52 protein-coding genes and 1 pseudogene (1 of these 53 only partly in view) are annotated in these 57,192 nt (G+C 64.6%); 24 read left to right on the top strand and 29 right to left on the bottom strand.

Going from position 1 to position 57,192, the window contains the following annotated elements:
- The 6 genes from C5L14_RS17310 to C5L14_RS17285 all read right to left on the bottom strand — a co-directional run.
- A protein-coding gene (locus C5L14_RS17310) for a sensor histidine kinase (protein ID WP_105863315.1) crosses the window boundary here: on the bottom strand, positions 1-475 show its beginning. The gene continues 779 nt to the left of window position 1, outside the view; the window shows 475 of its 1,254 coding nt (coding positions 1-475); it begins with the start codon at positions 473-475; its stop codon lies beyond the left edge, outside the window.
- Between the two features lie 120 nt (positions 476-595).
- Positions 596-1,297 carry a response regulator gene (locus C5L14_RS17305; protein WP_281062576.1) on the bottom strand — a complete coding sequence of 234 codons (702 nt, stop codon included), beginning with the start codon at positions 1,295-1,297 and terminating at the stop codon, positions 596-598.
- Between the two features lie 203 nt (positions 1,298-1,500).
- Positions 1,501-2,085, bottom strand: coding sequence for a Spy/CpxP family protein refolding chaperone (locus tag C5L14_RS17300; RefSeq protein WP_181161217.1), 585 nt, complete (start codon positions 2,083-2,085; stop codon positions 1,501-1,503).
- Between the two features lie 419 nt (positions 2,086-2,504).
- Positions 2,505-3,617, bottom strand: a complete 1,113-nt coding sequence (locus C5L14_RS17295) for an S-(hydroxymethyl)glutathione dehydrogenase/class III alcohol dehydrogenase (protein ID WP_105863313.1) — start codon at positions 3,615-3,617, stop codon at positions 2,505-2,507.
- Between the two features lie 395 nt (positions 3,618-4,012).
- A complete protein-coding gene (locus tag C5L14_RS17290) occupies positions 4,013-4,555 on the bottom strand; it encodes an ActR/PrrA/RegA family redox response regulator transcription factor (protein ID WP_068290777.1) in 543 nt (180 codons plus the stop codon).
- Positions 4,556-5,291: 736 nt separating this feature from the next.
- A complete protein-coding gene (locus tag C5L14_RS17285; RefSeq protein ID WP_428832635.1) occupies positions 5,292-6,593 on the bottom strand; it encodes an ActS/PrrB/RegB family redox-sensitive histidine kinase in 1,302 nt (433 codons plus the stop codon).
- Positions 6,594-6,954: 361 nt separating this feature from the next.
- Between C5L14_RS17285 and C5L14_RS17280 the strand changes: the two genes are divergently transcribed.
- Positions 6,955-7,944, top strand: a complete 990-nt coding sequence (locus C5L14_RS17280; RefSeq protein WP_105863311.1) for a complex I NDUFA9 subunit family protein — start codon at positions 6,955-6,957, stop codon at positions 7,942-7,944.
- A 242-nt stretch (positions 7,945-8,186) separates the two neighbouring features.
- Here the strand turns inward: C5L14_RS17280 and C5L14_RS17275 are convergent, their stop codons facing one another.
- Entirely contained in the window at positions 8,187-8,987 is an 801-nt protein-coding gene (locus C5L14_RS17275; protein WP_105863310.1) for an undecaprenyl-diphosphate phosphatase, read from the bottom strand.
- Between the two features lie 850 nt (positions 8,988-9,837).
- Here C5L14_RS17275 and C5L14_RS17270 point away from each other — a divergent pair.
- Entirely contained in the window at positions 9,838-10,689 is an 852-nt protein-coding gene (locus C5L14_RS17270; RefSeq protein WP_146126938.1) for a hypothetical protein, read from the top strand.
- 150 nt (positions 10,690-10,839) lie between these two features.
- On the opposite strand, the gene pheT is transcribed toward C5L14_RS17270, so the two are convergent.
- Positions 10,840-13,257, bottom strand: coding sequence for a phenylalanine--tRNA ligase subunit beta (gene pheT, locus C5L14_RS17265; protein ID WP_105863308.1), 2,418 nt, complete (start codon positions 13,255-13,257; stop codon positions 10,840-10,842).
- 405 nt (positions 13,258-13,662) lie between these two features.
- The gene (locus C5L14_RS17260) at positions 13,663-14,037 is read right to left on the bottom strand and encodes a hypothetical protein (protein WP_146126937.1); all 375 of its coding nucleotides are present in this window, start codon (positions 14,035-14,037) and stop codon (positions 13,663-13,665) included.
- 100 nt (positions 14,038-14,137) lie between these two features.
- Between C5L14_RS17260 and C5L14_RS17255 the strand changes: the two genes are divergently transcribed.
- From C5L14_RS17255 to C5L14_RS17235, 3 genes are all read left to right on the top strand, one after another.
- Positions 14,138-16,567 carry an argonaute/piwi family protein gene (locus C5L14_RS17255; RefSeq protein ID WP_105863306.1) on the top strand — a complete coding sequence of 810 codons (2,430 nt, stop codon included), beginning with the start codon at positions 14,138-14,140 and terminating at the stop codon, positions 16,565-16,567.
- On the top strand, positions 16,555-17,826 hold the full coding sequence (locus C5L14_RS17250; protein ID WP_105863305.1) for a hypothetical protein: 1,272 nt from the start codon (positions 16,555-16,557) through the stop codon (positions 17,824-17,826). Before C5L14_RS17255 ends, C5L14_RS17250 begins: the two co-directional genes overlap by 13 nt.
- A 580-nt stretch (positions 17,827-18,406) precedes the next feature.
- On the top strand, positions 18,407-18,808 hold the full coding sequence (locus C5L14_RS17235) for a type II toxin-antitoxin system HicB family antitoxin (protein ID WP_105863303.1): 402 nt from the start codon (positions 18,407-18,409) through the stop codon (positions 18,806-18,808).
- A 132-nt stretch (positions 18,809-18,940) separates the two neighbouring features.
- Here the strand turns inward: C5L14_RS17235 and C5L14_RS17230 are convergent, their stop codons facing one another.
- From C5L14_RS17230 to C5L14_RS17220, 3 genes are read right to left on the bottom strand one after another with little or no spacing between them, the layout of a single operon-like run.
- Positions 18,941-19,831 (bottom strand): LysR family transcriptional regulator, encoded by an 891-nt coding sequence (locus C5L14_RS17230; protein WP_105863302.1) that lies wholly within the window; start codon positions 19,829-19,831, stop codon positions 18,941-18,943.
- Between the two features lie 3 nt (positions 19,832-19,834).
- A complete protein-coding gene (locus tag C5L14_RS17225) occupies positions 19,835-20,263 on the bottom strand; it encodes a type II toxin-antitoxin system VapC family toxin (RefSeq protein WP_105863301.1) in 429 nt (142 codons plus the stop codon).
- Complete coding sequence (locus C5L14_RS17220; protein WP_105863300.1) at positions 20,260-20,541, bottom strand: type II toxin-antitoxin system Phd/YefM family antitoxin; 282 nt, start codon at positions 20,539-20,541, stop codon at positions 20,260-20,262. Before C5L14_RS17220 ends, C5L14_RS17225 begins: the two co-directional genes overlap by 4 nt.
- Before the next feature lie 268 nt (positions 20,542-20,809).
- Here C5L14_RS17220 and C5L14_RS17215 point away from each other — a divergent pair, with 268 nt between their 5' ends.
- On the top strand, positions 20,810-21,106 hold the full coding sequence (locus C5L14_RS17215) for a hypothetical protein (RefSeq protein WP_105863299.1): 297 nt from the start codon (positions 20,810-20,812) through the stop codon (positions 21,104-21,106).
- Positions 21,107-21,193: 87 nt separating this feature from the next.
- Here C5L14_RS17215 and C5L14_RS17210 read toward each other — a convergent pair whose 3' ends face one another.
- Positions 21,194-21,598 (bottom strand): hypothetical protein, encoded by a 405-nt coding sequence (locus tag C5L14_RS17210; protein ID WP_146126936.1) that lies wholly within the window; start codon positions 21,596-21,598, stop codon positions 21,194-21,196.
- A 192-nt stretch (positions 21,599-21,790) separates the two neighbouring features.
- Here C5L14_RS17210 and pyc point away from each other — a divergent pair, with 192 nt between their 5' ends.
- The 3 genes from pyc (at position 21,791) to nudC (ending at position 27,052) form a co-directional block, all read left to right on the top strand.
- Complete coding sequence (gene pyc / locus C5L14_RS17205; protein ID WP_105863297.1) at positions 21,791-25,252, top strand: pyruvate carboxylase; 3,462 nt, start codon at positions 21,791-21,793, stop codon at positions 25,250-25,252.
- A 389-nt stretch (positions 25,253-25,641) separates the two neighbouring features.
- Positions 25,642-26,073: an HIT family protein gene (locus C5L14_RS17200; protein WP_105863296.1), complete on the top strand. Its 432-nt coding sequence runs from the start codon at positions 25,642-25,644 to the stop codon at positions 26,071-26,073.
- Positions 26,074-26,095: 22 nt separating this feature from the next.
- Complete coding sequence (nudC, locus tag C5L14_RS17195; RefSeq protein ID WP_105863295.1) at positions 26,096-27,052, top strand: NAD(+) diphosphatase; 957 nt, start codon at positions 26,096-26,098, stop codon at positions 27,050-27,052.
- A gap of 77 nt (positions 27,053-27,129) precedes the next feature.
- On the opposite strand, the gene C5L14_RS17190 is transcribed toward nudC, so the two are convergent.
- On the bottom strand, positions 27,130-27,978 hold the full coding sequence (locus C5L14_RS17190; RefSeq protein WP_245443417.1) for a prephenate dehydratase: 849 nt from the start codon (positions 27,976-27,978) through the stop codon (positions 27,130-27,132).
- A gap of 17 nt (positions 27,979-27,995) precedes the next feature.
- Positions 27,996-28,730 (bottom strand): 3-deoxy-manno-octulosonate cytidylyltransferase, encoded by a 735-nt coding sequence (locus C5L14_RS17185; protein ID WP_105863293.1) that lies wholly within the window; start codon positions 28,728-28,730, stop codon positions 27,996-27,998.
- Positions 28,731-28,935: 205 nt separating this feature from the next.
- On the opposite strand from C5L14_RS17185, the gene C5L14_RS17180 reads away from it, so the two are divergent.
- Complete coding sequence (locus C5L14_RS17180; RefSeq protein WP_105863292.1) at positions 28,936-29,490, top strand: c-type cytochrome; 555 nt, start codon at positions 28,936-28,938, stop codon at positions 29,488-29,490.
- A 153-nt stretch (positions 29,491-29,643) separates the two neighbouring features.
- On the opposite strand, the gene C5L14_RS17175 is transcribed toward C5L14_RS17180, so the two are convergent.
- The 3 genes from C5L14_RS17175 to C5L14_RS17165 all read right to left on the bottom strand — a co-directional run bounded on the left by C5L14_RS17175 (position 29,644) and on the right by C5L14_RS17165 (position 32,144).
- Positions 29,644-30,180, bottom strand: a complete 537-nt coding sequence (locus C5L14_RS17175; protein WP_105863291.1) for a thioesterase family protein — start codon at positions 30,178-30,180, stop codon at positions 29,644-29,646.
- Positions 30,177-31,058, bottom strand: a complete 882-nt coding sequence (locus C5L14_RS17170) for a 3-keto-5-aminohexanoate cleavage protein (protein ID WP_105863290.1) — start codon at positions 31,056-31,058, stop codon at positions 30,177-30,179. The genes C5L14_RS17175 and C5L14_RS17170 overlap by 4 nt, the downstream gene beginning before the upstream one ends.
- A gap of 186 nt (positions 31,059-31,244) precedes the next feature.
- The gene (locus tag C5L14_RS17165) at positions 31,245-32,144 is read right to left on the bottom strand and encodes a sugar phosphate isomerase/epimerase family protein (RefSeq protein WP_105863289.1); all 900 of its coding nucleotides are present in this window, start codon (positions 32,142-32,144) and stop codon (positions 31,245-31,247) included.
- 188 nt (positions 32,145-32,332) lie between these two features.
- On the opposite strand from C5L14_RS17165, the gene C5L14_RS17160 reads away from it, so the two are divergent.
- The 3 genes from C5L14_RS17160 to C5L14_RS17150 all read left to right on the top strand — a co-directional run bounded on the left by C5L14_RS17160 (position 32,333) and on the right by C5L14_RS17150 (position 37,185).
- Positions 32,333-33,697: a polyhydroxyalkanoate depolymerase gene (locus C5L14_RS17160; RefSeq protein ID WP_105863288.1), complete on the top strand. Its 1,365-nt coding sequence runs from the start codon at positions 32,333-32,335 to the stop codon at positions 33,695-33,697.
- A 172-nt stretch (positions 33,698-33,869) separates the two neighbouring features.
- Positions 33,870-34,247 carry a hypothetical protein gene (locus C5L14_RS17155; RefSeq protein ID WP_245443416.1) on the top strand — a complete coding sequence of 126 codons (378 nt, stop codon included), beginning with the start codon at positions 33,870-33,872 and terminating at the stop codon, positions 34,245-34,247.
- Positions 34,248-34,338: 91 nt separating this feature from the next.
- Complete coding sequence (locus tag C5L14_RS17150) at positions 34,339-37,185, top strand: M16 family metallopeptidase (RefSeq protein WP_428832634.1); 2,847 nt, start codon at positions 34,339-34,341, stop codon at positions 37,183-37,185.
- A gap of 22 nt (positions 37,186-37,207) precedes the next feature.
- Here C5L14_RS17150 and C5L14_RS17145 read toward each other — a convergent pair whose 3' ends face one another.
- On the bottom strand, positions 37,208-37,567 hold the full coding sequence (locus C5L14_RS17145) for a winged helix-turn-helix domain-containing protein (protein WP_105863287.1): 360 nt from the start codon (positions 37,565-37,567) through the stop codon (positions 37,208-37,210).
- Positions 37,568-37,944: 377 nt separating this feature from the next.
- Between C5L14_RS17145 and modB the strand changes: the two genes are divergently transcribed.
- Positions 37,945-38,643: a molybdate ABC transporter permease subunit gene (gene modB / locus C5L14_RS17140; RefSeq protein WP_105863638.1), complete on the top strand. Its 699-nt coding sequence runs from the start codon at positions 37,945-37,947 to the stop codon at positions 38,641-38,643.
- Positions 38,644-38,783: 140 nt separating this feature from the next.
- Positions 38,784-40,418: an ABC transporter ATP-binding protein gene (locus C5L14_RS17135; protein WP_105863286.1), complete on the top strand. Its 1,635-nt coding sequence runs from the start codon at positions 38,784-38,786 to the stop codon at positions 40,416-40,418.
- 123 nt (positions 40,419-40,541) lie between these two features.
- Here C5L14_RS17135 and C5L14_RS17130 read toward each other — a convergent pair whose 3' ends face one another.
- From C5L14_RS17130 to C5L14_RS17105, 6 genes are all read right to left on the bottom strand, one after another.
- Positions 40,542-40,898, bottom strand: a complete 357-nt coding sequence (locus C5L14_RS17130; protein ID WP_105863285.1) for a type II toxin-antitoxin system RelE/ParE family toxin — start codon at positions 40,896-40,898, stop codon at positions 40,542-40,544.
- A 14-nt stretch (positions 40,899-40,912) separates the two neighbouring features.
- On the bottom strand, positions 40,913-41,179 hold the full coding sequence (locus C5L14_RS17125) for a ribbon-helix-helix domain-containing protein (RefSeq protein ID WP_105863284.1): 267 nt from the start codon (positions 41,177-41,179) through the stop codon (positions 40,913-40,915).
- A 334-nt stretch (positions 41,180-41,513) separates the two neighbouring features.
- Positions 41,514-41,951 (bottom strand): SRPBCC family protein, encoded by a 438-nt coding sequence (locus C5L14_RS17120; protein WP_105863283.1) that lies wholly within the window; start codon positions 41,949-41,951, stop codon positions 41,514-41,516.
- Between the two features lie 9 nt (positions 41,952-41,960).
- Entirely contained in the window at positions 41,961-42,797 is an 837-nt protein-coding gene (locus C5L14_RS17115) for a phosphoenolpyruvate hydrolase family protein (protein WP_105863282.1), read from the bottom strand.
- A 1-nt stretch (position 42,798) separates the two neighbouring features.
- Positions 42,799-44,010 (bottom strand): Tm-1-like ATP-binding domain-containing protein, encoded by a 1,212-nt coding sequence (locus tag C5L14_RS17110; RefSeq protein WP_105863281.1) that lies wholly within the window; start codon positions 44,008-44,010, stop codon positions 42,799-42,801.
- Positions 44,011-44,299: 289 nt separating this feature from the next.
- Positions 44,300-44,638 carry a hypothetical protein gene (locus C5L14_RS17105; protein WP_105863280.1) on the bottom strand — a complete coding sequence of 113 codons (339 nt, stop codon included), beginning with the start codon at positions 44,636-44,638 and terminating at the stop codon, positions 44,300-44,302.
- Positions 44,639-45,138: 500 nt separating this feature from the next.
- Between C5L14_RS17105 and C5L14_RS17100 the strand changes: the two genes are divergently transcribed.
- Positions 45,139-45,918, top strand: a complete 780-nt coding sequence (locus C5L14_RS17100) for a mechanosensitive ion channel family protein (protein WP_245197187.1) — start codon at positions 45,139-45,141, stop codon at positions 45,916-45,918.
- A gap of 18 nt (positions 45,919-45,936) precedes the next feature.
- On the opposite strand, the gene C5L14_RS17095 is transcribed toward C5L14_RS17100, so the two are convergent.
- The 3 genes from C5L14_RS17095 to ilvD form a co-directional block, all read right to left on the bottom strand.
- Complete coding sequence (locus tag C5L14_RS17095; RefSeq protein ID WP_105863278.1) at positions 45,937-46,815, bottom strand: NAD(P)-dependent oxidoreductase; 879 nt, start codon at positions 46,813-46,815, stop codon at positions 45,937-45,939.
- A 52-nt stretch (positions 46,816-46,867) separates the two neighbouring features.
- Entirely contained in the window at positions 46,868-47,482 is a 615-nt protein-coding gene (locus C5L14_RS17090; RefSeq protein ID WP_105863277.1) for a TetR/AcrR family transcriptional regulator, read from the bottom strand.
- Between the two features lie 171 nt (positions 47,483-47,653).
- Positions 47,654-49,327 (bottom strand): dihydroxy-acid dehydratase, encoded by a 1,674-nt coding sequence (gene ilvD / locus C5L14_RS17085; RefSeq protein ID WP_105863637.1) that lies wholly within the window; start codon positions 49,325-49,327, stop codon positions 47,654-47,656.
- Positions 49,328-49,471: 144 nt separating this feature from the next.
- On the opposite strand from ilvD, the gene C5L14_RS17080 reads away from it, so the two are divergent.
- The 7 genes from C5L14_RS17080 to ptsN all read left to right on the top strand — a co-directional run bounded on the left by C5L14_RS17080 (position 49,472) and on the right by ptsN (position 55,222).
- On the top strand, positions 49,472-50,392 hold the full coding sequence (locus tag C5L14_RS17080) for a LysR family transcriptional regulator (protein ID WP_105863276.1): 921 nt from the start codon (positions 49,472-49,474) through the stop codon (positions 50,390-50,392).
- Complete coding sequence (locus tag C5L14_RS17075; RefSeq protein WP_105863275.1) at positions 50,393-50,890, top strand: GNAT family N-acetyltransferase; 498 nt, start codon at positions 50,393-50,395, stop codon at positions 50,888-50,890. It begins immediately after the preceding gene.
- Between the two features lie 143 nt (positions 50,891-51,033).
- Positions 51,034-51,843, top strand: coding sequence for an MBL fold metallo-hydrolase (locus C5L14_RS17070; RefSeq protein WP_105863274.1), 810 nt, complete (start codon positions 51,034-51,036; stop codon positions 51,841-51,843).
- 117 nt (positions 51,844-51,960) lie between these two features.
- Positions 51,961-52,584 carry a methylated-DNA--[protein]-cysteine S-methyltransferase gene (locus C5L14_RS17065; protein ID WP_105863636.1) on the top strand — a complete coding sequence of 208 codons (624 nt, stop codon included), beginning with the start codon at positions 51,961-51,963 and terminating at the stop codon, positions 52,582-52,584.
- A 248-nt stretch (positions 52,585-52,832) separates the two neighbouring features.
- Positions 52,833-53,774, top strand: a complete 942-nt coding sequence (locus tag C5L14_RS17060) for a 2-hydroxyacid dehydrogenase (RefSeq protein WP_105863273.1) — start codon at positions 52,833-52,835, stop codon at positions 53,772-53,774.
- A 261-nt stretch (positions 53,775-54,035) separates the two neighbouring features.
- Positions 54,036-54,641, top strand: a complete 606-nt coding sequence (gene hpf / locus C5L14_RS17055) for a ribosome hibernation-promoting factor, HPF/YfiA family (protein WP_342588417.1) — start codon at positions 54,036-54,038, stop codon at positions 54,639-54,641.
- 116 nt (positions 54,642-54,757) lie between these two features.
- Complete coding sequence (ptsN, locus tag C5L14_RS17050; RefSeq protein WP_105863271.1) at positions 54,758-55,222, top strand: PTS IIA-like nitrogen regulatory protein PtsN; 465 nt, start codon at positions 54,758-54,760, stop codon at positions 55,220-55,222.
- A 118-nt stretch (positions 55,223-55,340) separates the two neighbouring features.
- Here ptsN and dapB read toward each other — a convergent pair whose 3' ends face one another.
- On the bottom strand, positions 55,341-56,156 hold the full coding sequence (gene dapB, locus C5L14_RS17045) for a 4-hydroxy-tetrahydrodipicolinate reductase (protein ID WP_181161216.1): 816 nt from the start codon (positions 56,154-56,156) through the stop codon (positions 55,341-55,343).
- Positions 56,157-56,560: 404 nt separating this feature from the next.
- On the opposite strand from dapB, the pseudogene C5L14_RS17040 reads away from it, so the two are divergent.
- A pseudogene (locus C5L14_RS17040) lies at positions 56,561-57,192 on the top strand (IS630 family transposase); the annotation flags it as partial.

The following is a 57,192-nucleotide window of genomic DNA, read 5'->3' as shown; positions in this document are numbered from 1 at the left end:
CGGTCGCCGGCCAGGCCGCGATGCCGACGCCGCCGGCGACCAGGAGGGCCAGCAGCAGGACGCGCAGGCCCGGCTTCGGCGGCCGCGGCAACTGCGCGAGCACGGTGCGTCCGCCCGGCAGGTCGACACGCACGACATGGTCCAGCCAGCGCTGGGGCACGTCGTCGTCACCGGCCGGCAGGGCGATGGGAAAACCGCGCGAGGCGATCAGCACGCGTTCCTTGCTGTAGACGGAGATCGAAGCGCCCATTTCCTCGCTGAGCTTGCGGATCTCGGTGGGCAGGTCCTCCGGCGTGCGTTCCTGGAAGCGCACCAGCTCGTCGGTCAGCCGGACACGCAGGGCCCCCCAGCGTTCGCCGGCCGTATCGCCCGCCATGCGCCAGAGCGAGCCGACCAGCAGCGCCAGCACGACGAGACAGGCGAGCAAAGTGAGGTAGACCTGCCAGAACAGACGCTTGCGAAAGAATATCAGCATGGGCGCTTGCCCTCGGCCTCCTGGAGCAAAGTGCGATTTCCCCGAAGCGCACTTTCCGCATAACTCTTTGTCTGGCGCGTTTTCTTGATCGAGACGTCTGTCGCCGTTCTGGAAAACGCCTTAGTCCGCATCTTGCCGCTTGGCGAAGACATAGCCCGTACCCCGCACGGTGAGAATACGGCGCGGATGCTTGGCATCGTCCTCGATGGCGGCGCGGATGCGGGAGATATGGACGTCGATCGACCGGTCGAACACGTCGAGCTCCTCGCCCTTCACCAGATCCATCAGCCTTTCGCGGTTCAGCACCCGGCCGGCATTGTCGGCCAGCGCCAGAAGCAGATCGAACTGATGGCTGGTGAGGGGGCGTTCCTCGCCGTCGATTCGGGCGCTGCGCGAGCCGCGGTCGATGGTGAGACGTCCGAAGCGCAGGGTCTGGTTGTCGAGTTCGGCCGGCGCCGCGCGACGGCGCAGCACGGCGCGCAGACGGGCGAGCAGCTCGCGCGGGTTGAAGGGCTTGGGCAGATAGTCGTCGGCCCCGATCTCGAGCCCGACGATGCGGTCGGTATCGTCGCCCCTCGCGGTCAGCATCACAACGGGAATGTTGGAGCGCATGCGCAGGCGCCGGCAGACCTCGAAGCCGTCGAAGTCCGGCAGCATGATGTCGAGCACCACGGCATCGTAGCCATCGCGCTCGATGGCGCCGAGGCCTTCCGTGCCGGACGGCCTGTGATCGACGTCGAAACCGGCCGCCGCCAGATAATCGCCGAGCATGGCGGCGAGCCTGGTGTCGTCGTCGATGATCAGGATGCGTTCCACGGCCACTGCCTGCTCCGGTGTAGGAATAAATCGTTCGGCCGCTCCCCGGAGGGAGCGGCCGTCATCGAGCGGTCGATTTTAAAGCGTTTTGCGATTTGATGGAATTGTCCTCGATCGCAAAACGCTCCAGCCCATCCGTTGGATCGGCTTGGAAGCGAGGGGGAGCAAAGCAGCGTTTGCCGCCAAACGTGCCCCGCCGCCAGGAGGCCTCAATTGTCGTCGTTGTCGCCGTCCTGGCCGCCATCATCCGGCCGTCCGGGGCGGCCATGTCCGTCATGGTGTCCACGGTGGCCACCCATCATCGGACCGCGCTGGGCCCAGAGATCGGCACGGTCGGCCAGCTTGGCACGCTGCTCGGGCGTCAGCACGTCAGCAACCGAGAGCACGGCCTCGACGAAGCGTTTGGACTTGGCGTCAGTCCGGGCCACGAAATCGCTGCGCAATTTCTCGACCGCCGCCTTGTCGATGGTGGGCGCGCGCAGGAGATCGACAGCCTGCTTGCGGAAGGCGGCCCTGTCTTCGGGTTTCGGGGCGAGGTCGGTATAGGCGGCGGCGATGATGTCGTGCACCTTGGCCTCCTGCTCGGAGGTGGCCGCGACCGAATCCAGCGACATGCGCACGAAATTCTGGATGCGTTCGAGCCGGGGGCCGTGGTGCCAGCCACCGCCGCCCATCACCGCGGCGGCGGCCAAACCGCCGGCGCCGAGGGCGATGCCGGCCGCCATGGCGCCGCCGAGGACCAGCACGCGCGGCCAGCGGCGTGCGGGAACGGGAGCGTTCGGGCTTTCACTCATGTCAGTCTCCATCAAGGGCAGTGCCGTACGGCAAGGGCCGTGCCGGGCATTGCGGGATGACGAAGCCTAGCCGGAGGAGGTTTCGCGCCGTCCGGGCGTTTGTAAAGTTAGATGAAGCGGAGAAGGAAAATCCGCGCCCCGCAGGAAGGGGGAAGTCGTATCAGGTGATTGCTCTCAACGACGGGGGGCGTGCAGCCCCTCACCCTTACCCTCTCCCCGCAAGAACGGGGCGAGGGGGACCTCGACCTTATGTTTCAATTCCAAAGCATCCCATCTCGCTCAACCGTTGCGCGAGATAGAATGCTTGATGTGCCATCGCGACGCCTGCGCTCCCTCGCCCCGTTCTTACGCGGAGAGGTCCGCACTTGCTTTGCAAATGCGAGGGGTGAGGGGCAGCGCAAGCGCCCACTAAGACTATGCTAGAACGTCACCACCGAGCGGATCGACTTGCCTTCATGCATCAGGTCGAAGGCGGTGTTGATCTCGTCGAGCGGCATGGTGTGGGTGATCAGGCTATCGATCTCGATCTTGCCTTCCATGTACCAGTCGACGATCTTCGGCACGTCGGTGCGCCCGCGCGCGCCGCCGAAGGCGGTGCCCTTCCACACGCGTCCGGTGACGAGCTGGAACGGACGGGTGGAGATTTCCTGGCCGGAGGCCGCCACGCCGATGATGATCGATTCGCCCCAGCCGCGATGGCAGCATTCCAGGGCCTGGCGCATGGTGACCGGCAGGCCGATGCATTCGAAGGAGAAATCGGCGCCGCCGCCGGTGAGGTCGACGATGGCCTGCACCACCTTGTCATGGCCGACTTCCGCCGGATTGACGAAATGCGTCATGCCGAACTTCTTGGCCATCTCGACCTTGGCCGGATTGAGATCGACGCCGACGATCTTGTCGGCGCCGACCATGCGGGCGCCCTGGATCACATTGAGGCCGATGCCGCCGAGGCCGAACACCACGACATTGGCGCCGGGCCAGACCTTGGCCGTATTGATCACCGCGCCGATGCCGGTGGTGACGCCGCAGCCGATATAGCAGATCTTGTCGAAGGGCGCGTCCTCGCGCACCTTGGCGAGGGCGATCTCCGGCAGCACCGTGAAGTTCGAGAAGGTCGAGCAGCCCATATAGTGGAAGACCTCGCCGCCATCACAGGCGAAGCGGCTGGTGCCGTCGGGCATCACGCCCTTGCCCTGGGTGGCGCGGATGGCCGTGCACAGGTTCGAGCGCTGCGACAGGCAGGTTTTGCACTGGCGGCATTCGGGCGTGTAGAGGGGAATGACGTGGTCGCCCGGCTTCAGCGAAGTGACGCCGGCGCCGACCTCGCGCACGATGCCTGCGCCCTCATGGCCGAGAATGGCCGGGAACAGGCCTTCCGGATCGGCGCCCGACAGGGTGTAAGCATCGGTATGGCACACGCCGGTGGCCATGATCTCGACCAGCACCTCACCCGGTTTAGGGCCGCCGATCTCGATGGTCTCGACCGTCAGGGGCGCTCCCGCCTTCCATGCCACAGCCGCTCTCGTCTTCATGATTCACTCCCCAAAGCGTTTTGCGATGTGCCGGGATCGGCAAGATCCGCAAAGACGCGCCGAACCTCAGAGCCGGAGCGGAGGAGCGTTCTGCTTGAACGCGTCCTGCTCCAGGATTCGCCAAAGGGCTAGCCGGATGCAGTGCGATGCGCAAGCTCTGCGCCCATGCGGAATATCGGTCCGGGCTTAGAAGATTCTTATGCACTCTCCGCAAACAATTGAAACACCACCTTTGTCGTGCCCGGGCTTGACCCGTGCATCCAGTGCCTCGTCTTCGATGTCATGCGTAGGGACCAGATTGCCGTGTCAGGCCCGGCAATGACAAAGGTCGAGCCAGATCGATCCGTATATCCACGGACGAATCCGTAAGGAGCAGAGAGGTCGGCGGCGCCGAACTACCGTGGCGCGCGCTTGGCCAGGATGCGCTGCAACGTGCGCCGGTGCATGGCGAGGCGCCGGGCGGTCTCGGAGACGTTGCGGCCGCAAAGCTCATAGACGCGCTGGATATGCTCCCAACGCACCCTGTCGGCGGACATCGGGTTCTCGGGCAGTTCGGGTTTGTGGCTGGGATCGGCCATCAAGGCGGCATGGATGTCGTCGGCATCCGCCGGCTTAGCGATATAATCGAAGGCACCGAGCTTCACCGCGGTGACGGCGGTGGCGATGTTGCCGTAGCCCGTGAGGATGATGCCGCGCGCATCGGGCCGCTTGACCTTCAGGCGCGAAATCACGTCGAGCCCGGAACCGTCGGTGAGCTTCATGTCGATCACGGCAAAGGCGGGCGGCGAGCCTTCCACCTGCGCCAGTCCCTCGGCGACCGTGTCGGCCGTGGTGACGGTGTAGCCCCTGGCTTCCATGGCTCGGCCCAAACGCTGCAGGAACGCCTTGTCGTCGTCGACGAGAAGGAGTGAACGATCGGGAAATTCAGGGGCAACCATAATACGGACTCACCTATCCTTGGTTCGAGCAAAGGGACTTCGGTCCGGGCGAAGGGAAAGCATCTCGCCAAGTCGGCGCGAGACCCCCACTCCCTCCAGACCGTAACGTCAGCAACGGATTGGAGGCCAATCCGTTGCTGACGTTACGGTCAAGTGATCGAAGACCTATCGCCTCCTTTGGTGCGACAGTTCGCCACAGTGGCGACTATAGCGGCAAAGTGAAGAAATTTCACTGGCGGCAGCCAGCTATCGTTTATTCGGTTATTCGGCGATTGCAATCCCCGCAGGTTATTATGGGCCGTCGCGAGGGTAACGGCGCGCGCGCCCGGGCCAGCCGGAAAGAATTCGACCGCCGAAGTCCGCCGGTTTCCGTCGGGCGGGACCTGCATGTCGGCTCCATATCCTTGCCACGACCAGGCGCCATGAAGACCGGAAGTCCTCCGGCCCGCCTTGCGCCCCGACGCAAAAGTCCTGGGAGTACTTGCTGTTCCCACTTGATTGATCGTGTCCTCCGTCAGTTTTTATTAAGGCTCGATGAGCACTTCTTGGCGGCATTGTAGCGCAAAAATTCCTTAAGTCTTTGTTTTGATGCATTTTCTTGCATGAAAGGTCTTACAAATAATCTGGAGAATGCCGTCGCATCGGCCTGCCGGGGGCAATTTGTCCACGCCTGAACGCGGCCCCGCGGGATGGTTTCGATCGGCGCCGAGCTCGCATCTCGGCGTCCCACAGGCGCTCAACGCTCGAAGACGTCGCGCGGCCATTCCAGCCTGACGACAGCGCCGCTGTCCGGCCAGGAACGGTTCGCCAGGGCGATTGCAGCACCGGACCGTTCCAGCAGCGTCTTGGCAATGAAGAAGCCGAGGCCGAGGCCGCCGCCGGGCTGGCCCGGCAGGCGCGGGCGGCGCTGGGTGACATAGGGATCGCCGAGGCGCCCCATGATTTCGGAAGGAAAGCCGGGGCCGTCGTCGCCGACGATCAGGGTCACCGTCTTGGCGTCCCAGCTGGCGGTGATGCTCACCTTGGATTTGGCGAAGTCGACCGCGTTCTCGACGATGTTGCCCAGACCGTAGAGCATGCCGGGGTTGCGCGGGGCGGAGGGGGCATCATCCTCCGGGCCCAGGAACTCCGCCGAGATGGCGATGCCGAAATCGCGATGCGGCGCGGAGACTTCCTCGATCAGCAGCGGCAGGGGCAGGCGGGCGAAGGGGGCACCGCCATCGTCGCCGAGGGAGGCGAGCTTGCCCAGAATCTCGCGGCAGCGCTCGACCTGGCTGCGCAACAGGCGGATGTCGTCGACGAAATCGCCTTCCGGCGGCGCGGCGACCTCGAGTTCCTTGGCCACCAGCGCGATGGTGGCGAGCGGCGTGCCCAATTCATGCGCGGCGGCGGCGGCCATGCCGTCGAGCTGGGACAAATGCTGCTCGCGCGCCAGCACCAGTTCGGTGGCAGCCAGCGCGTTGGAAAGCAGGCGGGCTTCCTCGGCCACCCGCCAGGCATAGACGCCGATGAAGGCCAGGCCCAGCAGCACCGAGAACCACATGCCGATGACATAGAGCATCGGCATCTCGAACGCCTGGCCCTCGAACCAGGGCAGGGGCAGGTGCCAGGCCGTGAGCAGGGAGGCGCAGCCGATGGCCAGGAGGCCGAGCGCAAGCGTCATCAGCGGCGGCAGCGAGGTCGCCGAGATCATCACGGGCGCGAGGAAAAGGAAGGAGAAGGGGTTCTGCAGGCCGCCGGTGAGGAAGAGCAGCGCCGCCAGCTGCACGATATCGAAACCGAGCAGGGTGGCGGCGCGGGCCGGATCGACCCGCTCGGTTGCGGGATAGCGCAGCCGCAAGGCGACATTGACCAGGATGGAGACGCCGATCAGCGGCAGGCAGGCCTGCAGCGGCACGGGAAAGCCGAGGCCGTAGCGCACGCCGAGAACCGCGACCAACTGGCCGGCGATCGCCATCCAGCGCAGGCGGATCAGGGTTTCCAGGCGCAGCGTATCGAGGCCGAGGCCGTCATGCGGCAATACGGAGGTGGTCATCATTCTCCTGTCCCGCCACGCTCGTGATCACAGCAGCGGTGCCAGACCATAGCGTTCAAAGCGGGAGAGCCCAAAGCGGATTGTATCGGCTGCAGAGGGGGGCTTGAGCAACGCGTGGCACTCCCGACTTGACGTGGCTGGCATCCCGCTGAACGGACCCGGCGGATAGCCGGCATGCCGGGACATGACGATCTCGAACTCACGCTCCCGCGCGGGTGAGTCCCTGCGATCGCAGGCACCCTGATGGTGGCGATCCGAGGCTGGATCGCCGGCCCACGGCCTCGAAAGCATCGGCGCCTCTATACAGTCCCAGCCTGCCGCGCTAAGGAAGGCCCAATCGTCCATTCTCGAAGGTTTCTAGCAAATGGCGCCAGTCAGCGATCGCTTGGTCACGGTTTTCGGTGGATCGGGATTTGTGGGCCGCAATCTCGTGCGCTCGCTCGCCAAGCGCGGCTTCCGGGTGCGGGTGGCCGTGCGCCGCCCGGATCTCGCCCAATATCTGATGACCGCCGGCGCCGTCGGCCAGATCCGCGGCGTGCAGGCGAATCTGCGCTATCCCGCTTCGATCGCCGCCGCCGTCGAAGGCGCCGAGGCGGTGGTCAACCTGGTCGGCGTCATGCATGAGCGCGGCGCCAACGGCTTCGACGCCGTGCAGGCTTTCGGTCCCGGTGCGATCGGCCGTGCCGCCAAGGTGGCCGGCGTGAAGCGCTTCGTGCATGTCTCGGCCCTCGGCCTGCATGCGGGCTCCGAGTCGGCCTATGCCAAGAGCAAGCTCAAGGGCGAGGAGGCGGCCCGCGCCGCCTTCGGGGACCCCATCATCCTGCGCCCTTCGGTGATGTTCGGGCCGGATGACGATTTCTTCAACAAATTCGCGGGCTTGGCGCGGATGTCGCCGGTGCTGCCCTTGATCGGCGGCGGGGAAACCAAGTTCCAGCCGGTTTTCGTCGGCGACGTCGCCGAAGTGCTGGCCCGCGGCGCCGAGGGCTCCCTGACACCCGGCGCGACCTATGAACTCGGCGGCCAGGAAGTGCTGACCCTGCGCCAGATCTTCGAATTCGTGCTGAAGACCACCAATCGCAAGCGCCTGCTGGTGCCGATGCCCTTCGGTATCGCCAATGTGCAGGCGACCCTGTTCGAGCTGGCGCGGACCGTGTCGCTCGGCCTGTTCACCCCGCCTTTGACACGGGACCAGGTCACGCTGCTGCGCCACGACAACGTCGTGACGGAGGAGGCCGCCAGGGCCGGCCTGACGCTGGAAGGCCTGGGCATCCAGCCGGCGACGGTGGAAGCGATCGTGCCGAGCTATCTGTGGCGCTTCCGCAAGGCCGGCCAGTTCGAGAACAAGGTGGCCTGATAGCCGCGGCAATCGGAACGGAAAAGGGCCGGTCCTTGGACCCAATGCAGTTCACTTAAGCTTTTCGGGGTGCTCGACCTTTGTCATTGCCGGGCTTGACCCGGCAATCCAGCTCCCCGACGGTTCGTCCGTGCGGCTTCTGGGTAGCCGGGTCAAGCCCGGCTATGACAAATTCGGAGCGGTTCCTGCTTAAGTGAACCGTATTAGGTCCTGGGACCGGCCCTTCCTGTTGGAGGCCGCGATCAGCCCATGGTGTAATAGGCGGCGAGGCCGAGGACGCCGACCACGATGCGCCACCAGCCGAACAGAGCGAGGCCGCGCTTGGACACGAAATCCAGCAAGGTCTTCACCACGAACCAGCCGGAGATGAAGGCGGTGACGAAGCCGATGGCGGTCAGCCCGAGATTGTCGGTCGTCATGGTCTTGTAGGATTTGGCGAATTCATAGACGAAGGCGCCGACCATGGTCGGCATCGCCAGGAAGAAGGAGAATTCCGCCGCCGAGCGCTTGTCGAGGCCGAGCAGCATGCCGCCGACGATGGTGGAGCCCGAGCGCGAAACGCCGGGGATCATCGACAGGCATTGGAACAGGCCGATCTTCAGATAGACCGGCAGCGGCAGCACGTAGCAATTGGAGAAGCGCTTCTCGATCTTGAACTGTTCGATGGCGAGCAGGACCAGGCCGCCGGCGATCAGGGCGTAGCAGACCACCGGCACGTTGAAGAGATATTGCTTCATCTTGTGCTCGATCAGCACGCCGAGGACGACGGCGGGCAGGAAGGCGACCAGCACGCCGAGGACGAAGTGCTGGGCTTCCCGATCCTTGGGCAGCGCGGTGGCGATACGCCATAACCTCTCGGCATAGACGGCGAGCAAAGCCAGGATGGCGCCGAGCTGGATGAGGATGACGAAGGAATCGTCGCCCTCGAATTTGAGATAGCGGGCCGCAAGCAGGAGATGGCCGGTCGAGGAGACCGGGAGGAATTCGGTCAGGCCTTCGACCACGCCGAGGATGATCGCTTCCAGAATATTGGCCAGGGTCATGAGATGCCTTCGCGAGAATCGGGCGCCGATGCGGCCGCGGGTCGCCCGTGCGGGGTGATGGGAGCGGCCCGCGCCTCGCTGGTGCGGGGCGGAAGCCGGAATCGCGGTGATTCTAGGCGCGAGTTATAACTAAATAGTAACCATGACGCGGCGGTGCAGCGTCGGTCACGCTCGAGAAGCGGGCCAAATGCGGCGCATTTGCGGCCTTTGGAGCGTCTGGATCGCGGGAATCGTCGTTCCATCGCACACCAGCTCCGTGGAGCCTTTTGCTGCAAGAATTTCAAGGTACTGAAAGTAGCATGCCTCTAGGGAACAGAATGAGGAGCGTTGGGGCATGGCTGCAAGTCTTGAGTGAGATCGCAGATAATACCTTTCTTGGATATGATTTTGTTCGAGTAAATTTTATTTAGACACAAGCTTATCTTGTTGCTGCAAGTGACATGTCGGAAGAAAGATTTCCTGAATTCAGAGTCCGTTTCCGGTGTGTGGCCGATTTAGTACTTAAGTATTAGAGCTGACACCTAGTTAGGTGTATGTATCAATGGCAATCCATAAGGTATTATAGTCACCCTCTCAAGATAAAATTCTCTTTTAAATTTTTACCAACATGGTACGAAATATAGAGCTGCAATGGGGTTGTTGCAGTGTGAATGAGCACCCGGCCAATCCGGGATGTCTTCTTGCTCGTCCTCAGTTGTGACACCACAAGCTCATGCAAAAGGGGTGGTGATTGACCGAGTTGTCTTGGGGAAGCGCAGGGTCTCTATCGGAGTGGACCAAAATTCGTACTACCAGCCATTTTGGTTTGCAGAGCCCTCTCAGCGTCCCATTGCCGAATTACCAGTCAGCCGTGATTGCAGACGCCCAGGGCCTGAAGGCGCATAGCGGTTTCAAGGCGGCGCGGACCCTGTTTGCACGCCGCTATGGCGCCGTTCTCAAGGCCAATCTGCCGGTGATCCACCTGGCGACGGATGAAATCCGCCTGATCGTGGGCGCCTATGTGCTGAGCCGCCACTTTGCGGCCTCGCCCAACGATCCGGCTGCCGGCGTCACCGTGGCGGATGTCCAGACTTTCTGTACCGTCCATGCCCTGGCCGGGCACAATCGCATCGGAGCCATACTGAACCTGTTGCGCCAGGCCGGCTATCTGCGCCAGATCAAGGATCTGCGCGACAAGCGCATCAAGCGCTTGGAGGTGACGCGTGCCGGCCTCACCATCGCCAGGCAGATCATCACGCCCTATCTGCAAGCGCTCGCGCAGTTGCAGCAGGTGGAGCATGCCGTTCGCCGGGTGGAGATCGACGATGCCTTTTTCGGCGCGCTGGCGCGCTATTGCAGCAATTATTTCCTGACACATGGCACCTTGGTCGACCTGGTGCCCGAAATGCGTCTGTTCATGGCGCGGGACGCCGGCTTCGAAATCCTGCTCAAGCTGATTGCGACGGAAATGCCGGGTGAGATCCTGAAGGATCGCACCGTTCATTTCCATTATGGCGCCGTCGCCGACTGCTTCGGCGTCTCGCGCGTCCATGTCCGCCGCCTGCTCGAGGACGCGGCCGAAGAGGGCTATGTCACCCTGCACGCCCCGGGTGGGCGGGCGATCGAGATCCATGCCAGCCTGTTCGAGCTGGTCGACAACTTCATCGCGCTGCAGATGGCGCTGCTGCTGCAGGCGGTCGTCCATGCCGGCGGCAAGGGCTGAACGCGCGGGGCAAGGTGTAGGCTCGATGGCGCCGAACGCGCCTTTCTCTGGAGCTCGACACCACGCAGGCTGAAAGAAAAGGGCGGAACCCGATCCCGGGCCCGCCCTTTTCTTTTGCGATATTTCGGGGCGCTCCGGCGGCGTCCCGCATTATCCGCGCAGTGTCGCCCCGGTCTTCTTGCCGACTTCGGTGACGATCTTGGCGGCAACGGCATCGATTTCGACGTCGGTCAGCGTGCGGTCCTGCGGCTGCAGCACCACTTGGACGGCGACCGATTTCTGGTCCTCGCCGATGCCCTTGCCCTCATAGATGTCGAAGATAGACACCCCCGAGATCAGCTTCTTGTCGACGCCCTGCGCGGCCTTGATGATGTCGGCGGCCCGGACCTTGCGCGCGACCAGGAAGGCGAAGTCGCGGGTGACCGGCTGGAAGGGCGAGAGGGCCAGGACGCCGCGCGTCTTGGTCGCCTTGGGCTTGGGCACCGGGATGGCGTCGAGGATGATCTCGAAGCCGACCACCGGTCCATCGGCATCCAGCGCCTCCAGGGCGGAGGGATGCAGTTCGCCGAACCAGCCGATGACGTTCTGCGGGCCGAGCTGGATCGTGCCGGAACGGCCGGGGTGATACCAGGACGGGGCTCCCGAAACGATCTGGAAGCTCGCGACCGGCGCGCCGAGGGCCGCCAGCAGCGTGAGGGCATCCTCCTTGGCGTCGAACACGCTCACCGTGCTTGCCGGCGCCGACCAATGGCGGCCGAAGCCGCCGGGGCGCGCCTGGCCGCGGCGGATCCCGCTGGCGGCGATCTTCTGGTCCTCGGGCCGGTCGCCGCGGAAGATCTGGCCGACCTCGAACAGCGCGACGTCCCCGGTGCCGCGATCGGCATTGCGCTGGCCGGCCGCGATCAGGCCCGGCAGCAGGCTGGGGCGCATGTCGGAAAGGTCGGCGGCGATCGGATTGGCGAGCGACAGCGTCGGCTGGCCGCCGCCGAAGCGCTCGGCCTGGGTCTTGGCGATGAAGGACCAGGTCACCGCTTCCATCAGGCCGCGGGCAGCGAGGCTGCGCTTGGCCAGGCGCGTGCGCTTCTGCAGCACGGTGAGCACGGGCTGCGGCACATGGGCCTCGCGCGGCAGCGCCGTCACCGGAATGGCGTCGACGCCGACGATGCGCATCACTTCCTCGACGAGGTCGGCCTTGCCCTCGATGTCAGGGCGCCAGGTCGGCGCCGTCACCGCCAGCGCGTCGGGCTTGCGGATGACGCCGAAGCCGAGGCGCTCGAGGATGTCGGCGCTCTCGGCGAGGCTGGTCGCAAGGCCGGTCAGGCGTGCCACCTCATGGGCCGGCAGGTCCAGGACCTCCGGCGCGGCGGTGACGCCGCCCACCACGAAGGTCTCGCTCGGCTTGCCGCCGCACAATTCCGTCACCAGCTGGGTGGCGAGGTCGATGCCCGGCACCATGAAGGCGGGATCGACGCCGCGCTCGAAGCGGTAGCGGGCATCGGTGTTGATGCCAAGCGCACGGCCGGTGCGGGCGATGTTCAGCGGTTCCCACAGCGCCGATTCGATCAGCACGTCCGTGGTATCGTCATCGCAGCCCGAATGCTCGCCGCCCATGATGCCGGCGATCGATTCCAGCCCCCTGCCGTCGGCGATCACGCAGATGCTGTCATTGAGCGCATAGGTCTTGCCGTCGAGCGCCACGATGCTCTCGCCCTCGCGGGCGCGCCGGACGGTGAGGTTGCCCTCGATCTTGGCGGCGTCGAAGACATGCAGCGGCCGGCCGCGGTCGAAGGTGACATAGTTGGTGATGTCGACCAGCGCATTGATCGGGCGCAACCCGATGGCGTTGAGGCGGCGCTGCATCCAGGCGGGCGAGGAGCCATTCTTGACGCCGCTGACAAGGCGAAGCGCAAAGCCGGGGCAGAGCGAGGGCGTGTCGCCGAAATCGAGCGTCACCGTGACCGGGCAGGGACCCTCGCCGGCAATGGAGGGCACCGCAGGCGTCTTCAGCCTGCCGAGCCCGGCGGCGGCGAGATCGCGCGCAATGCCGGCGACGCCGGTGCAGTCGGGCCGGTTGGGCGTGAGGTTCACGTCGATCACGGGATCGTTGAGGCCGGCATAGTCGGCATAGGGCATGCCGACGGGCGCATCGCTGGGCAGGTCGATGATGCCGTCATGCTCGTCGGAGATCTCGAGCTCGAATTCCGAACACAGCATGCCGCGGCTCTCCACCCCGCGCACCGGCGCGATGGCGAGCGTGATGTTCTTGGCCGGAATATAGGTGCCGGGCGGCGAGAACACCGATTTCATGCCGGTGCGCGCATTGGGGGCGCCGCAGACCACCTGCACGGGCTCGCCCTTGCCGGTATCGACCATGCAGACCTTCAGCTTGTCGGCGTTGGGATGCTGCTCGGCCGAGACGACATAGGCGATCGAGAAGCCGGAGAGCTTGCTGGCAGGATCCTCCACCCCTTCGACCTCCAGGCCGATGCGGGTGAGGGTGTCGACGATCTCGTCGAGCGTGGCTGAGGTGTCGAGGTGATCCTTGAGCCAGGAAAGCGTGAACTTCATTGCGGGCAGCCTAGTCCAATCGATTTGGCCATGCCGATAGCGCGTCGGGCGGCAAGATGCAAAGAAATCCCGGCTGGGGACGACAACGGGCGACGTCGCGGGATGCCCGAGCGCGACGAGAGTGGCAGTCCTGGCGGGATTTCATCCCGTTGGTTTGGCGTTGCGCTTCAAAATTGACACCGCCCAACGATCGATAAAGTGCACTGTCACCGTAATCCCCTGTCACCATATTCCCCGGATGTGCCTGTTCGGGCGAATTAGTTGCGGGGCCTGCTTTCATCTTTACTTGCGATCGTCGCAACCGCCCCATGCTTTACTCAAATCTCTTACGGCCGGCGGCAAAAGTGGCCTATTTCGTACACTGCGTAGGAGCCTCGCGATAACGACTCACGGAGAGGAACGAGTTTAAACCCCGATATGGACGAGGCCTTTATCCCTACCGATGAGCTGGCGAATGATGGTGGCGATGTCAGAGCGGCCCTCAAACTCCAGGGTTGTGGCCACCTGCTCTAGAACGTAAGTACTGCCATGTATCATATGCGCCTGGACGAGAGCACGAATAACGGTTTCGATGTCGGTTGTCACAGGCGGAAGCTCACGCATGGTGTGCGCGATCTGCTTGATTTCTTCCGGTTCCGCGATCGAGCGCGGCAGGGACTCGTAAACGCGCCCCTGTTTAGGCCTGCTCTTTACCCGCTTTCTGGCTTCTGAAGCCTGTGCAGGCGTAACTTCGATTTCAATCGTGTCCTTGGCGGCGGTGGTTTCGCGGGTGTGTTTCATTCGGAATATGCCGTTCGTATCGACGGCCACTTTACGGCGTATCGACCGGAAAATCGAATAGCACTCTGGACAAAGAAAGAACATTTGCTAGCGTCTGCTGGTGAACACGCGCGCACTGGTCGGCGATTCTCCTGCCAGCGGAGATCTCCACGAACAACAGAGCCGGCCCCTCATCAAGCCATTCACTTACAGTGGAGGGCTTGGTCTGAATCTCGCGCCAATCGGCTTTTCCGCAAAACGCTTCGAGGCTGGTAGGACGCCCTATCGGGATGAGGACCAGTACCGGCAGATGCGCGAGGCCTACCAGGGCACACACGCTCTACGGTTCGATAGCCGTGACGAGGCGATCTACGATATTCCGATGACGGGCGACGCCACCTTCATCGGCGAACGCGTCGTCCTCGACACGGATGAGCATCTCGGTCTGCTTGGCAAGGCCGTCAGTCACGCGCTCTTTGCATGGTTGGCTCCTCGACGAACGGTATTGCGCCGCAGCCGGCCGCTGCAATGCTTGGGAAACCGCAAGGCAGCGCTTCTTTCCGCAGCCATTCTCGACAACCAGATGGAACCGACCCCGGGCCTCGACGTCCTTGTTCGCAACAGCTTTGATGTGCGCACGCTCGATGCTCCCGGCCATTTGAACATGTCATTCCTGGCGCTCGTTCTCGATGTCAGCACCTCCAATGAAATGGACATCACGGTGAAGGACCTTTTGTCTGGAGGTTTCGACCCCGTCGGCTTTTACGTATGCCACCGGGACGAGCCAGCGGATGATAATGTGTTGTCCCGCCTGGAAACGCTTGGACGCGTCGTCGGTATCGACGGCTCGAGGCTTCTGCTGGCGGATTTTTCCGGCGATGAATTCGTCGAGGCGCATAACGTAACCCTCGAACCGCGCCAGGAAAACATCGAGGCGCTTGTCCGTCACTATTATCGCAAAGGGGCCGATCGCATTCTTTCTGGGCTCCGGAAAAGAAGGCTGCCCTACGCAAGCGCCAACGGAAAACTTGCCGAAATACGCAAGGTTCTAGGAGGCGTGGCGGGCCGACTGGAAGCGATCGAGATCGCGGGGATGAGACTGACGGTCGACCGGTTGCTGGAGCACGGCGACAAGCTCTTCCCGCAGGCTGTCGAAACCCAACGGCCGGGATTTCTGTTCGGCGCGCAAGGCCGAGACTCCGGTGCTTATCCCGATCCCGGGATCAAGCGGCACGGTCCCTACAAGTATATGCAGCAAGAACGCAACGAACCCGTTATCGCGGTCATCTGCGAATCCCGATACCGCGGACGCATCGACCAGCTGGCGCAGGCTTTGCGCAACGGCATAGGTGAAGATGCATGGCGAGACGCAATGCGTGGCCGCAACAAACCACTCGACAATCCTTTCCAGGGCGGGCTTGTCGGAAAGCTTCGCCTGTCTCGGGTCCAGTTCGAGTTCGAAGAAGTCACCGACGACACCCCGGAAGCCTATCGCAGCGCGATCGACAGGATCCTGTCGCGCCTTCCCGAAACACCTGATCTGGCGCTGGTCCAAGTGCGGGCAGATTTCAAGACGCTCCGGAACGACCGTAATCCGTACTTCGCCGCCAAGGCGGCGTTCATGACGGTTGGTGTTCCAGTCCAGAGCATCCAGGCCGAAACCGCAGATATGCAGGTTTCCAATCTGGCTTACATGGCAAACAATCTGGCGCTTGCGTCCTATGCCAAGCTGGGGGGAACGCCCTTTGTCATTTCAACAAGGATGCCAGCCACCCACGAGCTCGTTGTCGGCCTGGGCTACACTGAAATCAGTGAAGGCCGTTTTGGTCCAAAATCCCGCTTCGTGGGTATAACCACGGTTTTCCAAGGCGACGGGCGCTATCTGGTATGGGGACAGACGCGCGAAGTCGAGTTCGAGAACTACGCGAGTGCTCTTCTTGCCAGCTTGAAGACGACGATCGATGCCGTTCGTAAGGAGAACAACTGGCAGCCGAGAGACAGGGTCAGGCTCGTCTTCCACGTCTACAAGCCGCTCAAACATGTAGAGATGGATGCGATCCGCACCCTCGTGCAAGATTTGCTCAAGAGCGATCATGAAGTCGAGTTCGCATTCCTGGACATTTCGCGGCATCACGAATTCGCCGTGTTCGACCCGGCGCAAAAAGGAACGACCTACTACTCAGATCGCAAACAGTTTCTGAAGGGCATCGGAGTTCCGCCTCGCGGACTTTGCCTGCAACTCGACAATCGTAATGTCATCCTTCAGATGATCGGCACGAAAGAGGTCAAGACAGACGAGCAGGGTTTGCCGCGCCCGCTGAAACTCACGCTCCATCACGAGTCCGACTTCCGCGACATGACCTATCTCGCAAGGCAGGTTTACAGCTTCTCCTATATGTCCTGGCGAAGCTATTTCCCAGCAATTGAGCCCGTGTCGATAAGCTATTCTCGGCTAATCGCTAGCGCACTTGGCAATCTTCGGTCACTGCCAAGCTGGAACAGCCGCGTTCTGACCGCAGGGTCTCTGAGGAACAGGATGTGGTTCCTATAACGGCGGCGACGATCCTCGAGGATAGAATATCCGCGCTGACCGCAACGGTAACGGACTCGTGGGCCCTTGCCTCCGATACATCGATCGGTTTCGCTCTTGCCGTCCTTGCCGGTATTGCAGGGCTCGTTCCGGTCCCCGAAATGCTCCGTGGCGACCTCGCCTACGGTGGCATCCCGGCTGTCGCGCGGGCAGGCTTTCAAGCGTCGAGTTCGGGAAGTTTTGATCCGCTCCTTTTTCTGCAAGCCGTCGACCGCATCCGTGGTCGCCCGAAAAATGGCCGCGATCAGTTGGTCGATGATGACATAGCGCTTTTGGGTATCGCCAACGGCCTGTCAAAGTGCGAGGGCGTCGATGGCGCCCATGACGAGCGGAAGCATTGGTTGCTCACGATCATCGCCGAGACCGGTCATGCTGCTACCTGGACACAGCGAGCTCGCCAGCTCGCAGGCGACCTTCTAGACGGTGCCGGGCGACTTCGGGCCGATCCCGCAAGGAACGTCAATGCGCGCACCCTTGACCTCGTGTTGCGAAACGAATGGCCTCAAGCTTATGGCCGGACCTCTCTCATTGGTCCGGACGAGCGGCGCGAAATCTTGGCCGCCCTGCTTTCGTCGGAACTACCGCCGGATGGAGAACTTGAAAGAAGTGCTGTCTGGCTTGTTGCTTTCCGTCTCCTGGTCCAGAAGATGGCGACGGACCTTGTTCCGGATTACGACACGCTCGTCGAGGCCCTCAAAGCAACCCAATCGGCGCTCCGCCGATGGGTATGGGACGAGAAACCCAACCGCCAGGATATCGGTCCCGCCCGATGGGTGATCGACGACGAGTCGCATGTGCAGTCGTTCCTTTGGGCTATCCTTGAGCCGCGGTTCGGCGATCAGTTGTACGACGAACAGTATCTTCCGGGCTTTGGCCAGAAGCAGCCACGGTTTGATTTTGGTCTCGCAAACCTCAAGACGATCGTGGAGGTGAAAATCGCACGGACGCACAGGGACTTTCCTAAAATCGAGGAGGAGGTTGCCGGTGACCTCGGACTATATTTTTCGGAACCCGAGCGCTATGACCGCATGGTCGTATACGTCTACGACGACAGCGATCGCCCACATCCGGAGCAATATGACACCTTGCGATCCGCGCTTACGCAGCGCGATCGGCGCATCGTCGATGTCATTATTGTCCAGCGACCTGGAAAAATGCCGAACCGTAATGCGCGGCAGCCGTGGATCAAATCCTTAGCCGCCAAGGGCAAGGGCAAGTAGAAGCCATCATGCTACGGCGTTTGCCGTCTGGTCAACGGTTTTAGGTCCGGCTAAGCTTTGCAGACGTAGTATCATCGGCGGGTTGAACCGATGCCACAAGTCGACTTCGATATTAGCTTGAACTTGTCTGACGATGAGGCGATCGCTCTGGCTAACGCCTCCGGCTGTGCGGTCGGAGACGTCGAGCATAGGCTAAAGCTCTATGCGCCAGCCGCACTGCACGAATACGTCGATATGTTCGCTGGCCAGGCATTGACCGGCGTCTCGGAGACTCGCGAGCGACGCCTTGTTTCCATCCTCGTCTGTGTTTCGGCACGCGGATTTCACGCCGATCGGCATCTCAATACATTGATATAAAAGGAATCAGCGGGGATCTGGGCGATGCCGTTTCACAGGAAGGTTGGGAGCTGAAACGGAAAGGGCCAGGTGACCACCAACAATTCACCCGGTCCGGTCGCTCCGGAAGAGTGACGGTTGACATGGGAGTAGATCCCAACCGGGACGCTCCGGTCGATATTCAAGCAGGCGGGGTGGGAGTGGTGAACTCCCGCTCCTTCTTCGGATCATCAAGGAGGGTGTGATGAGGGCATTGGCATACGCATTGATCCATGAAGAGAATGGAGTCTATGGCATCTCGTTCCCTGATTTTCCCGGCGCCGTATCGGGTGGAGGCTCGGCGGAAGAGGTGATTACAAAGGGGCAGCAAGCGTTGGCTCTGCATGTCGAGGGCATGGTCGAGGATGGCGAGGCGCTTCCTCTGCTCCGTGAGCTCTCCGAACTTCGGGTGGATCCCGAATTCGTGGAGTGGAGCAAGGATGCAGTGTTGGCCCTGGTTCCTGTCGACTTGCCGTCGAAGCCCGTCCGCATCAACATCTCGATCGATGAGGGATTGCTTGATCGTATCGATCGAGCGGCCAAGGCACGCGGCGAAACCCGTAGCGGGTATTTGGCAAGTGCAGCGAAGGTCAGGCTTGCTGGATAAAAAAGGGGTGATGCCCGATATCCCCTCACTGAAACACTCCGCATTACGGAGACAGGGCATTTTATTGCCTGTCATGAGACATGCGCTGCTCCGCCAATCGGAACTGCGATCCGAGCCACGGGGTGCATCGCCTCACCCCATCTGCATGGCGTAGCGTTTCGCCTCTGCGATCAGAGCGGCGACCAGGGGGGTCTGGGTTTCCCGCCTGGGCGTGATCAGGCCGACCTTGTGGTAGGCCTGCGGCTCCACGATGGGGATCGAGCGCACATTCTCGCCCGCGCCCAGCATGTCGATCAGGATGGCCGGCATCACGCTCGACCAGCGGCCCGTGCGCACATGCGAGAGCAGCACCTGCATCGAATTGGAGACCAGGGTCGGCGCCACCGGATTCTCGGCATTGCGCAGGAGATGGTCGACGATGCGCCGGTTCTGCATGTCGGGCGTGAGCAGGCAGAGCGGCACATGGCCGAGCTCCTCCCAGCTCACCGTGTTGCGGCCGGCGAATTCGCCGTTGACGTCGGTCAGCAGGCAATAGGTCTCGCGATAGAGTTCGACTGTCGAGACCTTCCCCAGGGGCTCGTTGTCGAGATAGGTGATGCCGGCATCGATGGCCAGGTCCTCCAACTCCTGCAGCACCGTGGTCGAGGGGCGCGAGAGGATGGTGAAGGTCACGTTGCGATGGCGGGCGCGAAAGGGCGTGGTGATCGAGGCGACCATGGACAGCGCCGTCGGGATCACCGAGATAGTGAGATGGCCGTTGAGGCCGCGCTTGAGCGATTCCACTTCCTGGCGCATGGCGCGGCTGTCGCTGACGATGCGCCGGGCCCATTCCAGCACCCGCTCGCCCTCCGGCGTGAAGCCCTGGAAACGCGAGCCGCGCGCCACCAGCAACACGCCGAGTTCGCCTTCGAGCTGCTTGATGCCGGCCGAAAGGGTGGGCTGGGTCACCCCGCAGATCTCTGCGGCCCGGCCGAAATGGCGCTCGCGGGAGAGGGCGATCAGGAATTCGAGCTTGTCGATCAAGCCTCAGGCCTCCTGCCATGGATTGTGAAGCCGAACGCCGGCCTGGCGGTAGTCCGCCTCATTGCGGGTGACGACCACCAGGTCATGGAGCAGAGCCGTGGCGGCGATGATGAGGTCGGGCTGCGAGAGAGTATGGCCAGTCTTGCGGCCTTCGGCCACGAGCAGGCGCCATTTGAGCATGACATCCTCGCTCACGGGCAAAGCACGCTGCTGAAAGAGGGGCCTTATCCGGTTGGCGAGCCAGTCATGGAGGTCGGCGCGCCTGGCCGGGTCGGCAATCACTTCGATGCCGTAGCGGATCTCGGCAAAAGTCACGATGCTGACATACAGGCTGTCCAGCGGCTGGGCCGAGACGAAAGCCGCCACGCGCGGCTCGGGCTTGGGGCGGCGCAGTTCGGAAAGAACATTGGTATCCAGCAGCCAGCCGCTCACAGATCGACCTCGCGCACGGGCATGGGCCGACGCTCGGGTTCGATCTCGATGTCGCGATGCGGCGAGGCCTGCAGGGCCGCGATCAGGGCGGCGCCCGTCATGCTTCCCTTGAGCGTGCGGAACTCCTCGGCGGAGATCACCACTACTTCCTCGCGGCCATGCACGGTAACATGCTGTGGCCCTTCGCTGCGGGCGCGCCGGACCAGCTCGCTGAAGCGTGCCTTGGCGTGCTGCAGCGCCCATGAAACAGGCGGGGCCGATTTAGATTTTCTAGTCATACTGACTAGTTTATCGTGCCGAACGATTTGTTGCAATGACCCGCAGGTCGAGAGCGCGGCGAGGCAGGTGCCGCCCGTTCCCGGTCTCCAGAGGGCGAGTGGCAGGCGTTCGCGCTGCAAGACTTCATCATTATCGCTGCCTGCGCACCCGCAAACACGCATCGGTTGCATCCCGTGTTGAATCGCACGGAGAGGCCGGGGCGGCGGTGGCATTGTCCTCCCATCAGATCAAGCGCAACCCGCGCAAGACAAGAATGGGAACGAGACGATGTTCAAGAAGATCCTGACCGGAGCCCTGGTTGCCGCCACGCTGGCCGGCACCGCCATTGCCACCACCGGCACCGCCGAAGCCCGCTATGGCCGGAACGGCGCCTTCGCCGCCGGCGCCGGCATCGGCCTGCTGGGCGGCCTGCTCGCCGGCTCCGCCTACAACAACAGCTACTATGGCGGCCGCTACTATTATGACGACTACCGCCCCGTCTATTACCGCCGCTGCCACATCGAGAAGCGTTGGGTCGACGGTTACTATGGCGGTTTCTGGAAGCGCGTGAGGGTTTGCTACTGAGCCCGTCTTCGGGTTATCGGACCCTGCGCCCCGACACCAGCCCGGTAGCCCGTAGGAAGCCCCGCCCCGGCGGGGCTTCCGCTTTTTTCAGGGCTCGTTGGCCGGAACCCTCTCGGCAAAGACCAATTCACAGCAATCCGCGTCGAAGGCCAGGACCTGGTCCGGTTCCGACAGCCAGGGCGTATGTTGCCGCCACCATCGGGCCGCATCCGGGGAATGGCTCTCGAGCAGGCGCAAGGCAGTCGCGGCCTGCACCGTATAGGCCCGCCAAGTCGCCGTCGGTCGCTTGAAGCCCAGACGCTGCTTCAGAGCGTCGAGACGGTTGGCCGGGTTACGAAATTCGGTTTCGACGATCATCGTCTGCGGCGACGACGGGGCCGTTTCCAGAAGCGGCAGCGTCAGGCCGATCCAGGCCTGCCTGATGGCGATGGGCGCTGGGCCCTGCGGCGTCGAATGGATCCTGATGCCGCGTGATAAGGGCGGTGGCGCCATCGTGAGTTGCTCCGTCATGACGAGAAAGGCAGGCCGGTTCGCCTCCAGATGAGCAAATAAGCGAACAAAACGGCGAAGGTCGACATTCGGTCGCGGGCGGAGCGGTTAGAATTTCCGGATACGGGAAAGAGTTTGCATCGCTCTTCGCATTGCAACATAAATTCCTGCCTTCCCTCCAGACCGCGAGTGCTCATGCGACCTTCCTTCCGCCGCCTGCTCGTCGCCAATCGTTCCGAGATCGCCATCCGCGTGTTCCGGGCCGCCACGGAACTCGGCATCTCCACCATTGCCGTCTATGCGGAGGAGGACAAACTCTCGCTGCACCGCTTCAAGGCGGACGAAGCCTATCAGATCGGCAAGGGCAAGGGGCCGGTGGAGGCCTATCTCTCCATCGACGAGGTGATCCGCATCGCCAGGGAAGCCCGGGCCGATGCCATCCATCCCGGCTATGGCCTCCTGTCCGAGAGCCCGGAATTCGCCGAGGCCTGCGCCGCCGCCGGCATCGTCTTCATCGGGCCCAGCCCCAAGACGCTGCGCACGCTCGGCAACAAGGTCGATGCGCGCAACCTCGCCATTTCGGTCGGCGTTCCCGTGATGCCGGCGACCGATCCGCTCCCCGACGACCCCGAAGCGATCAAGGCGGCGGCCCGGGCGGTCGGCTATCCCGTGATGCTCAAGGCGTCCTGGGGCGGCGGCGGGCGCGGCATGCGTCCGATCGAGAGCGAGGACAAGCTGCTCGACGCCGTCTTCACCGCCAAGCGCGAGGCCAAGGCCGCCTTCGGCAAGGACGAGGTCTATCTGGAAAAGCTGGTGCGCCGCGCCCGTCACGTCGAGGTGCAGATCCTCGGCGACGGCAACGGCACGCTGGTGCATCTGTTCGAGCGCGACTGCTCGATCCAGCGCCGCAACCAGAAGGTGATCGAGCGCGCCCCCGCGCCCTATCTCGATGAGGAAACGCGCCGGGGCCTGTGCGAGGCGGCGCTCAAGATCGGCCGCGGCACCGATTATGCCGGGGCCGGCACCGTCGAATTCCTGATGGATGCCGATACCGGCAAGTTCTATTTCATCGAGGTCAATCCGCGCGTCCAGGTCGAGCACACGGTCACCGAGGTCGTCACCGATCTCGACATCGTCAAGGCGCAGATCCTGATCGCCGAGGGCGGGCGCATCGGCGTCATCGGCGCCGATGGCGAGCTGGAGACCGGCATTCCCGCGCAGGACGACATCTTCATGCGCGGCCATGCGCTGCAGTGCCGGCTAACCACCGAGAATCCCGAAAACAACTTCATTCCCGACTATGGCCGCATCACCGCCTATCGCGGCGCCATGGGCTTCGGCATCCGCATCGATGGCGGCACCGCCTATTCCGGCGCGGTGGTGACGCGCTGGTACGATCCGCTCCTGGAAAAGGTCACGGCCTGGGCCTCGACGCCGCAGGAAGCCATCGCCCGCATGACCCGGGCCCTGCGCGAATATCGCATTCGCGGCGTCGCCACCAATCTGCCCTTCCTGGAGGCGGTGCTGGCGCATGAGAAGTTCCGCTCCAACCAGTACACCACCCGTTTCATCGACGAGACGCCGGAGCTGTTCCAGTTCGCCAAGCGCCGCGATCGCGCCACCAAGCTCCTGACCTATATCGCCGACGTCACCGTCAACGGCCATCCCGAGGCGCGCGGCCGGGCGAGGCCTCCGGCCGAGGCCCGCACGCCGCATGCGCCGGAATTCAAGGTGAGGCCCGCCTCCGGCACCAAGCAACTGCTCGACACGCTGGGACCCGAGAAGTTCGCCAGCTGGATGAAGGAGGAAAAGCGCGTCCTCGTCACCGACACCACCATGCGCGATGCCCACCAGTCGCTGCTGGCGACGCGCATGCGCACCTATGACATCGCCGGCGTGGCCTCGGCCTATGCCAGCGGCCTGCCGCAGCTGCTCTCGCTCGAATGCTGGGGCGGGGCGACCTTCGACGTCGCCATGCGCTTCCTCACCGAGGATCCCTGGGAGCGCCTGGCCCTGATCCGCGAGCGCGCGCCCAACATCCTCACCCAGATGCTGCTGCGCGGGGCCAATGGCGTCGGTTACACCAATTATCCCGACAATGTCGTGCGGCTCTTCGTCAAGCAGGCCGCCGATGCCGGCATGGACCTCTTCCGCATCTTCGATTGCCTGAACTGGGTCGAGAACATGCGGGTGTCGATCGATGCGGTGCTGGAGGCCGGCAAGCTCGCCGAGGGCGCGATCTGCTACACGGCCGATCTCTTCGATCCCTCGCGCTCGAAATACGACCTGGCCTATTATGTCCGCATGGCGCGCGAGCTCGAAAAGGCCGGCTGCCATATCCTGGCGATCAAGGACATGGCGGGGCTGCTCAAGCCCGCCCAGGCCCGCAAGCTGGTGAGCGAGCTGCGCCAGGAAGTCGGCCTGCCGATCCACCTGCACACCCACGACACTTCCGGCATTGCCGGCGCCACCGTGTTGGCGGCGATCGAGGCCGGCGTCGACGCCGTCGATGCCGCCATGGACGCGATGTCGGGCACGACGTCGCAGGCCTGCCTCGGTTCCATCGTCGAGGCGCTCCGCCATTCCGAGCGCGATCCCGGCCTCGACCCGGAAGCCATCCGCCAGATCTCCTTCTATTGGGAGGCGGTGCGCACCCAATACGCCGCCTTCGAGAGCGACCTGAAGGCTGGCGCCTCCGAGGTCTATCTGCACGAAATGCCGGGGGGCCAGTTCACCAATCTCAAGGAGCAGGCGCGCTCGCTCGGCCTGGAGACGCGCTGGCATGAGGTGGCCAAGGCCTATCGCGCCGCCAATGATCTGTTCGGCGACATCGTCAAGGTGACGCCATCCTCCAAGGTGGTCGGCGACATGGCGCTGATGATGGTGGCGCAGGCGCTGACCCCGGAGGATGTCGCCGATCCCGCCCGCGAGGTGGCCTTCCCGGCCTCCGTGGTCGAGATGATGCGCGGCGATCTCGGCCAGCCCGAGGGCGGCTGGCCGGCGGCCCTGCAGAAGAAGATCCTCAAGGATGCGGCGCCGATCACCGTGCGCCCCGGCTCGCTGCTGCCGCCGGCCGACATTCCGGCCCTGAAGGCGGAGGCGGAGAAGAAGATCGGCCGCGCCGTGGAGGGCAACGAGATCTCCTCCTACCTGATGTACCCCAAGGTCTTCACCGATTATGCCGTCACCGCCCGCAAATACGGGCCGGTTTCGGTGCTGCCGACGGCGACCTATTTCTACGGCATGGCGCCGGGCGACGAACTCACCATCGAGATCGAGCGTGGCAAGGCGCTGGTGATCCGGCTGCAGACCCTGGGCGAGACCGACGAGGAGGGGCAGGTCCGCGTCTTCTTCGAGCTCAACGGCCAGCCGCGCATCATCAAGGTGCCCAACCGCCTGGCGGCCGGCAGCGTCAAGGCGCGCCGCAAGGCCGAGGACGGCAACGAGGCCCATATCGCGGCTCCGATGCCGGGTGCCATCTCCACCGTGGCGGTCAAGCCGGGGCAGGCGGTCAAGGCCGGCGACGTGCTGCTGACCATCGAGGCGATGAAGATGGAGACGGCGCTCCACGCGCCCCAGGACGGCAGGATCGCTGAGGTGCTGGTCTCCCCGGGGGCCCAGATCGATGCCAAGGACCTGCTGATGGTGATGGGGTAGAGAAAAGAGGCGGACGGGACGTCCATAGGCGCTAAGATAAGGCCAGAGGCGCGACGCCGGCCACCCCTTCGCCCCGTTTACGGGGAGAAGGTAAGGATGAGGGGCGGCGCGACCTCACAAACTGACGCCTTGCGTAGCCCCTCACCTCCATCCTCTCCCCGTAAACGGGGCGAGGGGGCTCATATGTCGAGCTCGATCTCCAGCCGCCTCATCTCGCCCGCCCCTTATCTTGGCGCCTATGGACGGGACGGCCGCGGTCCCAGCCGCACCGCTTCCCGCGCAACGTCGGCAAGGCTCGCATCGGAACCGCCAAGGCTGTCGTCCGCCCTTGGAACCGCCATGCTCTGGGGATAGGGTTGCCGCCACCCTCTCCCATTCCGCGAATCGCCATGTCTTCCGCCGCCCCCTCCGCCGCCTTCAGCCTGCATCCCCAACTCGCCGGGGATTCTCTTCCCGTCGGCGACCTCACCCTCTGCCAGCTGCGCCTGATCAATGATGCCGGTTTTCCCTGGCTCCTGCTCATCCCCAGGCGCCCCGACATCAGCGAGATCATCGAGCTCGACGAGGGCGACAGGGCGGTGCTCATGCAGGAGATAGCCGCCGTTTCGCAGGCTTTGAAGACCCTCACGGGCTGCGACAAGCTCAATGTCGCGGCTCTTGGCAATATGGTGCCCCAGTTGCACGTCCACATCATCGCGCGCTTCAAGGGCGATCCTGCCTGGCCGAAGCCCGTCTGGGGCCAGGTGCCGGCCCGCCCCTATGCGGAGGCCGTTGCCGCCGATCTGATTAGCCAGCTTCGTAGATTGCTCTCGTTTTCATAAGATCCCGCCGGAAGATATTGCCATGACCTTGCATACCCTGTTCGATCGTTCCGCCGCCATTGCCTATTCGCTCAATCCGCTCGATCGCGCTTCCGGTCAGCGCGAGGACGAAGCCTTCATCGCGGAGAAGCTCACCCATTCCTCCTGCCGCTTCTTCGCCTTTTCGGGCGACGTGCCGCTCCTGCGCATCCGCGACGGCGTCCATGAGGCGCTGTTCGATCACGAGGAGATCGAGTCGTTCAAGGATAGTCGGCAAAATATATTCCTGGGCCTGCAGCCGGACGGCAGCGCGGTCTTCGCCCGGGCCTTCGACAAGGGGCTGGTCGACGATCTCGCCTGGCGCCCGGACGTGGAGGCGATGGACCTGCGCTCCCTCGCCATGCGGGGGCTGGTGGCGCCGGAGATTCTCGGCGAACTCTCCACCGCCAAGGAAGTGCTGGACTGGCACCACCGCCATCGTTTCTGTGCCAATTGCGGACAGGAGACCCGGATCACCGCCAGCGGCTGGCGGCGCGATTGCGCCAATTGCGGCACCCAGCATTTCCCGCGCGTCGATCCGGTGGTGATCATGCTGGCGATCGACGGCGAGCGCTGCCTGATGGGCCGCCAGACCCGCTTTCCGGAGAAGATGTATTCGGCGCTCGCCGGCTTCCTGGAGCCGGGCGAGACCATCGAGGATGCGGTGCGTCGGGAGATCCTGGAGGAATCGGGCATCGCCTGCTCGCATGTGCGCTATTTCGCCTCCCAGCCCTGGCCCTTCCCCTCCTCGCTGATGGTGGGCTGTTTCGCCCGGGCCACCGGCCGCGACATCAATGTCGACATCAAGGAGCTGGAGGATGCGCGCTGGTTCACGCGCGAGGAGGTGGTGCAGATGCTGATCGACGAGCATCCGGAAGGCTTCAACGCGCCCAAGCCGATGGCGATCGCCCATCACCTCCTGAAGGAGTTCGCGGAAAAGGGCGGCGCGGTGGTGCCGTGAGGTTGGAGTGTCGACCTCCTGGTCGACATTCTGATGGCTCTGCGTTGCATGTCGATCCGAAGATTGACACTCCCTGCTCACTCCGCCGGCGGCGCGTGGTCGTCGCGGGCCGGGTCGGCCGGAAACACGCCGAAGATACGCATCTTGGTCGAGAAGAAGCCGAGTTCCTCCAAGGCGCGCTTGAGGTTCTTATCCTCGGGATGGCCGTCGACTTCGGCATAGAACTGGGTGGCGGAAAAGTGCCCGCCCACCATGTAGCTCTCCAGCTTGGTCATGTTGATGCCGTTGGTGGCAAAGCCGCCCATCGCCTTGTAGAGCGCGGCCGGCAGGTTGCGCACCGTGAAGATCAGCGAGGTCACCGTCGGCCCCTGGCCGACCGGCACCCAGTCGGGCTCGCGCGACAGCACCACGAAGCGGGTGGTGTTGTAGGGCTCGTCTTCGACATCGGGCTTGAGGATCTGAAGACCGTAGATCTCGGCCGCCAGGGTGGAGGCGAGGGCGGCCTTGCTCGGGTCCTGCCAGTCGCGCACCAGGCGGGCGGCGCCGGCCGTGTCGCTCTCGGTCACCGGCGCGAGGCCGAGCCCGCGCATGGTGATGCGGCACTGGCCGAGGGCCTGGGGATGGCTATGCACCGTGCGGATGGTCTCCAGGCTCGCGCCGGGCACGGCCATGAGCTGGTGGTGGATCGGCAGGAAATATTCGCCGATGATATGCAGGTCCGAGGTCGGCAGGAGATGGTGGATGTCGGCGACGCGTCCCGCCACCGAATTCTCGATCGGGATCATGGCGAGGTCCGCCTCGCCGGACGAGACCGCGTTGAAGGCGTCCTCGAAGGTCGGGCAGGGCAGGGCCTGCGCGTCGGGATAGACATTGTTGCAGGCAATATGGGAATTGGCCCCGGGCTCGCCCTGGAACGAAACTTTCATCTTGGACTCGGACATGATCAGCGACTTTCGAGAATTTCGCGGGCGCGATCGAGATCTTCCTGCGTGTCCACACCTAGCGGCACGGCGGGGACGATCGCAACATCGATGCGCATGTCCGCTTCCAGGGCCCTGAGCTGTTCGAGGCGCTCGCGCTGCTCCAGCGGGGCCGGCGGCAGGGTGACGAAGCGCTCCAGCGCCGCCCGGCGATAGGCGTAGAGGCCGATATGGTGGTAGAGCTCGCCCTCGCCCCAGGGCGCGGTGGCGCGGGTGAAATAGAGCGCGCGCAGGGTGCGGGGCCCGATCGGCGTGCCCACCACCTTCACCACGCTGGAATTGGTCTTTTCCTCTTCGCGCGTGATCACGGCCGCGAGGGTGGCGATATCCACAGCCTCGTCGGCGAGCGGGCCGAACACGGCGCGGATCGTCTCCGGCTCGATGGTCGGCAGGTCGCCCTGCACATTGATGATGGTGTCGTGCCGCCCTTCGGGATCGAGCGTCAACAGCGCCTCATGGATGCGGTCCGAGCCGGTGGGGTGATCGGGCCGCGTCATCACCGCCTCGCCGCCGGCGGCGCGAACCGCATCGGCGACTTCGGCCGTGTCGGTGGCCACCACCACCCGTCCCAGGCGCGATTCGCAGGCCCGGCGCCAGACCTGCACGATCATCGCCTCGCCCGCGATGGGGGCCAGCGGTTTGCCGGGCAGGCGGGTCGAGGCCATGCGGGCGGGGATCAGGATGAGCGGATCGGACACGGATAACAGCCTCTTCCGGAGCGGGGCGGCGAAAAGTAGCAAGCGCGCGCGATTTATACGAGTTGCAAACTACCGGTCAAACCGGATAGAGGGTCCGATGCGGTTTGACGCTTGACAGAGCGGCTGCCGGAGTTTGTGTTTGGGGCAATGAGGTGCGGGGGCATCTTGTGCCTTTCGTCAGATTGATCTCGAGTCGGAGCCGGGGATGAGTTCGTCGTCATCGTTTGAACTGAACAAGATTGCCGGCGCAGTCCTGGGCACGTTGATGCTGACCTTGGGGCTCAGCATCGTTGCCGAGGAAATCTTCAAGCAGGAAAAACCGGAAAAGGCCGGCTACGAGCTGGCCGATGCCGCGCCGGCCGCCACGGCCGAGGCCCCTGCCGCCTCCCAGGATCCGCCGCTGGCCGAGCTGGTCGCCAAGGCCTCGGTGGAAAAGGGCGCCGCCATCTTCAAGAAGTGCGCGGCCTGCCACACCGACGACCAGAGCGGCAAGAACGGCGTCGGCCCCAATTTGTTCGGCGTGATCGGCGGGCCGAAGGGCCACAAGGCCGACTTCGCCTATTCCGACGCCATCAAGGCGCTGCATGACAAGGGCGAGACCTGGACGCCCGACGATTTCTACCACTTCATCAAGAGCCCGCAGGCTTTCGCCAAGGGCACCAAGATGTCCTTCGCCGGCCTGCCCAAGCCGCAGGACCGAGCCGACATCCTGGTCTACCTCAATTCCAAGAGCGAAAAGCCGATCGATCTGCCGAAGTAACGGCTGCCGTCTCAGTCTGAAATGTGAAAGCCGGGCCCAGCGCCCGGCTTTTTGCTGTGATATGATCTCGATCTCTCCGAATGAGCCGCGACCCGCCTTCTCCCGCAAGGGGAGAAGGCGGGTCGCGTCTTGCTGGGATGGGCCGAGCAGCCCCTATTTCCGCCGGATCCCCAGCGGTACGCCCACCGTGGCTGGCACCGACAGGGCGGCATGGGCCTGGGCGATCGCTGCGATCCGCTCGGCGATCTCCGGCGGGAAGGGGGAGGAGCGCCCGGCCTGCATGTCGACATGCACCAGGATCTGCTCGGCGGTGGCGAGCACCGCGCCGTCGGCCTCGTTGGTCATGGCATGGAAGACGTGCAGGCGCTTGGCGTCGTGGTCGATGAGCTGCAGCGTCAGCGCCAGGGGATCGCCGATATGGGCCTCGCGCAGGTTCCGGATACGCGTTTCCAGGGTGTAGATCGAGGAGCCCGCCGCGCGATAGGCCTCGTCGACGCCGATCATGCGGAAAAAGGCGTCCGAGGAATCCCCGAACGCCAGCAGGAAGGCGCTTTCCGTCATGTGATCGTTATAGTCGGTCCAGGCCTCGACCACCGGCGTGCGGTGCAGGGAGAGCGGCGCCGGGATCGGCTTGGCCCAATCCCAGCCCTGGAAGGGTTTGCCCTCATTGGGCGTGGTGACGCGGTTCATTTCTGCTTCTTGAGGCCGAGCTTGTCCCGCGCCTCGGCCGGGGTCAGCGCCCGGCCGCCCAGCCGCTCGATGATCTCCTTGGCGCGGGTGGTGAGCGACTGGTTGGTCGCATGCACGCCGCGGTCGAGCCAGATATTGTCTTCCAGGCCGACGCGGACATTGCCGCCCAGCAGCATGGACTGGGCCACGAAGGGCATCTGCATGCGGCCGATGGCGAAGGCGGCCCAATTGGCGCCCGGCGGCAGATGGTTGCGCATCGCGACCATGGTTTCGGTGGTCGCCTCCGCGCCCCAGGGAATGCCGAGGCAGAGCTGGAACATCGGCGGCGCGTCGATCAGGCCGCGCTTGATCAGGTCCTTGGCCTGCCAGATATGGCCGAGCTCGAAGCATTCGATCTCCGGCTTCACGCCGACGGCCTGGATGCGCTCGGCCATTTCGCGCAGCGTCTCGCCGGTGGCCATGAACAGGCCGTCGCCGAAATTCACCGAGCCGCAGTCCAGCGTGCAGATCTCGGGCCTCAGTTCCTCGACATGGGCGACGCGCTCGGCCGCGTTGGCGATGTCGGTGCCGGCACCGCCGCTGCGCGGATTGGCCGGATCGAAGAAGAAATCGCCGCCCATGCCGGCGGTGAGGTTGATCACCACGTCCACGCCCGAATCGCGGATGCGCTGGACGGCCTCGCGATAGTGCTCGAGCTTGCGGCCGGCCTTACCGGTCTCGGGATCGCGCACATGCAGATGGGCGATGGCGGCACCCGCCTTGGCGGCCTCGATGGCGGAATCGGCGATCTGCTTGGGCGTGACCGGGATGGCCGGATGCTTGCCGACGGTGTCGCCGGCTCCGGTGATCGCGCAGGATATGATGACGTCGGTATTCACGGTGCTTCCTCCCTGTGACGCCGATGTTAGGCCAGCCCCGTTCGGACACGTGACCTGTCGCGACAGCCATGATGCAGAATGCGACAGGGGCGTCGTGCCTGGGATCGCCGGCTTCCTGCCGGCTCTTCATCGCCGCAAGCGCAGCGTTTCCAAGAGCCGGCAGGATGCCGACAGTCCCAGGAGGCGCTATCCCGCCATGCGCAACCGCTCGACAAATCCCCTGGCATTGTCGAGCGCCTCCTGCCGGTCCCGCCAGAAGCGCTCGTTGAGCTCGTGGATGGCGATGGTATCGGCGGGGAAGGTGCAGTGCTCGGCCAGCGCATCCCAGGGCACACCGCCCCAGCCCAGCGGCAGATGCAGGTCGCCGAGGCCGAAGGCATTGGCCTCGGCGCTGTCATAGACCCAGGACAGGTCGGGCTGGCCGAAGGAATCGTGCAGATGCAGGTGCTTGGCGAAGGGCGCCAGCGCCTTGGCTTCCTCCAGGAAGTCATAGCCATACTGGCTGGCATGGATGAGGCCGTGGCTGAAGTCGAACGTGGCCCGGACATGCGGATGGTCGATCAGGGCGAGCTCTTCGGCCAGGCGGGCGATGCTCGGCGTCGCCGCATAGGGGCCGAAATCGAACAGGTTCTCGACGCACAGGACGACCTTGTGCGCGGCCGCGATCTCGCCCGCCCGGTGGAGATAGTCGCGCTGGCGGGCGGCGGCATTCTCGGCGTCGTGGCGCTCGTCCGCCTGCATCATGCCGGCATGGATGACGAGGTGCGGCGCGCCGATGCGGGCGGCGATTTCGATGAAGGCCACGGTGGTCTCCAGGAAGCGCGGCAGCAGGGCCGGCGGTGCCATGAAATTGATCGGCAGCGGGCCATGCACGGTGAAGCCGAAGGGACGGCCGCGGCAGATGGCCTCGAATTCGGCGACGCGCACGGCCATCGGGCGGCCGGCGAGCACGAGGTCATAGTGGTAGGCCGGCAGCTCGACGAAGGCGACACCGAGATCGGCAACCTCGTCCAGCCGGGCGGCGAGGTCGGACAGGTCCGGCTGCCCCTCGCGGGAGGTCAGGCCGAGGGCAGGCTGGATGGGCATTTCGGGCTCCCTTGAGGCTGTTGTGGGCCGTGTTTTGACGAGGTCGAGACCGGCTCGATGCCGGTATCAGATTGTTGACGATATCGCTTCTACAATCCCGCGGATTTGTTGCGTCGCAATAATCCTGCTATGACAAATCCGTGACGAGCATTCAGCGACGGACCTGCAATCTGTAGTTTGGTGGTGCTATGTTTGAAGAACTTAGGGGTATGATGGGGTTGGGCGCGCTTTCCGCGCCTGTCTACACCATCTACGAAGCGACTCACGCGGCGCTCGGCCCGACTAGAGCCTTTTCCGATGCGACTCGGGCATTTTTTGAAAATCCCGGCAATCCCTTTTCCATGACCACCTGGGGCAAGTCGGTCGCGGCCGCCTGCGAGGTCTTCGAGCGCGTCACCCGCCGTTACGGCAAGCCTGAATTCGGCATCAAGGACGTGCTGGTGGGCGGCGAACGTGTGGGCGTGCACGAGGAAATCGTCTGGCGGCGGCCCTTCTGCAATCTCCTGCATTTCTCCCGCGCCATTCGCGGCAATCGCCGTGCCGACCCGAAGCTCCTGATCGTGGCGCCGATGTCGGGCCATTATGCCACCTTGTTGCGCGGCACGGTCGAGGCGTTCCTGCCCAATCACGAGGTCTACATCACCGATTGGACCGATGCCCGCCTGGTGCCGGTGTCGGAGGGCCGCTTCGATCTCGACGATTATATCGACTACGTCATCTCGATGCTGCATGTGCTCGGCCCCGACACCCATGTGATCGGCGTCTGCCAGCCTTCGGTGCCGGTGATGGCCGCCGTTTCCCGCATGGAAGCGGAGAAGGATCCCTACGCGCCGCTGACCATGACTCTGATGGGCGGGCCGATCGATACCCGCCTCTCGCCGACAAAGGTCAACGACGTCGCGGTCGAGAAGGGCGTCGACTGGTTCCGTTCGAACGTCATCACCAAGGTGCCGTTCCCCAATCCCGGCTTCATGCGGGACGTCTATCCCGGTTTCCTGCAATTGACCGGCTTCATGACGATGAATCTCAACCGTCATTTCGACGCGCACAAGACCCTGTATTTCGATCTGGTGCGCGGCGACGGCGACAGTGCCCACAAGCATCGCGAGTTCTATGACGAATATCTCTCGGTGATGGACCTGACGGCGGAATTCTACCTGCAGACCGTCGACACCGTGTTTATCAAATATGCCCTCGCCAAGGGCGAGATGAGCCATCGCGGCAAGCCGGTCGATCCGGGCGCCATCCGCAACACCGCGCTCTTCACCATCGAGGGCGAGAACGACGACATCACCGGCCACGGCCAGACCCATGCGGCCCATGGCCTGTGCGTGAACCTGCCGGCCGACAAGCGGGCGCACTATACCCAGCAGGGCGTCGGGCATTATGGCGTCTTCAACGGTTCGCGCTTCCGTGCCGAGATCGCGCCGCGCATTTCCGACTTCATCCGCTCCAACCTGGCGCCGACCAAGCCGACGAGCCGCGACACCAGCGCCCCGATCCCGCTGGATTCCAAGCGGGGCAAAGGCCCGGCGCGGCCGGTCTCGGTCTGACCAAACTCCCTCGAAGCGCTGCTTTGTCATGTCCGGGCTCGTCCCGGGCATGCAGGCGATGGCGGAGGCGGCGGCGTGCCCGAGGCTTCGATGCCGGTGTACCGGTCCGTTCACGGCTCTCCGCCGGGGCCGCATAGGGCAGGAACGGTCGAAACGCGAGGCGGTTGATCCCATGCGCAAACTGATGGGCTTTGCACCGATTGTCCTGATCTGGCTCGCCGGCGCCGTGCCGGGCGCCATGGCACAGGACTACGTCAAAGGCGGGGGCGACATCACCATCCGCACCGAGCGCTATGCCCGCCCGCCTTATTCCAGCGCCACCAATTATATCTATGAGCAGGGCGGGGCGATCGTCTGCACCAAGCTCGCCGTCTGCAACAAATATGACGAATGCACCACGCGCTATGACAGCGGCTTCTTCAAGGATGCCCTGGATGCCGACGCCGGCGACCCCTCCGGCACCACGCCGCCGGTGGTGATCCCCAGGGCTAAGATCGCCAAGCATGTCTGCCTGACCAAATACCCGCCTCGCTCGCAACAGGGCGATTGATCCGTCGCGCCCGACCTGCGGATTGCCGCAATCTTGGGGAATGATGCTATGCTGCATCGGCAAAATCGTTCCTCCCCGATAGAGATCCTGCTTGTCCCATTCTTCCTCGCGCCTGCGGCGTGCCCATCGCCTGATTGCGGCGGCCCTGCTTTGCTTGTCCGTCGTCCCCCTTTCCGTTCGGGCCGAGACCGCTGCCTGGCCTCAGGCCGATAGCGACCTCAAGCCCGAAGCCGGCATCCGCTTCGGCGTGCTCGGCAACGGCATGCGCTTTGCGGTGATGCGCAACACCACGCCGGCGGGGCAGGCCGCCATCCGGCTGCGAATCGGGTCCGGCTCGCTGCAGGAGGCCGACGACCAGCAGGGCCTCGCCCATATGCTGGAGCACATGGCCTTCAAGGGCTCGACCCGGGTGCCGGAAGGGGAAATGGTGCGCATCCTGCAGCGCAAGGGGCTGGCCTTCGGTGCCGATACCAATGCCCATACCAGCTATGACGAGACGGTCTATGCGCTCGACCTGCCGGAGGTCGATGCCGATACCGTCTCCACCGGCCTGATGCTGATGCGCGAGACGGCGAGCGAATTGACGCTCAGCGCCTCCGCCCTCGATCGCGAGCGCGGCGTCGTTCTCTCCGAGGAGCGCCTGCGCGACACGCCCGGCTATCGCAGCGTCATGGGCCTGTTCAATGTCCTCCTCGCCGGGCAGCGCGTGCCCGAGCGCGCGCCGATCGGCAAGACCGAGATCATCCGCACCGCGCCCGTCGAACGGCTGCGCGCTTATTACCAGGCCAATTACCGCCCGGACCGCGCCACGCTGCTGGTGGTCGGCGACATCGACCCTTCGGCCCTGGAGGCGGAGATCCGCCGGCGCTTCGAGGACTGGAAGCCGGTCGGGCCGGCCGTGGCCGAGCCCGATCTCGGCCTGCCGCTCAAGCGCGGCGTCGGAGCCGATATCGTCAAGATTCCCAGCGCCAACACCAAGATCTACCTGGGCTGGATCCGCCCCTTCGACGCCACGCCGGACAGCTATGCCAAGCGGCGCCGGACCGCGATCGAATATATCGGCCTCTCGGTGCTCAAGCGCCGCATCCAGGCCCTGTCGCGCAGGGCCAATCCGCCCTTCATCGCCGCCGATGTCGGCCTGCAGGATCTCTACGAATCGGCCCGTGCCGGCCTGCTGTCCGCCGATGTCGAGGCCGGGGCCTGGGACAGGGGTCTGGCCGCGCTCGACCAGGAACAGCGCCGCCTCCTGCGTTTCGGCGCGAGCCAGGCCGAGGTCGAGCGCGAGGTGGCGGAATATCGTTCCGCCCTGCAATCCCTGGCCGACGGCGCGGCGACGCGTACCAGCCCGGATCTCGCCGCGATGCTTGCCAACAGCGTCGACGAAGCCAAGGTCTTCACCTCGCCGGCCGACGATCTCGCCTTGTTCGAGCGCATGGTTAAGGGGTTGACGGCCGCCGAGGTCGACAAGGCGTTGCAGGCCGTGTTCTCGGGCAGCGGCCCCCGCCTGGTGCTGCAGGGCGCCGAGCCGCCGGAACCGGCCGCGGTCGAGAAGGCCTATGCCCAGTCGCAGGCTGTCGCCGTGACCGCGCCGGCCGATGCCGCGGCGGTGGTGTGGCCCTACACCAAGTTCGGCACGCCGGGCGATGTCGTCGAGCGCCGCACGGTGGAGGACCTCGGCCTGACCATGGTGCGCTTTGCCAATGGGGCGCGCCTCACCGTCAAGCCCACGAAGTTCAGGGCCGACGAAATTCAGGTCCGGGTCGATATCGGCCGGGGCCGGCTCGACCTGCCGCATGACCGGCCGATCCCGACCTGGACCGCCCAGGCGGTCGAACTGTCGGGTCTGAAGGCGATCGACTATGACGACATGCAGAAGGTGCTGGCGCCCAAGATCGCCAGCATCGGCTTCGCGCTGGAGGACAATGCCTTCAAGTTCGAGGGCACGACCCGCCCGGCCGATCTCGCCATCCAGCTGCAGATCTTCGCCGCCTATGCCTCCGATCCCGCGTGGCGGCCGGAAGTCTTCGAGCGGATCCGCCAGCTCTATCTGGCCAATCTGCCGCAATATGAAGCCACGGCCGGCGTGGTGGTCAGTCGTGATTTCCAGGGGCTGATCCATTCCGGCGATCCGCGCTGGACCTTCCCCGACCGCCCGCAATTGCTGGCTGCCAAATCCGAGGATTTCCAGGCCCTGTTCTCGCCGGCCTTTGCCACGGGTGCCCTCGACGTCACCATTGTCGGCGATGTCGGCGTGGATGATGCGATCCGTGAGGTCGCCGCCACCTTCGGCGCCCTGCCGCCCCGCCCGGCGCCGCCGGCGCCGGCCGCCGACGGTGGTGGCGCCTTTCCCGCCATCACGGCCGAACCGGTGGTGCATACCCATTCCGGGCGCCCTGACAACGCTGCCGTCCTGGTGGCGATACCGGTGGGGGACATGCTGTCGGACATTCCGCGCAGCTTCACGGCCGACCTCGCCAGCTCGATCCTGGTCAATCGCCTGATCGACGAGTTCCGCATCGCCGAGGGGGCGACCTACTCTCCCCAGGGGGCGGTCGACCTGTCTTCCGCCCTGCCGGGTTTCGGCTATGTCTATGCCATGGTCGAGACCACGCCGGCCAAGGTCGCTTCCTTCTATGCGCTGGTGGACAAGATCGCCGCCGACCTGTCGGAAAAGGAGGTCTCGCCCGACGAACTCGCCCGCGCCCGCGCACCCAAGATCGAGACGCTTCGGCGCCGCCGGCAGGAAAACGACTATTGGCTCGGCAAGCTGAGCGGCAGCCAGACCGATCCGCGCCGCCTGGAGCTGATCCGGGCCGGCCAGAGCGGGTACGACAAGGTCGGCCCCGAGGACATCCGAGCCTTTGCCAAGACCTATTTCAAGCCCGGCAGCGTCTGGAAGCTGACGGTGCTGCCGTCGGGGGTTGCCGCAGCGCGCTGAGGCTCGCGGCGAGGTTCGCCGATCAGGCTCGCGCCTGCGCTTTCCGGAGCGGCACCAGGTCGGCGAAGGCCTGTTCGGCCAGCCTGGCGGTCTCGGCCTCCACCGAGCGGTAGGCGGCGAGCAGCTTCTCGCCGAAGGCGGTGAGGCGTGCGCCGCCGCCATGGCTGCCGCCGGCCGAGGTTTCGATGGCGGGCTGGCCGAACATGGTGTTGACCGCATCGAGCAGCAGCCAGGCCCGGCGATAGGACATGCCGAGCTCGCGGCCCGCCGCCGAGATCGAGCCGGCCCGTTTCACCGCCTCCAGCAGGTCCATCTTGCCAGGGCCGAGCCGGGCATTGTCGTCGAAGGCGATCTTGAGGCGGATGATGGGCGGGCCGGACATGATCGGTCTCCTAGAGCGTTTTTCGATTTGGCGGAGTGTAATTGCTCACCCCTTGCCTTTGAGGTCACGTAGCCCCTCACCCTTACCCTCTCCCCGCAAGAGGCGAGGGGGCGCGTTTCCAGCATGAGACGGCCGGTCGAAGTCACCCCGCCCCGCCTCTTGCGGGGAGAGGGTAAGGGAGATGGGCGGCTCATCCATGCGTAGTTACGACGGAGTCGCGAAATGGCAAAGGCAAGTCGAAACAAAGAGTTAGAGCAATTCAGCCTTCACACCTCAACGCGTTTTGCTCCAAGGGCAGAGGGTGTGATTGCGATTGCAGGCGAAGCGCCCTATTCAGGAGAATATAGCGTAGTCGGGCATAGGTGAAGGAGCGGGGCGTGCTTTCGCCTGAAGAATGGACGGCCCTGTGGCTCAGCCTCGAGATTGCCGGTCTCGCCACCGTGATTTCGCTGCCCTTCGCGGTCGCCGCCGCCTGGATCCTCGCCCGCCGGCGTTTTCCCGGCAAGGTCCTGTTCGATGCCCTCGTTCATCTGCCGCTGGTGTTGCCGCCGGTGGTCACCGGCTATGTCCTTCTGGTCCTGCTGGGGCGCAATGGCTTGATCGGCTCCTTCCTGGCCTCGCAACTCGGCATCGTCTTCGCCTTCCGCTGGACCGGCGCGGCCATTGCCTGCGCCGTGATGGGCTTTCCCTTGATGGTGCGCGCCATCCGGCTGGCCATCGAGGCCGTGGATCCCCGCCTCGAAGCGGCGGCCGGCACGCTCGGGGCCAATCCCTTCTTTTCCTTCCTCACGGTGACGCTGCCCCTCGCCATTCCCGGCATCATCGCCGGCATGGTCCTGGCCTTCGCCAAGGCACTGGGCGAGTTCGGCGCCACCATCACCTTCGTCTCCAACATACCCGGGCAGACGCAGACCCTGTCGGCGGCGATCTATACGGCGCTGCAGGACCCCTATGGCGAGGGCACCGTGATCCGCCTGACCCTGGTCTCGGTGGTGTTGGCCTTCGGCGCCCTGATCGTCTCCGAAGCGATGGCCCGGCGCGCCCGCTCGAAGCTCGGACAGGACGGCCAGAGCTGACGCGGGCCTGCTTTCAGCCTTCTTGCAATGGTCCGCTCTTCCATCTCGAGTGCGCTGCATTTCCAGAAGCGAGCGGGTTGCGGGCGGTCTGGGAGCAAAATCCGTTTCAATCCACCTCGATTCTGCGTTAGGCCTTGACGATGGCTTTCTCGGCACCGCTTCTTCAGGTTCGCGACCTTTCCGTGGCTTTCCGGACGGAAGGACAGCCGGAACTGGCGGTCGACAAGGTCTCCTTCAGCCTCGACAAGGGCGAGACCCTGGCGCTGGTGGGTGAATCGGGCTCGGGCAAATCGGTCACGGCCCTGTCGATCGTGCAGCTCCTCAATTACCCGGCCGCCTCCCACCCCTCGGGCGAAATATTGTTTCGCGGCCAAAACCTGGTTGGCGCACCGGAAAGAGCCCTGCAGCGGGTGCGCGGGGCCGACATCACCATGGTGTTCCAGGAGCCGATGACCTCGCTCAACCCGCTCCACACCATCGAGCGGCAGGTCGGCGAGATCCTCAGCGTGCATCGCGGCCTGTCGAAGAAGGAGGCGCGCGCGCGGTCGCTGGAACTCCTGACCCAGGTCGGCATCCGTGAGCCGGAAAAGCGCCTCGGCGCCTTTCCCCATCAGCTCTCCGGCGGCCAGCGCCAGCGCGTGATGATCGCCATGGCACTTGCCAACGACCCCGACCTCCTGATCGCGGACGAACCCACCACGGCGCTCGACGTCACCGTCCAGGCCCAGATTCTCGCCCTCCTGAAGGAGATGCAGGCGCGGACCGGCATGGCCATGCTGTTCATCACCCATGACCTGTCGATCGTGCGCAAGATCGCCGACCGGGTCTGCGTGATGCTGAAGGGGCGCATCGTCGATGCCGGCCCGACCGGGCAGGTCTTCGCCAATCCGACCAGCGACTACACCAGGCGCTTGCTGGCGGCCGAGCCGAAGGGCAAGGCGACGCCCTTCGACCCCGAGGCCCGCACCATCGTCTCCGCCGACGATCTCAAGGTCTGGTTTCCGATCAGGGCCGGGCTGCTGCGCAGCACGGTCGGCCATGTCAAGGCGGTCGACGGCGTCAGCCTCGCCGTGAAGGAGGGCCAGACCCTCGGCGTCGTCGGCGAATCGGGCTCGGGCAAGACCACGCTCGGCCTCGCCCTGTTGCGGCTGATCTCCTCGACCGGACCGATCGCCTATCTCGGCAAGCCGATCCAGGGCTTCGACCGGCGGGCGATGATCCCGCTGCGCAAGGAGATGCAGATCGTCTTCCAGGATCCCTATGGCTCGCTTTCGCCGCGCCTGTCGGTGGCCGAGATCGTCGAGGAGGGGCTCAACGTGCTTGGCGGGGGGCTCGATGCCGGCCGCCGGCGGGAAGCGGTTGCCCAGGCACTGGCCAGTGTCGGCATCGACCCCAAGGCGATGGACCGCTATCCGCATGAATTCTCGGGCGGCCAGCGCCAGCGCATCGCCATTGCGCGCGCCATGGTGCTGCAGCCGAAATTCCTGGTGCTGGACGAGCCGACCTCGGCGCTGGACATGTCGGTCCAGGCCCAGATCGTCGACCTCTTGCGCGAGCTCCAGCAGCGCCACAGGCTGGCCTATCTCTTCATCAGCCACGATCTGAAGGTGGTGCGGGCGCTGGCCAACGAGGTGATGGTGATGCAGGGCGGCAAGATCGTCGAGCATGGCCCGGCCAGCGAGATCTTCGAGCGTCCGCGCGAGGACTACACCAAGGCCCTGTTTGCCGCCGCCTTCGCCATGGCGACCGCGCCGGAGGGCGTGGTGGGGCAGTAACCGCAGACAAGGCGTTTTGCGATTGGACGGAATCACCTCGAATCGCAAAGACACGTCGAAGCAAGGAGTTAGAGAAAATAAGCGTTCACACTTGAACGCGTTTTGCTCCAGAAGAAACGAGCTTCAGGAAACGTCCGAGCGGGATGCCAATGCCTGAAGGTCTTCGTTCAGGCGGACCGGCACATCCATACGGTCATGCAGCAGGCTGAGAACGCCAATTCGACCGCCGGATAGTTTGCGAAAGAACACATAGTGGCGTTGGTAGTGGCTGAAATAGACTTCAAGCTCGAGGTCGGCCGGAACAGCAAGATTGCCTGGCAGCCTGCGCCAGGCAGCGGGTCTTTCGGAAAGCTTCTGCAAGTGCTCGTGCAGGCCGCGAATATACCGTACCGCCTGGTCTTCGCCCCACTTCTCGACCGTGTCATCCCAGATACGGTCTTGTGCGGCATCTGCCGGTGGGTAGAACAGGAAGCCTGCCATTGTCGATGACAGGCTTAACGGGTACGGGTTCGGCGTTGGTTTCGCGCAATGACATCCTCGGCCGATACCGCCACGAATTCGCTTTCGGCAGCTCTCAATCCTGGTTCGAGCTGCTTTTTCAGCCAGTCCCAGGCCTCGTCCTGGCTGTGCAGATCACGGCGGATCAGGGCCCGAATATATTCGCTGGCGTTCTCGTAAAGGCCGTTCTCGCCAACCTGCTGCTGGAGATGCGTCTGCAGCCGCCCGCCAACGCGGACGTGGATGCTGTTGTCAGCGGCCATGAGCCAATCCTTCACTCATACTGAATCATGGGATGTGTCGCCAATATTGTCAATATTGGCGACATGGAGCAGCAGGACCCGAATCCAGGTTAATGGCGGGCGCGACTACCCTCCCCTGGAGGGGGAGGGTCGGCCTGCAAGGCCGGGGTGGGGTGACTTCTTGGCAGAAAATCCACCGTTTTCTTCGTTGTGATCTGAGGATTTCACCCCACCCCGACGCTACGCGTCGACCCTCCCCCTCCAGGGGAGGGTAAAAGACAGCGCCCCGTTAACTTGAATTCGGAGCCCTGCATGGGAAGGCACAATCAATCTGCCCCGATCGTGGAGGCCATCGTTACCCCCTCAACTTCTCCCCCAACGCCTTCCAGCCGGCTGCGAAGACGTGGGTCGAGACGATCTCGACAAATTTGCCGGCGTCGTCGGGCGCTTCGTCGAAGGTCGCGCTCCATTCGGCGAAGGTGCGGTTGCCGTCGGTGATCGGCAGGAGGCGGATCACGGCCACGTAATTCTCCACCGGGAAGGCCGGCTTGACGAAATTATAGCTGAGCGTGTGCCCGGCATCGTCGAGCGCCAGCAGTTTTTCGCGCACATGGGCGCCGTCGGTGAGATGGAAGGAGCGGATGGCGCCGACGGCATCGGCGCTGCGACCGTCCTCGATTTCGCTTTTGGCGATGGCCGGATGCCAGTCCGGCAGGGCGTTGAAGTCGCGAACGAGCTTCCACACGGTCTCGATCGGCGCGTCGATCACCGCGCTCGCATAGGCCTTGGCCATGGTTTCCCCCTATTGGCTGATGCTGAGATTCTTGAACGCCTGCGTCTGGGCGACCAGCGCCTTTTCCACCGGCAGGCGCTCCATGCTGGAAGCGCCGTAGAAGCCGTGGCAGCCCGGGCAGTTGGCCAGGATGAAGCGGGCGTCCTCCGGCTCGGCGATCGGCCCGCCATGGCAGAGCACGATGATCCCGTGCGAGACTTCGCGCGCAGCGGCGGCGATGGCATTGATCTCGCCCACGCAGCTTTCGAGGGTGAGCGCGGTATCGGCGCCGATCGCCCCGCCCGTGGTCAGGCCCATATGGGCGACGATAATGTCGGCCCCGGCCTGGGCCATGGCGCGCGCATCGTCCGGATTGAAGACATAGGGCGTGGTGAGGAGGTCCTTCTCGCGCGCCAGGCGGATGAGATCGACCTCCAGGGCGTAGCCCATGCCGGTTTCCTCCAGATTGGCCCTGAACTTGCCGTCGATCAGGCCGACGGTCGGGAAATTCTGGATGCCGGCGAAGCCCATCTTCTTGAGCCCATCGAGGAAGGGGCCGAACTGGCAGAAGGGATCGGTGCCGTTGACGCCGGCGAGCACCGGCGTGTGCTTGACCACCGGCAGCACCTCGCGGGCCATGTCGACCACGATCTCATTGGCGTTGCCATAGGCGAGCAGGCCGGCGAGCGAGCCGCGGCCGGCCATGCGATAACGGCCGGAATTGTAGATCACGATGAGGTCGATGCCGCCGGCTTCCTCGCATTTGGCCGAGAGGCCGGTGCCGGCGCCGCCGCCGATGATCGGTCGTCCCTGCGCGATCATGCCGCGAAACCGTGCCAGGATACTCTCGCGCGCGCTTGCGCCCATATCAATGCTCTCCAACAATGCTCTTGAAATTCGCCAGCAGGGCCTGCGCGAAGGCAGGATCGTTCATCCCCGCGGGCACGCGGATGAGCTGGCGCCGGGGTGTCTGCTGGATTGTCGCCTCCAGCGCCGCGAACAGGGCGGCGTCGGCCTCCGGATCATGGAAGGGCATGTCGGACGCATCGAGGAGCGAAACACCGCCTTCGGGGATGAGGAAGCGCACCTCGCCCTCGCATTGGTTGAGCTTCTCGCCGATCCAGCGGCCCATCTGCGCATTCTCCGCCGCCGTGGTGCGCATCAGCGTGACCTGCGGGTTGTGGACATAGAGATTGCGGCCGCGATAGCGCTCCGGCACGCTGTCGAGCGCCCCGAAATTGACCATGTCGAGCGCGCCGCAGGAGCCGACATAGGGCACCTTGGTGCGGGCGATGGCGCCGAAGCGGTCTTCGGTCGCCGCCAGCACGCCGCCGAACAGCAGGTCGCAGACTTCGGTGGTGGTGACGTCGAGCACGCCGGCGATCAGGCCCGAATCGACCAGCTTTTCCATCGACTGGCCGCCTATGCCGGTGGCGTGGAAGACCAGGCAGTCATAGTCGGCGGAGAGATCGTCGACGAGCTGGTTCACGCAAGGCGTGGTCACCCCGAACATGGTGAGGCCGACGGCCGGCTTGTCGTCGGCCTCGGGGGCTGCCTCTGCCCGGCCCCGCGCCATGCCGGCAATCGCATTGGCGGCATTGCTCATCACCACGCGCGAGATGCGGTTGAGCCCGGCCACGTCCGTCACCGAGTGCATCATGGTGATGTCGCTGGGGCCGACATAGGCGGCGACATTGCCGGAGGCAACGGTGGAAACCATCACTTTGGGCGTGCCGACCGGCAATTCCCGCATGGCGGGCGCGACCAGGGCCGTGCCGCCCGAGCCGCCGAGGCCGATCAGGCCGGCGACGTCGTCGCGCGTTGCGATGAAGCGGGCGAAGGCGAGCGCCATGGCGCTGACGGCCGAGCCGCGATCGCCGGTGAACACCGCCTCGGCCCCGCCGGGATGGCTGGCCGCCACGGCGGCAGACCCTACCTCGACGTCACTCTCCGAGCCGCTGGTGGAAAGGTCGACCCGGGTGACGTCGAGCCCATGGGCACGGATGCGATCGGCCACGAAATCGAGCTCGGTTCCCTTGGTATCGAAAGTTCCCGCCACATAGACGCTCGACCCGGCCATCGCTCGCTCCCGATTGTCTTATCGTTGGGGCGGGACGCTAGCACGGACGCGGTGAGCGCGTTAAGAGCGGATGGGAAGAGGCCGGCGCTTCTCCCATCCGGCTGCCTCGACAGCGGGGACGCAGCTGCGGCGGATCTCGACCATCGGGCTCGCTGGTGGACGTGCCCCTTTCGCTGCCAGCCGGCCGGGCGCGTCCACTGCATGAGCGGCGCCGTGCTGGACAAAGCAAGGCCTCGGGCTCGCCTGCGTGGCTCATGCCCGGCGGCGCCCTGCGCGAAGGGGAGGCGCGTCAGGAAATCGCGGTCCGCAAGGTCCTGTTGTCCTCGCGAGCTTCCCAGGAATGGCCGGGCGGTCCGCCCGAATGAGGCGTGCCTCCGGGATGCTTCGTATCCAGATTGCCGGGTACCATCGCGGAGGCGAAGGGGTCGCCCGACCGGCCATTGCCGACCCAGTCGGTGAATTGCAGCAGCTGGGCGAGGCTGGCGGGACCCGAGTCCGCCGGCAGCCAGCGGCGCAATTCATAGGGATTGACCGTCATGTAGCGCACGGTGAAGCCTTGCACCTTGCCCGCTTCGCGCCAGTCGGCCACCAGCCGCAGCCAATCCGCATAGGGGATATGCAGGGACAATAATTCTTCGAGGAAGGGATAATGTGTTCTCGTAACTCGGGGAAGAAACAGGAAATGCATAGTATTCCCCCGTAGATTTGAGAGATGATCGGAACTTATCTGTCCGGCAGCATATCCCGTAATTTCCTACCTCTGAAAGTCGCCCAGACGGATTAGAGAATTAAACCGGTTGCTTAATACTTGTTGGTTATGTTGACGTGCTGCTTTGCGCCGCCATGATAGTCAACGGTATTAAACGGTAGAGCGGTTCGCGACTTGCGGCTGCGTTCAAGCGGTGCGATCGAGCCTGTCGCCCCGAATCACGGCATGCCTGCCCGGCCCACCGGCCGGATGGCCCAGACGGCATCGACGATGCAAACGCGATTGCCCCGCCGGCGGGGAACGCTTTTCGAGAGGCCGTTGTGAGATCCGTCGATCTCGGCAGGCCGCAAGGGCTTTAGGCGTGCCACCCGGTCATGCTATCGGGAGGCCCGCCCGCTCCCCGCCACAGGAGGCTCCCCTTGCCGATCGACCTCAACGGACTTGGAAACCTGTTCATTCTCTATGGCATCAACTGCCTGGGTGCCCTGGTGATCACGCTGATCGGCTGGTGGGCGGCCGGCATGCTGGAGCGCCTGACCGCCAGGACCCTCACGGCGACCTCGCGCATGGACCCGATCGTCACCGCCTTCCTGTCGAGCCTGGTGCGCTACGGCGTGCTGGTGCTGGTCTTCGTCCTGATCCTGCAGGTGATCGGCATCCAGGCCACCAGCCTCGTGGCCGTGCTGGGCGCCGCTTCACTGGCCATCGGCCTGGCGCTGCAGGGCACGCTTTCGAACATGGCGGCGGGCGTGATGCTGCTGCTGTTCCGGCCTTTCCAGCTCGGCGACAGTATCGAGGTGGCCGGCAAGGCCGGCACGGTCAAGAACCTCAATCTGTTCATGACCGAGCTCGCCAGCGGCGACAATGTGCAGGTGCTCATTCCGAACGGGCAGGTCTGGGGCTCGCCGATCACCAATGTCTCGGCCTATCCCACCCGCAGCGTCAATGTGAAGGTGCCCGTGCCCTATGGCGGCAATGCCGAGGCAGTTTCCGGCGCCATCCGCGATTTCCTCAGCCGCGACGGCCGGGTGCTGCCGCTGCCGGCCGCCTCGATCGTGCTGTCCGGCTTTACCGACAAGGGCGTCGACGTCGCCGTGCAGGCCTGGGCCAAGGCCGGCGACGCCGATGGCCTCAAGGCCGAGATCGTGCGGCGGGCTTCGGCGGCACTGGCAGATGCCACCGTGGCGCCGGCGTCCTGAGGAGTGCTCTCCCGTCCGTCATTTCTGTGCGGCACGCCGCTCGGCGACGCGCGAGAGCGCGGCCCAGTCGAGATGGCCTTCGCCATGGGCCAGGGCGTCCAGATGGTTGTCGCGCAGCACGCCGGCGAAGGGCAGGGGCACATTGACGGCATCCGCCGCCGCCAGGGCCAGGCGCACATCCTTCAGGCCGAGCGAGAGCTTGAAGCCGGCGGGCTCGAAGCGCTCCTCGGCGATGGCGGCGCCATAGCCCTTATAGGGCGGCGCGGCGAAGATGGTCGAGGTCAGCATCTCCAGGAAGGCGGCCTTGGCCACGCCATGGCCTGATGCCAGCGTCGCCGCCTCGGCCATGGTCTCGATGGCGCTGGCGATCATGAAATTGGCGGCGAGCTTCACGGCCGCGGCCTGTTCGGGGCGGTCGCCGAAGCGCCAGGTCTTCTGGCCTAGCACGTCGAACAGGGGCTGGACGCGGTCGAGCTGGGTGGCATCGCCCGCCGCCAGGATGTTGAGCTGGCCGGCTTCGGCCACGTTCACGCGCCCGAGCACCGGGGCGGCGACATAGAAGAGGCCGCGCGCCTTATGCTCGGCCGCGAGGTCGCGGGTGAAGGCGACCGAGACGGTCGCCATGTTCACCAGGACGGCGCCCCTGGCGAGGGCCTCCAGCACGCCCTGGGTGAGCAGGACGTCCCGGCTCGCCTCATCGTCCGCCAGCATGGCGATCAGCACTTCGGCGCCCTCCGCTGCTTCGGCCGGGGCGGCGGCCGGCTCCGCCCCCAGCGCCGCGACGCGGGCAACCGGCTCCTGCGAGCGGTTCCAGGCCCGCACGCGGTAGCCTGCCTTCACCAGATTGGCGGCCATGGGCAAGCCCATGGTGCCGAGGCCCAGAAAACCGACTTGCATGATCGAGACTCCTTATTTGGAAATGATCGTTTCCGAATTGGCCGAAGAAAACTCAGTCGAGCACCTTCAGGGCGAGATCCACGATGGCGGCCATGTCGCCGTGCCGGCGGCCGGTCTTGCCGATCACGCGCATGCCGAGCAGGACGCACAGGAGGGTGCGCGCCGCCTCGGACGGGTCGAGATACGGATTGACCGAGCCGTCAGTCTGTCCCCGCCGGATCAGCTCGATCAGCAGCGCCTCGTTGCGGCGCAGCGCCTGCGCGACCAGCTCGGCGAGATCGTCATCCAGGGTCACCAGTTCGACGGCGCTGCCGACGACCAGGCAGCCGCGGCGGCCTTCGAGGTCATGGGCGGAATCGACATAGAAATCGAGCACGGCGCGCAGCCTTTCGCGGCCGGTGGGCAGCCCTTCCATGCGGGCCCGCAGGCCGGCATTTCGCAGTGAGGTATAGCGTTCCAGGGCCGCGACGTAGAGGGTGCGCTTGTCCTTGAAGGCCTTGTAGAGGCTGCCTGCCGTCAGCTCCATCGCCTTGCCGAGATCGGCGATCGAGGCGGCATGATAGCCGCGCTCGCGAAACGCGAGAATCGCCTTGTCGAGCGCGGCGTCGAGATCGAACTCCCGGGGCCGGCCGGCCTGGCGCGGGGAATCGGTGAGGGAGATGGACATGGAAGGAGATTAGGAAATGATCGTTTCCTAATCAAGCGCCTTGGAAGGGAAGAGGTGGACAGGATGTCCGCGGTCCCAGCCGCGCCGTTCCCCGCGTGACGTCTGCCAGGTTCGCTCTGGAGACGCCGCGGCTGGGACCCCGGACTTCCAGTCCGCCCTTGGAACACCGCGTCAGCCCGTCACCGCCCCCTCGCTGGCCGGGCGGGCGAGTGCCGCGAATTTGGCGAGCACGCCGCGCGTATAGCGGGGTGCGGGCTGGCGCCAGGCGGCGCGGCGCTTCGCGAGTTCGGCGTCGTCGACCTCCAGCTGCAGGCTCTGGCGGCGGGCGTCGATGGTGATGGTGTCGCCCTCCTGGACCAAAGCGATGGTACCGCCCTCATAGGCCTCGGGTGTCACATGGCCGACCACCATGCCCCAGGTGCCGCCCGAGAAGCGCCCGTCGGTGATCAGGCCGACGCTGTCGCCCAGGCCGCGGCCGATGATGGCGGAGGTCGGCGCCAGCATTTCCGGCATGCCAGGCCCGCCCTTGGGGCCGAGATAGCGTAGCACCACGACGTCACCCGGTTTGATCGCGTCCGATAGAATCGCGTCCATGGCCGACTGTTCATCGTCGAACACCCGGGCTGGGCCGCTGATATAGGGGCTCTTCAGGCCGGTGATCTTGGCCACGGCCCCGCCCTCGGCGAGATTGCCCTTGAGGATGGCGAGATGCCCTTCGCGATAGATCGCCTTGTCGACGGGGCGGATGACGTCCTGGTCGGCGCGCGGCTCGTCCGGCACCGCTGCGAGTTCCTCGGCCAGGGTCCGCCCGGTGATGGTGAGGCAATCGCCATGCAGGAGGCCGGCATTGAGCAGGAGCTTGAGCACCTGCGGTACGCCGCCGGCCTTGTGCAGGTCGACGGCCATGTATTTGCCCGAGGGCTTGAGGTCGCAGATCACCGGCACCTTGCGGCGCATGCGCTCGAAATCGTCGAGCGTCCATTCGACCTCGGCGGCGTGGGCGATGGCGAGGTAATGCAGGACCGCATTGGTCGAGCCGCCGGTCGCCATGATCAGCGCCACGGCGTTCTCGATCGCCTTGCGGGTGACGATGTCGCGCGGCTTGATGCCTTGCCTCACCGCCTCCACCAGCACGCGGCCGGATTGCGCCGCGCTGTCGATCTTCTCCTGATCGGGATTGGCCATGTTGGCCGAGTTGAGCAGGGACATGCCGAGCGCCTCGAAGGAGGAGCTCATGGTGTTGGCGGTGTACATGCCGCCGCACGAACCGGTGGTCGGGCAGGCATTGCGCTCGATGCCGTCGAAATCCTCCTGGCTCATGGTGCCGGCCATGAAGGAGCCGACCGCCTCGAAGGCGGAGACGATGGAGAGGTCCTGGCCCTTCCAGCGGCCGGGCTTGATGGTGCCGCCATAGACATAGATCGCCGGGGCATTGGCGCGCAGGATGCCGATCATGCCGCCCGGCATGTTCTTGTCGCAGCCGCCGAGCACCAGCACGCCGTCCATCCATTGGCCCTGCACCGAGGTCTCGACGCAGTCGGCGATGACTTCGCGCGAGACCAGCGAATATTTCATGCCCTCGGTGCCCATCGACATGCCGTCCGAAATGGTCGGCGTGCCGAAGAGCTGCGGGTTGCCGCCGGCCGCCTTGATGGCGGCCGCGGCCGCATCGGCCAAGGGCTGCAGGCCGGCATTGCAGGGCGTGATGGTGGAATGGCCGTTGGCGATGCCGATCATCGGCTTGTCGAAATCGGCCTTCTCATAGCCGAGGGCATAATACATCGCCCGGTTGGGCGAGCGGGCGACGCCCTGCGTGATATGCCGGGAACGCTCGTTGATCGGCATGGGATCCTCCATTGGCGGGCGCGCCGCCTTCAAAATCCCGCCCATGCTAGAGCCGTTCCAATCGTTGGTAAAATATATGTTTCTGGCGTTATTAGGTCGAGAAAGATATTGATGATCGACAACACCTCGTCTTGGAAAAAACCCATGGATCTGCGGCAGCTGCGCTATTTCCTCACCGTGGCGGAGGAGTTGCATTTCGGCCGCGCCGCCGAGCGGCTGGCGATGACGCAGCCGCCGCTCAGCCAGGCCATCCAGGCGCTGGAGGCCGAACTCGGCGTCAAGCTGTTCGCCCGCACCAAGCGCCATGTCGCGCTCACACCGGTCGGGCGCGAATGGCTGGCGCATGCCCGCCGGGTATTCGAGGATGCCAGTGCCCTGCCGGAGATCGCCCGCCGCCTGTCGCGCGGGGAGGCCGGCCTGTTGCGTCTCGCCTTCGTCTCGACCGCCGATTACAGCCTGCTGCCGGGCCTGGTCAGTCTCTTCCGCGATCGCTTTCCGGCCGTCGAACTGGCACTCCTGGAGATGACCAGCGATCTGCAGATCGAGGCGTTGCTGGAGGAGAAAGTCGATGTCGGCATGGTGATCGCCTCCTCGCGCACCAGCCTGCCCGGAGCGCTCGACTACCGGCCTCTGCTGCGGGAGCCGCTGGTCGCGGCCGTGCCCGCTGCCTGGACCGAGCAAGGGCGCGCAGGTTTCGCAGAGCCGGACCTTCCGGTCGATGCGCTCATGGCGGCGCCTCTCATCCTGTTCCCGCGGCGCAGCGCCCCGGCTTTCCACGACATCGTCTCCGGCTATTATGCCGCCCATGGCGCGGCTTTGCCGGTCAGGCAGGAAGCGATCCAGATGCAGACGATCATCAGCCTCGTCGCGGCCGGCATGGGGCTGGCGCTGGTGCCGCGGTCGCTCCAGCGCCTGCAGCGCCAGGGCGTGCGCTATCTGGCCCTGCGGGACGCCGCGCCCGTGATCGAGACCGGGCTCGCCTGGCGTCACGGCGATCGCTCGCCCGCCCTGCGGCGGTTTCTGGACGTGGTGGAGAAGGAAGCACTCGGGAAGGAAGCCGTCTGAATGTCCGTCGCCATCCGACGCCTCGGCCCCGCCGATTCCATCGATTACCGGGCGATAAGGCTCGATGCACTCGCCACCGCGCCCGAGGCCTTCGGCAGCACCTACGCAGCCGAGAGCGCCAGGCCGCTCGCTGCCTTCGCCGAGCGGCTGTCCCAGGCCGTGGTGTTCGGGGCCTATATGGGCGATCAGATCGTCGGCATGGCCGGCTACCGGCGACAGGACGGCCTCAAGGACAGGCATAAGGGCGAGGTCTGGGGCGTCTATGTCGCGCCGCGGTGGCGCGGGCAAGGCGTCGCCGGCGCGCTGATGACGGCGGTGATCGAAGCCGCCCGCGGCGAGGTGGAACAACTCCTCCTGGCGGTCGTCGACGGCAATGACGGCGCCCTGGCGCTCTATCGCCGGCTCGGCTTCGAGGTCTATGGCGTGGAGCCGCGGGCGCTCAAGACCGGGAACCGCTATCTCGACGAGGCGCTGATGGTGCTTTTTCTCGAGCGCTGAGGGCGGATGCGGGATGCCCTGTCGCGCCGGGAATTGCCTGGCTGGAGCCCGCTGGCGGGCACCGCCTCCGGTGCGCTTATTGGATGACGGCATCGCCGCGGAACGATAAGATTTCCCTCCGAGAAAAAAGTGATCCTCGAAAAATGAAACGAATAGGCTCCGGCGAATTTCATGCCGCCTATGAACTTGGTTCGCTGCGTCTGGTGTCGCTGCGCGACGGCTATGTCGATATGCCGGTAACCCGGTTGCGGCAGGCGAATGACAAGACGTTCGGCGAGAACCTGCCCTCTCAGCTGCGGCTTGTCGATGGCGGGCTGCGGCTGTCCGTCAACGCTTTCCTGCTCGATGACGGCACGGAGGCGACATTGATCGATACGGGTGCGTCGAACGCCTGGGATCCGAGCATGGGATTCCTGCCCCAGGCCCTGCAGGAGGCGAATATTGCCGCCGAGCGGATTCGGACGGTGGCCTTCACCCACACCCATCTCGATCATATCCAGGGGCTGATCCTGCCGGATGGGCGGGATGCCTTTCCCCAACTTTCACGCCTGCTGGTTCCCGAGGAAGAGCTCGGCCGATTTCGAGCCGAAGCGAGACTTCAACGGTTTCACGGCCGGGAAGAGCCTTTCGCGGCGGGGCAGCGCATCACGCCGGCCATAGAAGCCCTGGCCGCAGCCGGCCACGAAAAGGGGCATACCTGCTTTCGCGTTACCAGCGATGGCGAAACCGTCCTGATCTGGGGCGACACCATTCATGTGCCGTCCCTGCAATTCGAGCGGCCGGAAATCACCTGGGAATTCGACGCGGATCAGGACAAGGCGCGTGAGAGCCGCATGCGAATAATGGCATTGGCGGCCGAGGAGGGCTGCTATGTCGCGGGTGCCCATCTCGACTCGCCGGGCGTCGGGCGCCTCTTCCGATCCGGAAGCGGCTTTCGGTTCGAACCGCTGTGAACGGGTGGCAACCGCATCGATGTCGGCAGCGCCTGTAGGCGGCCGCAGGAATCGGGTTGCCCGCATCGGGCCCGCGATCCAGTCTTGCATCTTCTTTCGAGGCAGGACGGTTCGGGCATGCATGCATGGAGTGAGGACGAGGACTGGGCCGAGGCGGGCCCGAGGCGGGAACAGGACGTGCGCGATGCGGTGATACGCGCGGTGGAGGAAACCCCGCCCCACCTCAAGGGACGCGACCTGCTCAAGGCCGATTGGATCGCCACGCCCCTCGGCGCCATGCTGGCCGTGGGCGATCGCCATGCCCTGCATCTCGTCGAGTTCTTCGATCGCAAGGCCCTGCCGGGCGAACTCGCCCGTCTGCGCAAGGCCGCGCGCTCGGCCATCGCCTTCGGCCGCACGGCGGCGATCGATGGCATCGAGGCCGAGCTCGCCGCTTATTTTGCCGGCCGCTCGCCGGTCTTCGCCACGCCGCTCGCCCTGCATGGCTCTGATTTCACCCGGCAGGTCTGGCAGGGGCTGCGGCAGATCCCGGCCGGCATCTGCCTGTCCTATGCCAGGCTCGCCGAGAGGCTGGAGCGTCCTTCCGCCTTCCGGGCCGTGGCCCGGGCCAATGGCGCCAACCCATTCGCCATTGTCGTGCCCTGTCACCGCCTGGTCGGCTCCGACGGGGCGCTCACCGGCTATGGCGGCGGCCTCTGGCGCAAGCGCTGGCTGATCGAGCACGAAAAGCGCTGGGCCTGATTGCGGAAGGGCTGGGGGCGCCGGTTGAGCGTCCATAGGTGTTGGGACGAAGGATTGGGCAAGATGATCGGATGCCCCTCATCCTCACCTTCTTCCCGTAAGAACGGGGCGAAGGGGCGGCTGGCATGGCGTCTTTCGCTTTCTCCACAATGCTATGGACGAGCATGTCCGCACCCGGGAATGAAACTTTGCAGGGCCGCGCTTGCTCTGTAAGAGGGGCAAACCCCTTCTTCCAGGAGATCTCCCCCATGGCCCTACTTCTGTGCATCACCCAGTGGGAAGTCGAGCCCTGGCTGGAGCGCCTGCGCCGCCTGGCGCCGGAGCGTGACATCCGGGCATGGCCCGATGTCGGCAATCCCGCCGATATCACCTATGCGGCCGTCTGGAAGCAGCCGCCCGGCCTGCTGGCGAGCCTGCCCAATCTGAAGGGCATCATTTCGCTCGGCGCCGGCGTCGACCATGTCCTGTCCGATCCGACCTTGCCCAACGTCCCGCTCGGCCGCGTGGTGGACGACAATCTCACCACCCGCATGAGCGAATGGGTGGTGATGCATGCCCTCATCCATCTGCGCAACCAGAACGACTACTATCTGCTGCAGCGCCAGAAATTGTGGCGTGAGGTGATGCCCTCGCCGGCGGCGCATGAATTGCGGGTGGGCGTGATGGGCCTGGGCGTGCTCGGCGTCGATGCCATCGGCAAGCTCAAGACCATGGGCTTCGACGTCGCCGGCTGGAGCCGGACCCCCAAGCAGATCGAGGGCGTGAAGACCTATGCCGGCGGCGAACTCGACGCCTTCCTGGGCCGCACCGACCTGCTGGTCAGCCTGCTGCCGCTGACGCCGGAGACCAGGGGCATCCTCAACCGGTCCCTGTTCGAGAAGCTCGCCCATGACGGCGTGCTCGGCGCTCCCATCCTGATGAATGCCGGCCGCGGCGGCCTGCAGGTGGAGGCTGACATCATCTCGGCGCTCGATGAAGGCGTGCTGCGGGCCGCCACGCTCGATGTGTTCGAGACCGAGCCGCTTCCGGTGGATAACCCGCTCTGGGAGCACCCGCGCGTGACGATAACGCCCCACAATTCGGCGATCTCCGATGAAGACGCGGTGGGGCGTTTCGTGCTGCGCCAGATCGAGCGCCACGAGCGCGGATTGCCCTTCGATGCGCCTGTGGACGCCGCCCGGCACTATTGATGCGGAAATGGCCGGAGACCTTTTGTAACTATTTGATTTTATTCTTAAAAATTGAATGGAGACGGCTTTCGGACAAATCGCTCCGCCTGCCTGCGGGGGGCGGCGTGAAAATAATGTAACGTTGACGCCGCCTCCATACGGTCTTACCTAATTGAGGGGTGATCGCAAGGTGTGTCGCCAGTTATGGCTTTGGGCTCCACGGAAGCCATAACTGACGGCATGCCCTGAAATCACCACCCGGATGCGGGCCCCTTGGCCTGCGTGTCTCAAGAAGCGGAGCGAAGCATGACGCTGCGTGTCTCAGGACAAAATCTCGACATTGGCGATGCCTTGCGGACCCACGTTCAGGCGCGGGTTGCCGAAAGCCTGTCGAAATATTTTGACCAATCCTACACCGGCCAGGTCACCGTGAAGAAGGAAGGCACCGGTTTCCGGACCGATTGCCGCATTCATCTTCCCACCGGGCTTACCCTGCAGACCGAATCGATGGCGCATGACCCGCATGCCAGTGTCGATTTGGCGACGGAACGCCTGACCAAGCGTCTCAAACGCTACAAGCACCGCATCAAGGACTATCATGCCGGCCCGGATACCGCGACCACGGCCGAGTCGACCGACTACATCATTACGGCGCCGAACGACGAGGATCTGTCTCCCGAAGAGTTCACACCGGTGATCGTCGCGGAGAATACCACCAAGATGAAGCGGCTGTCGGTGAGCGAGGCCGTTGTCGACCTCGATTTGACCGGCGCGGCCGCCCTGGTTTTCCGTCACGCTGGACATGGCCGCGTGAACGTGGTTTACCGCCGCCCCGATGGCCATATTGGCTGGATCGATCTGCCGCAGACAACGGCAGAGTCGACCTGACAGGCCCACCCAATCGAGCGCCCGCCTCCGAAGAACAATTCTGAAGGGGCGGGCGCCAAGCTATTGAGCCGGCCCTTTCGCATGGGCTCCCGGCTCGAACCCCCGCGAGGAATGCGATGCCTTTGAGTGATCTGCTGCCGCAGGATGCTGTGCTTCCGGCGCTGAGAGTAAACTCGAAAAAGCAGGCTCTGCAGGAAATCGCCGAACGTGCCGCTGCATTGACCGGCCTGGGCGAGCGAGAAATCTTCGATACGCTGCTTCAGAGGGAACGCCTGGGATCGACCGGCGTCGGCAACGGCATTGCCATCCCGCATGGTAAGCTGGCCAAGTTCAACCGGATCTTCGGCCTGTTCGCCCGCCTGGAGCGCCCGATCGACTTCGAGGCCCTGGACGGCCAGCCCGTCGACGTCATCTTCCTGCTGCTGGCGCCCGAAAGCGCCGGTGCCGACCATCTGCGCGCTTTGTCGCGTATTGCCCGCATGCTGCGCGATCCCCTCATCGTGCAGAAGCTGCGGGCCACCAGCGACGCAGCGGGCCTCTATTCGATCCTGTGCGAGGAGCCGGCGTCGCACGCGGCGTGATGGATCGGAGCGCAAGTGGAGGGTCGATCTCCAGATCGACCATCTTGGATAGGCTATGCGTGAAGGAGAGCGAAGAAGGTCGATCTGGAGATCGACCCTCCAATCCGCACCCGCTTTTTCAGAAATCCCCGAGCCCCAGCACATCGGCCATGGAATAATAGCCGGGCTTGCGGCCGAAGCCCCAGAGCGCGGCCTTGAGGGCGCCCCTGGCGAACATCGTGCGGCTTTCGGCCTTGTGGGAGAATTCGAGGCGTTCGTTCTCGCCGGCGAAGATCACGCTGTGCTCGCCGACCACGGTGCCGCCCCGCAGCGTCGCAAAACCGATATGGCCCTTCTGGCGGGCGCCCGGATGGCCGTCACGTACCCGGTCGGCATTGGCGTCGAGATCGATGCCGCGGCCTTCGGCTGCGGCCTGGCCCAGCATCAAGGCCGTGCCCGAGGGGGCATCGACCTTGCGGTTGTGATGCATTTCCAGGACCTCGATGTCGAAATCGGCATCCAGGCTCCTGGCGACGCGCTTGACCACAGCCGCCAGCAGATTGACGCCCAGGCTCATATTGCCGGACTGCACGATCACGGCATGCCGGGCGGCGGCCTTGAGGCGGGCAAAGTCTTCCTTGGAGAGTCCGGTGGTGCCGATCACATGCACGATGCGCATCTGAGCCGCGAGGGCAGCGAGCTCGACGGTGGCGGCGGGGGCGGTGAAGTCGATGATGCCCTCCGCCGAGGTCAGCAGGCCGAGCGGATCGTCGGTGACGATGACGCCATTGGCATCGAGCCCGGCGAGGCGTCCGGCATCCTCGCCGATGGCGGGCGATCCCGTCCGCTCGATGGCGCCCGCGAGCACGACCCCCGGGGTCTCCGCGATCATGCGGATCAGGGTCTGCCCCATGCGCCCGGAGGCGCCTGCTACGACGAGCCGCATGTCGGCCATGGTGAAACTCCTTGCTTGCCGGGCGCGCGGACGTTCCATCCATGGGCGCTGGGATAGGTGAAGAGCGCGACGTCAGCCACCCCTTCGCCCCGTTCTTACGGGGAGAAGGTAAGGATGAGGGGCGGCGCGACCGGATAGTCCGGACGCTTTGCGCAGCCCCTCACCCTTACCCTCTCCCCGCTTCGCAGGGCGAGGGAGGCCCGACCGTTGCGCTTCTTCGTCGGGTCTACCATCTCGCTCGACCGTTGTCCTAGAGCGTTTTTCAGAAAAATCGATAGATCCTTCGATGAAGAAAGCGCGCCAAAACAAGGGGTTAGAGCAGGGTGATTTTTGGTTGAATCGTTGGATTCCCAAATCGATTGAGAAGTGATTCAAGATAGCTGCGGCGGAGGAGGCCGCAGCGAATGGCAGTTCCTTATTCGATGGACCTTCGTGAGCGGGTTGTTCGAGCGGTCAAGGAAGAAGGGTTTTCGCGCAACCAGGCGGCGCTGCGTTTTGGCATAGCGGTTTCGACGGCGGTGCTTTGGCTGCAGCGGGACAAGGCAAACGGCAGTGTGGCGCCGGGGAAGATGGGGGGCCATAAGCCGCGCGCGATCAGCGGTGAGCATCATGACTGGCTGGTTGGGCGCTGCCGAGACGGAAGTGCCTTCACGATCGCCAAGTTGATCAAGGAATTGGCCGAGCGCGGGCTCAAGGTCGACCATCACAGTGTGTGGAATTTCCTGCACGAGCAGAAGCTGAGTTTTAAAAAAGGACGCTGGTCGCCAGCGAGCGCAGCCGGCCCGACGTCGCCCGGCGCCGGCAGCAATGGATCAAATACCGTCCCCTGATCACCCCCGAGCGGCTTGTGTTCATCGACGAAACTTGGACCAAGACCAACATGGCCCCGCTCCGCGGCTGGAGCAAATGCGGCGAGCGGCTCGAGGCCGTCGTTCCCCATGGCCATTGGAAGACCCAGACCTTCATTGCCGCTCTGCGCCATGATCGGGTGGAAGCACCCTGGGTCCTGGATGGTCCGATCAACGGCGAGAGTTTC

This window comes from Labrys okinawensis, from assembly GCF_002982075.1.
In the GTDB taxonomy this organism is placed as follows: Bacteria; Pseudomonadota; Alphaproteobacteria; order Rhizobiales; family Labraceae; genus Labrys; species Labrys okinawensis_A.
Note: the sequence above shows the minus strand (reverse complement) of the source record. Positions and strands in the feature narration are given on the sequence as shown.

Bases quoted from the DNA above. Each gene is read 5' to 3' on its own strand.
- C5L14_RS17300 (WP_181161217.1), bottom strand. From the start codon at position 2,085: ATGAGTGAAAGCCCGAACGCTCCCGTTCCCGCACGCCGCTGGCCGCGC.
- C5L14_RS17295 (WP_105863313.1), bottom strand. From the start codon at position 3,617: ATGAAGACGAGAGCGGCTGTGGCATGGAAGGCGGGAGCGCCCCTGACG.
- C5L14_RS17290 (WP_068290777.1), bottom strand. From the start codon at position 4,555: ATGGTTGCCCCTGAATTTCCCGATCGTTCACTCCTTCTCGTCGACGAC.
- C5L14_RS17285 (WP_428832635.1), bottom strand. From the start codon at position 6,593: ATGATGACCACCTCCGTATTGCCGCATGACGGCCTCGGCCTCGATACG.
- C5L14_RS17280 (WP_105863311.1), top strand. From the start codon at position 6,955: ATGGCGCCAGTCAGCGATCGCTTGGTCACGGTTTTCGGTGGATCGGGA.
- C5L14_RS17275 (WP_105863310.1), bottom strand. From the start codon at position 8,987: ATGACCCTGGCCAATATTCTGGAAGCGATCATCCTCGGCGTGGTCGAA.
- pheT (WP_105863308.1), bottom strand. From the start codon at position 13,257: ATGAAGTTCACGCTTTCCTGGCTCAAGGATCACCTCGACACCTCAGCC.
- C5L14_RS17260 (WP_146126937.1), bottom strand. From the start codon at position 14,037: ATGAAACACACCCGCGAAACCACCGCCGCCAAGGACACGATTGAAATC.
- C5L14_RS17235 (WP_105863303.1), top strand. From the start codon at position 18,407: ATGAGGGCATTGGCATACGCATTGATCCATGAAGAGAATGGAGTCTAT.
- C5L14_RS17220 (WP_105863300.1), bottom strand. From the start codon at position 20,541: ATGACTAGAAAATCTAAATCGGCCCCGCCTGTTTCATGGGCGCTGCAG.
- C5L14_RS17215 (WP_105863299.1), top strand. From the start codon at position 20,810: ATGTTCAAGAAGATCCTGACCGGAGCCCTGGTTGCCGCCACGCTGGCC.
- C5L14_RS17210 (WP_146126936.1), bottom strand. From the start codon at position 21,598: ATGGCGCCACCGCCCTTATCACGCGGCATCAGGATCCATTCGACGCCG.
- pyc (WP_105863297.1), top strand. From the start codon at position 21,791: ATGCGACCTTCCTTCCGCCGCCTGCTCGTCGCCAATCGTTCCGAGATC.
- C5L14_RS17200 (WP_105863296.1), top strand. From the start codon at position 25,642: ATGTCTTCCGCCGCCCCCTCCGCCGCCTTCAGCCTGCATCCCCAACTC.
- nudC (WP_105863295.1), top strand. From the start codon at position 26,096: ATGACCTTGCATACCCTGTTCGATCGTTCCGCCGCCATTGCCTATTCG.
- C5L14_RS17190 (WP_245443417.1), bottom strand. From the start codon at position 27,978: ATGAAAGTTTCGTTCCAGGGCGAGCCCGGGGCCAATTCCCATATTGCC.
- C5L14_RS17180 (WP_105863292.1), top strand. From the start codon at position 28,936: ATGAGTTCGTCGTCATCGTTTGAACTGAACAAGATTGCCGGCGCAGTC.
- C5L14_RS17175 (WP_105863291.1), bottom strand. From the start codon at position 30,180: ATGAACCGCGTCACCACGCCCAATGAGGGCAAACCCTTCCAGGGCTGG.
- C5L14_RS17165 (WP_105863289.1), bottom strand. From the start codon at position 32,144: ATGCCCATCCAGCCTGCCCTCGGCCTGACCTCCCGCGAGGGGCAGCCG.
- C5L14_RS17160 (WP_105863288.1), top strand. From the start codon at position 32,333: ATGTTTGAAGAACTTAGGGGTATGATGGGGTTGGGCGCGCTTTCCGCG.
- C5L14_RS17155 (WP_245443416.1), top strand. From the start codon at position 33,870: ATGCGCAAACTGATGGGCTTTGCACCGATTGTCCTGATCTGGCTCGCC.
- C5L14_RS17145 (WP_105863287.1), bottom strand. From the start codon at position 37,567: ATGTCCGGCCCGCCCATCATCCGCCTCAAGATCGCCTTCGACGACAAT.
- C5L14_RS17135 (WP_105863286.1), top strand. From the start codon at position 38,784: ATGGCTTTCTCGGCACCGCTTCTTCAGGTTCGCGACCTTTCCGTGGCT.
- C5L14_RS17130 (WP_105863285.1), bottom strand. From the start codon at position 40,898: ATGGCAGGCTTCCTGTTCTACCCACCGGCAGATGCCGCACAAGACCGT.
- C5L14_RS17125 (WP_105863284.1), bottom strand. From the start codon at position 41,179: ATGGCCGCTGACAACAGCATCCACGTCCGCGTTGGCGGGCGGCTGCAG.
- C5L14_RS17120 (WP_105863283.1), bottom strand. From the start codon at position 41,951: ATGGCCAAGGCCTATGCGAGCGCGGTGATCGACGCGCCGATCGAGACC.
- C5L14_RS17115 (WP_105863282.1), bottom strand. From the start codon at position 42,797: ATGGGCGCAAGCGCGCGCGAGAGTATCCTGGCACGGTTTCGCGGCATG.
- C5L14_RS17110 (WP_105863281.1), bottom strand. From the start codon at position 44,010: ATGGCCGGGTCGAGCGTCTATGTGGCGGGAACTTTCGATACCAAGGGA.
- C5L14_RS17095 (WP_105863278.1), bottom strand. From the start codon at position 46,815: ATGCAAGTCGGTTTTCTGGGCCTCGGCACCATGGGCTTGCCCATGGCC.
- C5L14_RS17090 (WP_105863277.1), bottom strand. From the start codon at position 47,482: ATGTCCATCTCCCTCACCGATTCCCCGCGCCAGGCCGGCCGGCCCCGG.
- ilvD (WP_105863637.1), bottom strand. From the start codon at position 49,327: ATGCCGATCAACGAGCGTTCCCGGCATATCACGCAGGGCGTCGCCCGC.
- C5L14_RS17080 (WP_105863276.1), top strand. From the start codon at position 49,472: ATGGATCTGCGGCAGCTGCGCTATTTCCTCACCGTGGCGGAGGAGTTG.
- C5L14_RS17075 (WP_105863275.1), top strand. From the start codon at position 50,393: ATGTCCGTCGCCATCCGACGCCTCGGCCCCGCCGATTCCATCGATTAC.
- C5L14_RS17070 (WP_105863274.1), top strand. From the start codon at position 51,034: ATGAAACGAATAGGCTCCGGCGAATTTCATGCCGCCTATGAACTTGGT.
- C5L14_RS17065 (WP_105863636.1), top strand. From the start codon at position 51,961: ATGCATGCATGGAGTGAGGACGAGGACTGGGCCGAGGCGGGCCCGAGG.
- C5L14_RS17060 (WP_105863273.1), top strand. From the start codon at position 52,833: ATGGCCCTACTTCTGTGCATCACCCAGTGGGAAGTCGAGCCCTGGCTG.
- ptsN (WP_105863271.1), top strand. From the start codon at position 54,758: ATGCCTTTGAGTGATCTGCTGCCGCAGGATGCTGTGCTTCCGGCGCTG.
- dapB (WP_181161216.1), bottom strand. From the start codon at position 56,156: ATGGCCGACATGCGGCTCGTCGTAGCAGGCGCCTCCGGGCGCATGGGG.